46 protein-coding genes (2 of these 46 running past the window's edge) are annotated in these 57,671 nt (G+C 48.9%); 19 read left to right on the forward strand and 27 right to left on the reverse strand.

Going from position 1 to position 57,671, the window contains the following annotated elements:
- On the reverse strand, positions 1 to 2,675 hold the 5' end (the start) of the coding sequence (locus LEUMU_RS28180; RefSeq protein WP_022953296.1) for a S8 family serine peptidase. It extends 2,863 nt beyond the left edge of the window; the window shows 2,675 of its 5,538 coding nt (coding positions 1–2,675); it begins with the start codon at positions 2,673 to 2,675; the stop codon falls past the left edge of the window.
- Between the two features lie 320 nt (positions 2,676 to 2,995).
- Positions 2,996 to 3,883, reverse strand: coding sequence for a DNA ligase (locus LEUMU_RS0115960; protein ID WP_022953297.1), 888 nt, complete (start codon positions 3,881 to 3,883; stop codon positions 2,996 to 2,998).
- A 67-nt stretch (positions 3,884 to 3,950) separates the two neighbouring features.
- Here LEUMU_RS0115960 and LEUMU_RS0115965 point away from each other — a divergent pair, with 67 nt between their 5' ends.
- Together LEUMU_RS0115965 and LEUMU_RS26440 are read left to right on the forward strand one after the other, a co-directional pair.
- Positions 3,951 to 5,300, forward strand: a complete 1,350-nt coding sequence (locus LEUMU_RS0115965) for an MFS transporter (RefSeq protein WP_022953298.1) — start codon at positions 3,951 to 3,953, stop codon at positions 5,298 to 5,300.
- A 98-nt stretch (positions 5,301 to 5,398) separates the two neighbouring features.
- Positions 5,399 to 6,172, forward strand: coding sequence for a M15 family metallopeptidase (locus tag LEUMU_RS26440; protein ID WP_022953299.1), 774 nt, complete (start codon positions 5,399 to 5,401; stop codon positions 6,170 to 6,172).
- A gap of 174 nt (positions 6,173 to 6,346) precedes the next feature.
- On the opposite strand, the gene LEUMU_RS0115975 is transcribed toward LEUMU_RS26440, so the two are convergent.
- The 5 genes from LEUMU_RS0115975 to LEUMU_RS28980 all read right to left on the reverse strand — a co-directional run bounded on the left by LEUMU_RS0115975 (position 6,347) and on the right by LEUMU_RS28980 (position 10,283).
- Positions 6,347 to 6,748 carry a hypothetical protein gene (locus LEUMU_RS0115975; protein WP_157474366.1) on the reverse strand — a complete coding sequence of 134 codons (402 nt, stop codon included), beginning with the start codon at positions 6,746 to 6,748 and terminating at the stop codon, positions 6,347 to 6,349.
- A gap of 125 nt (positions 6,749 to 6,873) precedes the next feature.
- Positions 6,874 to 7,290 carry a hypothetical protein gene (locus LEUMU_RS0115980; protein ID WP_022953301.1) on the reverse strand — a complete coding sequence of 139 codons (417 nt, stop codon included), beginning with the start codon at positions 7,288 to 7,290 and terminating at the stop codon, positions 6,874 to 6,876.
- Positions 7,290 to 8,495: a HAMP domain-containing protein gene (locus LEUMU_RS0115985; protein WP_022953302.1), complete on the reverse strand. Its 1,206-nt coding sequence runs from the start codon at positions 8,493 to 8,495 to the stop codon at positions 7,290 to 7,292. Before LEUMU_RS0115985 ends, LEUMU_RS0115980 begins: the two co-directional genes overlap by 1 nt.
- 15 nt (positions 8,496 to 8,510) lie before the next feature.
- A complete protein-coding gene (locus LEUMU_RS0115990) occupies positions 8,511 to 9,152 on the reverse strand; it encodes a DUF8082 domain-containing protein (RefSeq protein WP_022953303.1) in 642 nt (213 codons plus the stop codon).
- Between the two features lie 24 nt (positions 9,153 to 9,176).
- The gene (locus LEUMU_RS28980; protein ID WP_022953304.1) at positions 9,177 to 10,283 is read right to left on the reverse strand and encodes a GTP-binding protein; all 1,107 of its coding nucleotides are present in this window, start codon (positions 10,281 to 10,283) and stop codon (positions 9,177 to 9,179) included.
- Positions 10,284 to 10,613: 330 nt separating this feature from the next.
- On the opposite strand from LEUMU_RS28980, the gene LEUMU_RS0116000 reads away from it, so the two are divergent.
- A complete protein-coding gene (locus tag LEUMU_RS0116000) occupies positions 10,614 to 11,051 on the forward strand; it encodes a hypothetical protein (protein WP_022953305.1) in 438 nt (145 codons plus the stop codon).
- On the opposite strand, the gene LEUMU_RS0116005 is transcribed toward LEUMU_RS0116000, so the two are convergent.
- Positions 11,048 to 13,465: a GcvT family protein gene (locus tag LEUMU_RS0116005; protein ID WP_022953306.1), complete on the reverse strand. Its 2,418-nt coding sequence runs from the start codon at positions 13,463 to 13,465 to the stop codon at positions 11,048 to 11,050. The genes LEUMU_RS0116000 and LEUMU_RS0116005 overlap by 4 nt on opposite strands.
- A gap of 23 nt (positions 13,466 to 13,488) precedes the next feature.
- The gene (locus LEUMU_RS0116010; RefSeq protein ID WP_022953307.1) at positions 13,489 to 15,045 is read right to left on the reverse strand and encodes a trimethylamine methyltransferase family protein; all 1,557 of its coding nucleotides are present in this window, start codon (positions 15,043 to 15,045) and stop codon (positions 13,489 to 13,491) included.
- Positions 15,046 to 15,155: 110 nt separating this feature from the next.
- Between LEUMU_RS0116010 and LEUMU_RS0116015 the strand changes: the two genes are divergently transcribed.
- From LEUMU_RS0116015 to LEUMU_RS0116055, 9 genes are all read left to right on the forward strand, one after another.
- A complete protein-coding gene (locus tag LEUMU_RS0116015; RefSeq protein ID WP_022953308.1) occupies positions 15,156 to 15,746 on the forward strand; it encodes a helix-turn-helix domain-containing protein in 591 nt (196 codons plus the stop codon).
- Between the two features lie 143 nt (positions 15,747 to 15,889).
- Entirely contained in the window at positions 15,890 to 17,155 is a 1,266-nt protein-coding gene (locus tag LEUMU_RS0116020; RefSeq protein WP_022953309.1) for a sarcosine oxidase subunit beta family protein, read from the forward strand.
- Between the two features lie 10 nt (positions 17,156 to 17,165).
- Positions 17,166 to 17,450 carry a sarcosine oxidase subunit delta gene (locus LEUMU_RS0116025; RefSeq protein ID WP_022953310.1) on the forward strand — a complete coding sequence of 95 codons (285 nt, stop codon included), beginning with the start codon at positions 17,166 to 17,168 and terminating at the stop codon, positions 17,448 to 17,450.
- The gene (locus tag LEUMU_RS0116030) at positions 17,447 to 20,455 is read left to right on the forward strand and encodes a sarcosine oxidase subunit alpha family protein (RefSeq protein WP_022953311.1); all 3,009 of its coding nucleotides are present in this window, start codon (positions 17,447 to 17,449) and stop codon (positions 20,453 to 20,455) included. Before LEUMU_RS0116025 ends, LEUMU_RS0116030 begins: the two co-directional genes overlap by 4 nt.
- Complete coding sequence (locus LEUMU_RS0116035) at positions 20,448 to 21,008, forward strand: sarcosine oxidase subunit gamma (RefSeq protein ID WP_022953312.1); 561 nt, start codon at positions 20,448 to 20,450, stop codon at positions 21,006 to 21,008. The genes LEUMU_RS0116030 and LEUMU_RS0116035 overlap by 8 nt, the downstream gene beginning before the upstream one ends.
- A gap of 177 nt (positions 21,009 to 21,185) precedes the next feature.
- Positions 21,186 to 23,015 (forward strand): ATP-dependent nuclease, encoded by a 1,830-nt coding sequence (locus LEUMU_RS0116040; protein ID WP_022953313.1) that lies wholly within the window; start codon positions 21,186 to 21,188, stop codon positions 23,013 to 23,015.
- Positions 23,016 to 23,093: 78 nt separating this feature from the next.
- Complete coding sequence (gene mpaA, locus LEUMU_RS0116045; protein ID WP_022953314.1) at positions 23,094 to 23,792, forward strand: murein tripeptide amidase MpaA; 699 nt, start codon at positions 23,094 to 23,096, stop codon at positions 23,790 to 23,792.
- Between the two features lie 339 nt (positions 23,793 to 24,131).
- Positions 24,132 to 28,268, forward strand: a complete 4,137-nt coding sequence (locus tag LEUMU_RS0116050; protein ID WP_022953315.1) for a PASTA domain-containing protein — start codon at positions 24,132 to 24,134, stop codon at positions 28,266 to 28,268.
- Entirely contained in the window at positions 28,265 to 28,735 is a 471-nt protein-coding gene (locus LEUMU_RS0116055; protein ID WP_022953316.1) for a hypothetical protein, read from the forward strand. The genes LEUMU_RS0116050 and LEUMU_RS0116055 overlap by 4 nt, the downstream gene beginning before the upstream one ends.
- 58 nt (positions 28,736 to 28,793) lie before the next feature.
- Here LEUMU_RS0116055 and LEUMU_RS26450 read toward each other — a convergent pair whose 3' ends face one another.
- From LEUMU_RS26450 to LEUMU_RS26455, 3 genes are all read right to left on the reverse strand, one after another.
- Positions 28,794 to 29,207 carry a YgjP-like metallopeptidase domain-containing protein gene (locus LEUMU_RS26450; protein ID WP_245570704.1) on the reverse strand — a complete coding sequence of 138 codons (414 nt, stop codon included), beginning with the start codon at positions 29,205 to 29,207 and terminating at the stop codon, positions 28,794 to 28,796.
- 99 nt (positions 29,208 to 29,306) lie between these two features.
- Positions 29,307 to 30,200: an NAD(P)-dependent oxidoreductase gene (locus LEUMU_RS0116065; RefSeq protein ID WP_281169929.1), complete on the reverse strand. Its 894-nt coding sequence runs from the start codon at positions 30,198 to 30,200 to the stop codon at positions 29,307 to 29,309.
- Positions 30,201 to 30,379: 179 nt separating this feature from the next.
- Positions 30,380 to 31,333 carry an ArsR/SmtB family transcription factor gene (locus LEUMU_RS26455; RefSeq protein WP_022953318.1) on the reverse strand — a complete coding sequence of 318 codons (954 nt, stop codon included), beginning with the start codon at positions 31,331 to 31,333 and terminating at the stop codon, positions 30,380 to 30,382.
- A 108-nt stretch (positions 31,334 to 31,441) separates the two neighbouring features.
- Between LEUMU_RS26455 and metH the strand changes: the two genes are divergently transcribed.
- Entirely contained in the window at positions 31,442 to 35,134 is a 3,693-nt protein-coding gene (gene metH, locus LEUMU_RS0116075) for a methionine synthase (protein WP_022953319.1), read from the forward strand.
- Here the strand turns inward: metH and LEUMU_RS28185 are convergent.
- Positions 35,106 to 36,320, reverse strand: coding sequence for an SUMF1/EgtB/PvdO family nonheme iron enzyme (locus LEUMU_RS28185; RefSeq protein WP_022953320.1), 1,215 nt, complete (start codon positions 36,318 to 36,320; stop codon positions 35,106 to 35,108). The genes metH and LEUMU_RS28185 overlap by 29 nt on opposite strands.
- A gap of 219 nt (positions 36,321 to 36,539) precedes the next feature.
- Here LEUMU_RS28185 and LEUMU_RS0116085 point away from each other — a divergent pair, with 219 nt between their 5' ends.
- From LEUMU_RS0116085 to LEUMU_RS0116100, 4 genes are all read left to right on the forward strand, one after another.
- Positions 36,540 to 36,791: a type II toxin-antitoxin system Phd/YefM family antitoxin gene (locus LEUMU_RS0116085; protein WP_022953321.1), complete on the forward strand. Its 252-nt coding sequence runs from the start codon at positions 36,540 to 36,542 to the stop codon at positions 36,789 to 36,791.
- A 365-nt stretch (positions 36,792 to 37,156) separates the two neighbouring features.
- A complete protein-coding gene (locus LEUMU_RS0116090; protein WP_022953322.1) occupies positions 37,157 to 38,131 on the forward strand; it encodes a sialic acid TRAP transporter substrate-binding protein SiaP in 975 nt (324 codons plus the stop codon).
- A 19-nt stretch (positions 38,132 to 38,150) separates the two neighbouring features.
- Complete coding sequence (locus tag LEUMU_RS26465) at positions 38,151 to 38,702, forward strand: TRAP transporter small permease (protein ID WP_022953323.1); 552 nt, start codon at positions 38,151 to 38,153, stop codon at positions 38,700 to 38,702.
- 9 nt (positions 38,703 to 38,711) lie between these two features.
- Positions 38,712 to 39,989 (forward strand): TRAP transporter large permease, encoded by a 1,278-nt coding sequence (locus LEUMU_RS0116100; protein ID WP_022953324.1) that lies wholly within the window; start codon positions 38,712 to 38,714, stop codon positions 39,987 to 39,989.
- A gap of 163 nt (positions 39,990 to 40,152) precedes the next feature.
- Here LEUMU_RS0116100 and LEUMU_RS0116110 read toward each other — a convergent pair whose 3' ends face one another.
- Together LEUMU_RS0116110 and LEUMU_RS0116115 are read right to left on the reverse strand one after the other, a co-directional pair.
- Positions 40,153 to 41,190, reverse strand: a complete 1,038-nt coding sequence (locus LEUMU_RS0116110; protein ID WP_022953326.1) for a PDDEXK nuclease domain-containing protein — start codon at positions 41,188 to 41,190, stop codon at positions 40,153 to 40,155.
- A complete protein-coding gene (locus LEUMU_RS0116115) occupies positions 41,187 to 42,545 on the reverse strand; it encodes a Fic family protein (protein ID WP_022953327.1) in 1,359 nt (452 codons plus the stop codon). Before LEUMU_RS0116115 ends, LEUMU_RS0116110 begins: the two co-directional genes overlap by 4 nt.
- 67 nt (positions 42,546 to 42,612) lie before the next feature.
- Between LEUMU_RS0116115 and LEUMU_RS26470 the strand changes: the two genes are divergently transcribed.
- Positions 42,613 to 43,401 (forward strand): aspartate/glutamate racemase family protein, encoded by a 789-nt coding sequence (locus LEUMU_RS26470; protein ID WP_157474368.1) that lies wholly within the window; start codon positions 42,613 to 42,615, stop codon positions 43,399 to 43,401.
- A gap of 161 nt (positions 43,402 to 43,562) precedes the next feature.
- Here LEUMU_RS26470 and LEUMU_RS28190 read toward each other — a convergent pair whose 3' ends face one another.
- The 6 genes from LEUMU_RS28190 to LEUMU_RS0116150 form a co-directional block, all read right to left on the reverse strand.
- Positions 43,563 to 48,095, reverse strand: a complete 4,533-nt coding sequence (locus tag LEUMU_RS28190; protein ID WP_022953329.1) for an Ig-like domain-containing protein — start codon at positions 48,093 to 48,095, stop codon at positions 43,563 to 43,565.
- Between the two features lie 196 nt (positions 48,096 to 48,291).
- Complete coding sequence (locus LEUMU_RS0116130; protein ID WP_022953330.1) at positions 48,292 to 48,690, reverse strand: RidA family protein; 399 nt, start codon at positions 48,688 to 48,690, stop codon at positions 48,292 to 48,294.
- 90 nt (positions 48,691 to 48,780) lie between these two features.
- Positions 48,781 to 49,671: an RluA family pseudouridine synthase gene (locus LEUMU_RS0116135; RefSeq protein WP_022953331.1), complete on the reverse strand. Its 891-nt coding sequence runs from the start codon at positions 49,669 to 49,671 to the stop codon at positions 48,781 to 48,783.
- 3 nt (positions 49,672 to 49,674) lie between these two features.
- Complete coding sequence (gene xdhB / locus LEUMU_RS0116140; RefSeq protein WP_022953332.1) at positions 49,675 to 51,975, reverse strand: xanthine dehydrogenase molybdopterin binding subunit; 2,301 nt, start codon at positions 51,973 to 51,975, stop codon at positions 49,675 to 49,677.
- Entirely contained in the window at positions 51,972 to 53,531 is a 1,560-nt protein-coding gene (xdhA, locus tag LEUMU_RS0116145; RefSeq protein WP_022953333.1) for a xanthine dehydrogenase small subunit, read from the reverse strand. The genes xdhB and xdhA overlap by 4 nt, the downstream gene beginning before the upstream one ends.
- A 54-nt stretch (positions 53,532 to 53,585) precedes the next feature.
- A complete protein-coding gene (locus tag LEUMU_RS0116150) occupies positions 53,586 to 54,458 on the reverse strand; it encodes a helix-turn-helix domain-containing protein (RefSeq protein ID WP_022953334.1) in 873 nt (290 codons plus the stop codon).
- A 134-nt stretch (positions 54,459 to 54,592) separates the two neighbouring features.
- Between LEUMU_RS0116150 and LEUMU_RS0116155 the strand changes: the two genes are divergently transcribed.
- Positions 54,593 to 54,802 (forward strand): DUF2061 domain-containing protein, encoded by a 210-nt coding sequence (locus tag LEUMU_RS0116155; protein WP_022953335.1) that lies wholly within the window; start codon positions 54,593 to 54,595, stop codon positions 54,800 to 54,802.
- 18 nt (positions 54,803 to 54,820) lie between these two features.
- Here the strand turns inward: LEUMU_RS0116155 and LEUMU_RS0116160 are convergent, their stop codons facing one another.
- From LEUMU_RS0116160 to LEUMU_RS0116185, 6 genes are all read right to left on the reverse strand, one after another.
- Entirely contained in the window at positions 54,821 to 55,291 is a 471-nt protein-coding gene (locus LEUMU_RS0116160) for a GAF domain-containing protein (protein WP_022953336.1), read from the reverse strand.
- Positions 55,292 to 55,373: 82 nt separating this feature from the next.
- Positions 55,374 to 55,913 carry a manganese efflux pump MntP gene (locus LEUMU_RS0116165; protein WP_022953337.1) on the reverse strand — a complete coding sequence of 180 codons (540 nt, stop codon included), beginning with the start codon at positions 55,911 to 55,913 and terminating at the stop codon, positions 55,374 to 55,376.
- A 54-nt stretch (positions 55,914 to 55,967) separates the two neighbouring features.
- Complete coding sequence (locus LEUMU_RS0116170) at positions 55,968 to 56,846, reverse strand: Dyp-type peroxidase (protein WP_022953338.1); 879 nt, start codon at positions 56,844 to 56,846, stop codon at positions 55,968 to 55,970.
- Positions 56,847 to 56,928: 82 nt separating this feature from the next.
- A complete protein-coding gene (locus LEUMU_RS0116175; protein ID WP_022953339.1) occupies positions 56,929 to 57,252 on the reverse strand; it encodes a type II toxin-antitoxin system RelE/ParE family toxin in 324 nt (107 codons plus the stop codon).
- Positions 57,249 to 57,527 carry a type II toxin-antitoxin system Phd/YefM family antitoxin gene (locus tag LEUMU_RS0116180; protein ID WP_022953340.1) on the reverse strand — a complete coding sequence of 93 codons (279 nt, stop codon included), beginning with the start codon at positions 57,525 to 57,527 and terminating at the stop codon, positions 57,249 to 57,251. Before LEUMU_RS0116180 ends, LEUMU_RS0116175 begins: the two co-directional genes overlap by 4 nt.
- Positions 57,528 to 57,575: 48 nt before the next feature.
- A protein-coding gene (locus tag LEUMU_RS0116185) for a TIR domain-containing protein (protein WP_022953341.1) crosses the window boundary here: on the reverse strand, positions 57,576 to 57,671 show its 3' end. It continues 4,287 nt past the right edge of the window; 96 of the gene's 4,383 nt are visible here — the last part of the coding sequence; its start codon lies beyond the right edge, outside the window; it ends in the stop codon at positions 57,576 to 57,578.

The following is a 57,671-nucleotide window of genomic DNA, read 5'->3' on the forward strand; positions in this document are numbered from 1 at the left end:
CCATAACCAACATTGCTTCCTGAAAATAGATTCGTTGAGCCCGATTGGCAGTCGAATGAATAATGTGTATAGGGATAGGTTAAGTTTCGAAATATAGAATTACTTACAGTGGAGTATATCACAGTAGTGCTACCAGTTGGTGGGTTTACACGTACTGGGTAAATGTGGGTTGAATCTGCATTTTGGCGCTTCCATACCCCCGCCTCAGAGTTTTGAGTAAACAGAGAGTGATCTATCTTGTGCGCCCCTCCTGCGCTAGGGTAATCAAGCCAAGGGTTAGTATCATATAAGTAGGGATTTACAACGTGGGTATATTGGAAAGTTATGTTGTTGTCAGCGCGTGATAAAATAGTAACAGGCCAACTATCAAATAGCTTGCTAGGATAAACTTCAATAGGTTGCTCTTGCGTACCATTGAACAATAGCTCTCCTTTAACTAATATGTAAGGTAATCTACCGCCTTCATAGTCATGAGGTTCTGTGCTGTAGAATTGAATTTTTGCACCAGCCTCTACAGTAACTCTAGAACCTTCATCTACCAGAATAGGAGCATCCGCAATCCATAAGTTATCATTTGTGATAACAAAACCATCCGTCAATACAGTAGGTAATGATCGTCCTCGTTGAACAATTAAGGAATCATATTGACTGTAAGCATAAATACTTGAATCGGTATTATCCAATCCATTGGTCGACTGCAAAGTAAACTTCAGAGATACGACATGATTATTTGGGGCATCTGCACTAATCAATATTTCAATAGGATCATCAATGCTACTAACCTTAAGGTCGGCTGATCGATTTACACCATTGTCTGTACTTGCATAAGCACCCAATGTTCCAAAGCTGGAAGTTCCATCTACAAATGTTACATAAGGATCAACAACACCGTTAGTGCTCTCTGCTGTCACCGTAAGTACTAAATTACTTGCCGAGCCTTTGTAATTTCGCACTTTCACTGCAAGTTGAACAGTTTCTCCAGCATCAGCTAAGAAATCACCATCATTGCTAGCAGCTATATCACTAGAATCCAGTAGCTCAAAGTTTACTAGGCGTGGCTTAGGTTCTGGAAAAGTGGTTAACGAACCTAAGGCATTTAGTGAGCTATTTGCTGTAAGTTGGCCCGCAACAAAACGAGAACGATAAGTTCCTCTATCCGGAAACTTAGTTCTAATCAATGCAGCAACACCGGAAGCAATAGGTGCAGACATAGACGTTCCATCCCAAGCGGCAAAGTTTCCTCCAGGCACCGTACTTAAGATATCAGCGCCCGGTGCTGTCAACTCATACTCTACTTCGTTTAATGGATTGCAATCGAAGTTTGACCAATCAGTAAGTTTCCCTGCCGAGTCTGATGCCTGAACTCCCACTACATAAGGATATGACGCAGGATAAAAAGCAATTGGTTTTGGTAAGCAAGGTGCCTCATTTGGCACCCCATCGTTTCCAGCACTCGCAACCAATACCGAAGTGGTGAAAGCGGCTGCTAATGCATCCTCTTCCAATGGTGACTGACCAGCCCCACCAAACGACATATTGATAACATCAGCGCCATTCATTGCTGCATAGATGATTGCTTCAGCCACATCAACAGAGCTTAGGCTACCGGTTGATTGCCCCGCTTTCAGAGTCATTATCTGCACGTTAGGTGCAACGCCAACAACACCTTGCCCCGTATTTTTTGCTCCGACAAGCCCAGCAACATGTGTTCCATGACCGTGGTTATCTTCTACTAAACCATCAGCAGGGCTAGGTAAAAAGTTTGCACCATGAATATCATCAATGATGCCATTACCGTCATCATCAATTCCATTGCCCGCTATTTCATTCGTATTTACCCAATGCGCATCAATTAAATCAGGGTGATCAACATTGATTCCCGTATCAATAACGGCCACAACCACCGAATGGCTACCACCCGCTTCAACACCAATTGATTCCAAGTGTTGCCACGCAGCTTGAGTATTGATCGCAGCATGGTGCCACTGAGATCGTTCACCAGCCACAATATTTACAGGCGATGAGATGACATCTAGCTTACGAATGTAATTAGGGTGGACTGAGGCGACTTCACTGTTATTCACAAGTGTTACCGCGGATGTGTTTAAGCTAGTACCCGCTTTAAGCGTGATATTAACCCATTTAGCCAGCTCAGTATTACTGCCTGTTGAGCCGGAAAATACGGGTTCAACAGACTCGACCCCATCAATAGCTAAAAGACTCTCAATGGTATCATTAGTACCTAACTTGGCTATTAAGACACTGTCTTCATATTTACATTTCGCATAGCTACATGTTTCGTCAAAACTAATTCGCTTTAGATTTTCTTGTTTATCAAGGTAGTCGGGAATAGACGTAAATGCTGGCGTATCTTTATCGGCGACAACCACCGCATTCTTTACGTCAAACGTATCATGCTGAGAGGTTTTCTCTGTGATAGCTGACTCATTAGAAGCCACGGAGGTGACAAGTGTCGCTGCAGCTTCTGGAGGCGCAACTGCGCCAGCCATGACTACATCAGGTTGATTAGCCTCGACTAGTTCCGCTTTTTGACTTTGAGTTTCACTCTCTGACACAACAGGTGCACTGCTATCTCCGGAAAACCAAAATGACGCACCCGCTAGTGTCAACACACACACCGAGCAAGCCGCTATTATTTTTGCCTTTGGATTCATAGTTATAATCTCTTATTTCGTTCTATACCCAAACCCCAGCCTCCCCACATGAACGGCCTGATATCAATGACTTTGGTGGACAGTAGTTTGAATACTTTAAGTCAAAAAATAGATGGATTTGTCGCCTTGAGATACCCTTGAATACATCTATGTAATTAGATTTGCGTATTTAGGTCTTATTCTATACTGCAGACAGAATGCCAGCTTCAACCTAACATATCAATGGTTTTAAGCCATTATGATTTATAAGAAATTCATGAGAATAATTCGCGCTACCAGTCCTTTACTAGAGACACGTTAGTTAAAGACGGGCTTAAAACTCAGTTCCGTAACCGCAAAAAACTCGCAAACTTTGGCTTACCACGCTTGGTTTTGCCAAAGTACTTATAAGTAATCAACGCACCAATCGGAGGCGGATTACGACGCTCTGCATCACGAAATCCACTCCCCACCCGAAACTGCGTCCCATCCGGCATTTCCACTAACAACGACCCCATCATTCCATGATATTTTCCCTTACCCGGAATATAACTAACCACGCGCGCCTCCGCATCGTCATGACGCTTCACTTTCAATAATTCATCACTACGGCCCATACGATAATCCGCCAGCTCATGATGCAGCATTAACCCTTCAGCACCCGCTTTCACGACCACCTCTAATTGCGCCATTAAATCATCATGCGAGGCTATTCGGTATTGCGGTACCAGCGCCAAATAATCACTATCCACCGACGCAACCTGCGTTCGCAAACTAGCCAGTCGCTTAGAAAAACTCCCCGGCGCATCCGGCAGCTCAAACACCATATACCTCACTTGCTGCCACTCGCTATCGATCGGTTGATCTTTACTCACCGCGCTAATCAGCTGCTCGAAGGTATTGCGACCAATCCATAGTTCACCATCCAGTGCTTGCTTTGGAAATCCTTCAGTAAACCAATCCGGCGCATGAAACACATTGCCTTGACGGGAGATAAACTGCTCGCCATTCCAATAGGCCCGCACGCCATCGTACTTTTCACTAGCCCAATATTGGCTAAGATCGGTTTGCTTGGCATACACTTTCGCCAACAGTAAATCCGGCTCCGGCAGCTCGCCAGCCTGTAGTGCAAAGGGCGTTGCCAGCAAACTGATGGCCAACGTGATCGATAAATTCGTGTAAGTAATATTCATCGTAGCATTATCTAAAGTCGCGTATAAACTCAGCATGAATCACACCATAGCTATAGCAAACGCCATCGTTTATGCTAGCTATTAACCATCACGAGACCATCTCATGAATCGCACAACACCACAGCAAGTTCCTCGCAAAGGCATCTGGAGCTGGATGCTATTTGACTGGGCATCGCAGCCGTTTCACACCTTAATTCTCACCTTTGTATTTGCACCCTATTTCACCAGCCAAGTAGCTAGCAGCGATGTGGTTGGCCAAACCTATTGGGGCTATGCCGTTGGAATTGCCGGTTTAATTATTGCGCTGTTATCGCCCGTACTCGGCGCACTTGCCGATGCTACTGGCCCGCGTAAACCTTGGATTTTTGGTTTCTCGTTGCTCGGGGTATTAGGCTCGTTGGGCTTGTGGTGGATACTGCCCAATGCCAGCGACAGTATGTTAATTTGGGGATTAGTCGCCTTTGGTATTGCCTTAATTGGCTTTGAGTTTGCCGCCGTTTTTAATAATGCCATGATGCCCGATTTAGTGCCTCGTGAAGAGTTGGGAAAACTCTCCGGCAGCAGCTGGGCACTGGGTTATGTTGGCGGGCTGTTCTGCTTAGTCCTCATACTGGGCTTTATGGTAGCCGACCCTGAAAGTGGCAAAACCCTGCTAGGTGGCTCGCCCCTGTTCGGACTTGATCCCGCAACTCATGAAGGCGACCGCGCGAGTGGCCCACTCACTGCAATCTGGCTTGCACTGTTTATCATCCCATTATTTCTATTTACCCCCGATCAGCCTAAGCGCGCACAAGCACTAGGTGCGGTAAAGCGCAGTCTGGAATCACTCTGGTCAACCATTCGCAATCTGCCTAAAAACCAAAGCCTGCTGAACTTTCTAATGTCCAGCATGCTATACCGTGATGCCTTAAATGGCTTGTATGCCTTTGGTGGAATTTACGCGGCGGGCGTGTTGCAGTGGTCGATTGTGCAGATTGGTATCTTCGGTATTTTAGCCAATGTGACTGGCGCAATTGGTGCCTGGATTGGTGGCCGTATGGATGCGCGATTCGGGCCAAAGCCGGTCGTGCGTGCTTGTATTTTACTACTGATACTAGCCAGTGTGTTGGTGGTTAGCACCGACCCTGAGCACGTTTTGTGGATCGCATTGCCCAGTGGCTCTAACCTTCCAGACCTCTTGTTTTATGCTTGTGGCGCACTGATTGGTGCAGCTGGTGGTGCATTGCAAGCCGCGTCCCGCACGTTAATGGTTGACCAAGCTGAGCCAGAAAAAATGACCGAAGCCTTTGGTTTGTATGCACTCTCTGGCCGCGCAACCAGCTTTATCGCACCGATTGCAATTGCCGCCACCACGACCTTATTTGCCAGCCAACGCATTGGCGTGACGCCAGTAATTGTGCTGTTTATTATTTCACTCGTACTGCTGCCTAAGGTTCGCTCACGTATCGGCTAAGCCTTTTAATGACGAGAGCCATTCGCCAGTGCCGTTGAACTTTTGCGGCGCTCAGGCTCTCAAAGCGTACAAACTTCAATCAATCGAATATTAAAAATATGATGACCAACTACCTAATACCAAAAACACTCTCCGCCCTTTTGATGGTCGGATTACTGGGCGCTCAAACGGCACAGGCCGATGCACACATGCATACTGACCCCACTATTTCTACTGGCTTTTTAATGGGCCAGTTTGATCCGGCGAAGCGTGATGACTTCTCTAAAATCAGCACCCGCTATGCCTCGCGCAGTGGCATGTATATGCAAAATATGGCTTATGACGCGTTTAAAGCCATGCATCGTGATGCTGAGTTGGCGGGTGTAAAGCTGGTCATCAAGTCCGCCGCCCGCAACTTTTACCAGCAAAAAGCCATCTGGGAAGGCAAGTGGGATGGCAAACGTAGCGTCGGTGGTATCCGCAATATTCAGAAGACAATTAAAGACCCTGTGCTGCGCGCCCGTAAGATTCTGGAATACAGCTCCATGCCCGGCAGCTCGCGCCACCACTGGGGAACGGACATCGATTTAAACTCATTCAACAATAGCTACTTTGCTTCCGGAACCGGTAAGCGTGTGTATGACTGGCTGGTTCAGAATGCACCACGCTATGGCTTTTGCCAACCCTACACTGCCAAAAGTGAGCTGCGCCCAACCGGTTATAATGAGGAAAAATGGCATTGGTCATTCCGACCTTTATCGCAGCAATACACAGCACAATCCCGACTGCGGGTTTATGACGCAATGTTTAGTGGATTCCGTGGTTCAGAAACCGCGCAAGGCATTGGTATTGTAGAGAACTACGTGCTGGGAATTAATCCGGTTTGTAACTGAGTATTTGATGCGAGCGGTCGCTACAGTGGCAGCCGTTTAAATGGCAAAAACTAAATTGAGCACAGAGATTAGGCTTGGCTAAAAGGTCCAAGTGAGATCAATCAGCGGCTCAAAATAAGAGGCCGGCATTAGTTAATAATGCTGGCCTTTTTTCATATCAGAAGATTATATTATTTAGGTAGAAAGCCCATCGCTGGTACATACGCCATTATTTAGCGGCAACTCCAGTGCAGTTGTATTACTGTGAATCCTCACGCCCTTTAACCATTCCGGAGCGGTGATTTGGACTTTAACGGAGATCGGACTAATCACCGTCAGCGCAATACCTGTAGGTCGCGTGGCCGTAAAGTCGAGATCTAAAATACCATCTTCCGGAGGCACTTCATAAGTCCGAGCAACCAGATCCGGAGCGCTCCAGCCACTGGTACTCGCTTCACCTTTTGCCGTTAGCTGCAAGCGCATCGGATGTACCTTTAACACTTCCAAACAAGCCTGACGCCCTGCATAAATTGTATCCGCCGCCGCATTGGCCGACATCGCCATTAATCCCGCCAGTAATATAAATTTTAGTCTCATCGGTGATCCCTCAAATTAATTAAACGCATTCTTAACATCTTATATTTTGATTGTTATTGATCGAAAGGTTCAATGCTAAGTCACGTGACTCACTATTTCACAGGCCTGCCCATTTAGACAGGGCATTAATTCATTTTGGCGACCTGCGCTGCTACGGCACGTTGGATATCCAAACGAACCGCTTCTTCAATTTCCAAATCACTGCGGGCCAGCGTATCGGTAGCTAATAGATTATTAGAGGTGACATCCACTACGCGAGAGCTTGATTGAATCGGTAATTTAGTAAGCGACTTACCTGCACTTGACTGCTGCAGTGACTCTTTTTTAGTACTACTTGTTGGTGACTCAACCTCTCGCTGAGCCTTCTGATTATTGGCTTGCGACTTCGCACTTGTTGATGGCGCAGTTTTTTGAGGATTCAACTTAGCCTGCTTTGCCTCTTTCGCTTTAGCCCGAGGGCCTGCCACTTTGATTTCATAAAAGGAAACCCCGGCCACCAGCCACATAAACAGAATGCAAAAGATGATCAAAATACTCTTCATTAGCTGCCCTTCCTTGAGCGTTTCATTAAGATATTCATTGATTTTCGTAGCAGCTCAATGGCTTGCGATAGCTCGCCAATCTCATTACCCGCGTTGCTGTGAATAGGCGTTTCCACATCACCCTTGGTGAGTTTCTCAACTTGCGCGGTTAGCGAGACCAGAGGCTTTGATAAGGAGTCTGCCAGCGTTTTAGCCAGCCATAAGCTCAGCATTAAACTCAGTAGCACAATGCCCAAAAACACCAATAAATACTGATCAATTGGTTTTGAAATTAGTGCCTTAGGGGCCAAGGTAATCAAGTAGCCTAACTCCGGGCGTCCTTTTCCCAGCGTTAGTTTGCGTGATAGCACCACCGAATCCTTGGTTTCCAACTGCACCAAGGTTCCGCTCATTTTAAGCGTGGCTAAGCCCAATGATTCATCGTTAAATGCATTGTGCTCCGTGTTTAGATCACGAGTACTACCCCAACGCAAAGCCGGATCAGGGTGGGAATAGTAATAGCCTTGCGGATCGGTCAATAAACTCTGCCAACCCGCTTGGGTGGATTGCGTAAGTTGATCAATTAATTGCTGCGCATCAAGGTTCAGCACCAACACGCCTTGAGTACTGCCAGCCGTATTTTTTACTACGGTGGCATAGCGAATCGTCGGTTGATGCGGCTTCAGAATACCGGTCTCGTTGCGACGCAATTCCATCGGTGAGATATACACCTGCCCCCGCTGCAAACTAATCGTATTACTAAAGTAGTTGCGCGCTCTAAGGTTAAGCACAGCGGCTTTCTTACCAGTAGGTTTCGAGGCTTCACTGTTTGAGACATCACTTTGCCGATCAATAGCCACCAGCACATCGCCTTTGCGATCCAAAAACCGCACGGCAGAGTACAAGGTATGTTGCTGCGTGAATTGCTGCAAGGAGTTACGCAAATTCGTCAGCAGCAGTTGATTGCGGCGCGTATCACCCGTTTTGGATGCCAGATACAACTGCATGGCACTGGCATCACTCAAATAGAGTAAATCCTGCTCCACCCCACTGAGCTGATATTCAAGCGCTTGCTGCAATTGCTCCAATCGGTTGCTTTGCTGGCTGAGCGCGGTTTCGCGTAACGTCTGCGAGCTACTGTAATAACTGTAGCCACCAATCAATAACACGGGCAGTAAGCTGACGACCATCATGGTCAGCATCAGCGTATTGCGGATTTTCTTCATAGTGCACGTAATCCTTTACATGGCTGGTAACGGGACTCCAGCAGCCTCTGCAGCAAATTGCTGCCTATCTTGATCTGACTCCAGTGCTTCTTGAATAATTGTAATCAGGAATGTCAGGTTTTCAGGGGTTTGACGGTAAGTCTTGGTCCATTGCTCAACCGCATCGTCAACCACCACGCTAGCCGCAGGGCCGGATATATTCATTAATATTTTGGTATAGGCGTCAAAGACAGGCTGCAGCTCTGCGTCAATCGATACCGGCGCATCATGCTCTGGTATGGTTCGGGCCGCTCTTAACTCCAAAAGCCGTTCTGCTTCCAGCGCTTCATCCTGTTGGCGCAAGCTCTCAGAGGCTGATTTCAAGCCCATATTGATCAAAGGAAAGTTAATCTTTTTCTCAGTCAGTAATACCGCGACATAATGGCCATGCAAGTGAAAGGCTGCCAGATAACCGCTGTCAATTGAGCAGTAAATTTCATTATGCGTTTTTTTAACCGCCTCTAAGGCATTAAAAATCTGCCGAAACAAAATCCCAGTCGCATCCATTGCCGCCTGCTGTGAAGGCTCAAAGGTGGTCGCTTGCAACTCATTCTGGTGATATAGACTGACATGCCGAACCCCATTTAATGCGCTAATGGCTTCAATGATTGATTGCATCTTAGTTCACGCCCTTTGGCAGCTTTACAACCATTGCAGCATATCCTCAACTTGTTGACTTAGCGTCTGCACCGAGAGCGAGCGCTCCGAACACACGCCTAATGAACGCTCTGCTTCGACAAATACAGTGAGGTTATCGTCCTCAGGACCGCGCAGCATAATTCGGTGAATAGGGCCTAGCTCAGCGGTTTCTATTAGCGCTGGCGTGAGACCGGAGAGGTAGGCAGCGAATTCATTTAATGATTCATCATCCACCGTGGAATCCAGCAGCTCGCCCATGTGATCACTAATGGTGATGCCCGTAATGCCCGGCATGCCATTGATGGCGGCCATGGCTTTTTGGTTTAGCTGGAAATTTGTTTGTACCGGACGAGTAGCAACCGGCTCAGAAGGCGCTGGAGCATCTACGGCATCTACGGCATCTACGGCATCTACGGCATCTACGGCATCTACGGCATCTACGGCATCTACGGCATCTACGGCATCTACGGCATCTACGGCATCTACGGCATCTACGGCATCTACGATTTTAATGGTATCTGGGGAATCGGCAGTGGCAACAGTCTCTTCAGCATTGATATCCAAAACCTTCTGCACCAACTGCATCACATCTTGCTTTTTGCGAGGATCAATATTAATGATCTCAGCCTTCAGGCCCAGCTGCTCCATCCAATCTTCATACACTTCCGGCAGCAATGGCTCACGAATATCAAGGCGAGTCACCCCGATAATCAAGCGCCCCGATTTCGCAATAAAATCAGCAAACTGCTCAGAGAAAAACTTCAGATCACGAAACGGATAATTACGATTATTATCCAGCAGAATAATTAAACCATCAGCCCCTTCTGACAGAATCTCCCACATAAAATCAAAACGTTCTTGCCCCGGTGTGCCATAGACATGAATCACGTCATCCGCCACTCGCAAAGTCCCATAGTCCATCGCCACGGTGGTGGTTGATTTACGAGCCAGCGTAATCGCGTCGGAGACAGGCGCATCCGTTTGCACGGCATTATTATCCGTCAATGAATTGATGGCTGTTGTTTTTCCCGAACCCACGGGTCCGGTAATAATGAGCTTATACTGCAAGGGGCGACATTCCTTTTCAAACCAACCATTGCTTCCGTTCATCGGTGTTGTGTACCATGAACAGTATGACCTGCGCGCCATAAACACTAATGAAGCAACCCGACACGACAGTCACTAAATGGCAGCAGGGTCGTCATCCAACCATTATTTCAGGGGTAATGATAATGGCTAATGCGAACAAACTGAGCAATTCCCATCATTGGGTAAACCTCAGATTTCTTTCAGTTTAATCGCTTATGCGCAACTCGGCAACCACCGCAGAATTGAACCTTTGAACGCGTTTTGCTGACCAAGCATCAGTAAGCAATTTGACTAAGTGTAGACCCTTGGCTTATTAACTGAATAATAAAATTTACACACAAGGAAACAAACATGCGTTATTTATGGATAGCTCTTTTAGCGTCACTTTTATCCGCTTGTAATTATGATTTCGTGCCAACTCCGGTACCCGAAGAAATCAGTGAAGTGACTTATCAAGTTAGTAATGGCTCAGGCAGCAAAGAGTGGACAATCAAAAATAACGATTTGTCCGTTAAACTCGTCAACAAGGCAGCTAATGGTGCAACCCTTTCTAGCCAGACGACTAAAACAGTCCCAAATAGCTATAACTGGCTGGTCACTGGATTGGAAAATGCTAATTTTACCAAAGTAACTTCTACTGCTGAGCAAGGTCGCCCATCAGGTGCAGAAACATTAACTGTTGTGACTCAAGCTGAAACCTACACGTATACGCAAAACACACAAACAAAATTCCCACCAGGCTTTGATAAAGTCGTGATGGGAATTCCAGTCGTATTCAAAGCAAACTAAGCACGCATCCGCTCGGATAAGGGATCAAATAGCGGCTGGGTAATCACCTTTGCCGGCCGCTTTTCCCCAAGAATTTCAATCTCTACTGCAGCCCCTTCTACAATCAATTCCGGCGGTAAAAAGCCTATCGCGACGGATTGCTTTGCCCAATGCGCATAGCCTCCTGATGTCACAAAGCCGACAATTTTTCCATCTTTCCAGATTGGCTCATCGGCATTCACATCCGTATCTTCAACCTCCACCACAAAGGTCGCCAAGCAGCGCGAAGCACCCTGCTCCCGATCCGCTAGTGCAGCTGCCTTACCAATAAAATCGGCAGCTTTGTCATAGCGCACAAAGCGATCCAGTCCCGTTTCCAGCGGCGTATAATCCGGACTGTATTCACGAAGCCATGAGCCAAAGCCTTTTTCTAACCGTAAACTCATCATCGCGCGCATTCCAAACGGGCGCATTCCAAAGGCTTCACCGGCTTGGCGTAACGTGTGGTACAAGCTCACGGCCTGCGTGCTATTTACATACACCTCATACCCTAAATCACCGGTGTAACTGACTCGTTGCACAATCGCATCGCACAAGCCAACCTCACCCTGCCGCACACTTAAAAATGGGAATGCCGCCGTTGATAAATCAAGATTAGTCACTTGGGATAAGACCTCGCGAGCTCTAGGCCCCGCAATCTGCAAACCAATGCGCGAATCGGAGATGTTGCGAATGCTTACGCCAGATTCCGGCAAGTGCTGCTCAAACCAACGCTGATGGTAGATTTGCGCGCCATACGATGAAGTCAGTTGATAATGATTGTCCGCCAAGCGCGAGATCGTAAAATCACCAATAATTCGGCCTTTCGGACTTAGCATCGGCGCCAGAGTCAAACGACCCACGGCTGGAATGCGACCTGCCATGATGTAATCCAACCACTGCGTCGCACCCTCGCCAGTGACTTCAAACTTACCGAAGTTATGAATCTCATTCAGGCCAACCGCTTCACGCACCGCTCGACACTCTTCGCCCACTGCCTCAAAGGCATTTGAGCGATTAAAGCTGGGCGTTTCAAAGCGTGGCTCACCGGCTTTGGCAAAGTAGTTCACATGCTCCATACCAAAGCCTTGCCCAAATACTGCACCCTGCGCTTTCCAGATTTCATAGAGTGATGTGGTATGCAGTGGTCGACCAGCCGGAAGCTCTTCATTGGGGTAAGAAACTGAGAAGCGTTTCTGATAATTTTCGATGACTTTATTGCGGGTATAAGCGCGGGTACTGAAATTCCCAAAGCGCGCCACATCCATTGCAAACACATCCCGCGACGGTTCGCCCTCAACCATCCACTCAGCCAAGGTTAGCCCAACGCCACCGCCTTGACTAAAGCCAGCCATCACCGCACAGGCTGACCAGAAGTTTTTCAAACCCGGTACTGGACCAACTAAGGGATTACCATCCGGCGCAAAGGTAAACGGACCATTGATAATGGTTTTTAAACCCGCCTCAGCCAGCACGGGATAACGATCATAAGCAATGGCCAGCGAGTCACCAATACGATCCAGATTGTTCTCTAATAGCTCATGCCCAAAGCCCCAAGAAGTTTTACCCGTGGCCCATGGCGTGCAGTTTTGCTCGTAAAAGCCGATCACCAACCCGCGACCTTCTTGTCTTAAATAACTCTCGCCAGCCGGGTCCATCACATGCGGCAATTCACAGTCATGGTTATACACCTCGGGAATGTCATCGGTGACCAGATACTGATGCTCCATCGGGTGCAGCGGCAGCTCAATGCCCACCATATGCCCGACTTCACGCGCCCATAAGCCAGCGGCATTCACCACATGCTCAGCAATGATCGTGCCTTTTTCAGTGACCACATCCCAGCCATCATCACTACGCGGATTTAGCGCCTGAACATGAGTATGCAAATAGATTTCTGCGCCCTGAATTTTGGCGGCATTAGCATAGGCATGGGTGGTGCCATAGGGATCAAGGTGGCCATCTAAAGGATCATACAAAGCACCGATCACGCCTTTGGTATTAGTGATTGGCGAGATTTTACGAATCTCATCCGGCCCGACAATCGAGGTATTCAAGCCCATATACTGATGCTTGGCATGTTCCGCCTTCAGGTAATCCATGCGCTCTTTGGTGGTTGCCAACGTCAGGCCGCCGACATGATGCAAGCCACACGATTGGCCCGATACTTTCTCCAACTCTTTATAGAGCTCAATGGTATAGCCTTGCAGGGCCGACATATTGGTGTCGCCATTTAATGTGTGAAAGCCGCCGGCTGCATGCCAAGTCGAGCCCGATGTCAGTTCGGAACGCTCAATCAGCACCACATCTTTCCAACCCAGTTTAGTCAGATGGTATAACACGCTAGCGCCTACCACGCCGCCACCAATCACCGCTACCTGTACATGTGATTTCACACTGTTTCTCCGTTGGTTATTCCTTAAAAATCGGTAGCCACGCCACCTTCTGCTTTGCGCCGTGTAACGAACGCTTCCAGCTCTTCATCAATCGCAGGATCAAGCGCCGGCGGCTGGTACTCATTGAGAATGCGTTTATATAAGGTGTTGGCATGCTGCACGGTCGAGGGTGCACCGGCTTCCGCCCAGCTTTCAAAGTTGCGCCAGTCAGAAACCAGTGGTGAATAAAAGGCATCTTTGTAGCGCGACATCGTATGCTCTGTTCCGAAGAAATGACCGCCCGGCCCCACATCTTTCACGGCATCCAGCGCCAGTGAAGCTTCGGTAATTTCTACCCCTTCCAGACATACCGCCATCATTTGCAGCAAGTCGACATCCATCACCAGTTTTTCAAATGAGGCGCTCAAGCCTCCTTCTAACCAACCGGCACCATGCATTAAAAAGTTACAGCCGCCACTCATCGCACCCCATAGCGCCATGGTGGATTCATAACCGGCTTGTGCATCAACTGAGTTCGCGGCATTCACATTGGATGAGCGAAATGGAATGCCATAGCGACGTGCCAACTGCCCGCTGATCTGAGCGGCGCGCAAATACTCCGGCGTACCAAAGGCTGGCGCACCGGATTTCATATCGACATTAGAGGTGAAGCCACCATACACCGCTGGCGAACCTGCACGCACAATTTGGGTAAACGCAATACCAGCGAGTGCTTCAGCATTTTGCTGCGCCAGTGCACCGGCAATTGTCACCGGCGCCATCGCGCCCGCCAAGGTAAATGGCGTCAGCACAACCGCCTGATTCATCGCCGACATTTCAATAATGCCTTGCAGCATCGGGTCGTCTAAACGCAGCGGAGAGCTACTGTTAATTACCGTAAATAAACTGGTTTCCTGCAAGAGTTGTTCTTGGCTAATGCCCCGACCGATGCGGGCAATTTCCAGCGCATCCAAATTACGCTGCTGACCAAGGGAGTAAGCATGAAAGGGTTTATCGGTCAGCCTTACGCAATCAGCCAGACAATCTAAATGGCGCACTGAGGCGTGAATATCCACCGGTTCAACCGGATAGCCTGAGGTGAAATGAATGATATTGAAACTTTGGATTAGCTTGAGAAAGTCGCGATAATCTTGCTGATTACCGGCCCGCCTGCCACCGTCTAAGCTATTAGTATTGGGTGCGCTGGCGACACTGCCAAAATTGATATAAGGCCCGCCAATTTGAATCGAGTGAGCAGGGTTGCGGGCGTGCAACGTAAACTCAGTAGGTACCGTGGCGATTTTTTCCATAATCAAGCCACGATCGAAATACATTCGCGTGCCATCATCACCGAGCTTGGCACCGGCTTCCACCATTAAGCGACGCGCTTCTTCATTCAGCACATCGATACCCACCTCTTCCAAAATACGCATCGAGGTATCGTGAATCATATCCAGCTGCTCAGCGGTGGCGACTTCGGTAAACCCGTCCAAGTGCTTTAGCTGTTTCCACGGTAGTTGCTGGAATGCCGCTGGCTCTGAAGTGGCATTACCTTTAGCGCGCCGTCCTCGACGGGATGCTCTGACAGGGGCCTCGCTCATACATGATTCTCCAGTTCTGTAAATTACCGACAGCGCCGTAGGGATACGTGACGTTATCATTCGGGTGAAGTACAATATATCGAATTTAATCCTTTATACTGGATTTGTAAATGCAGAATAATCACAAACCGCTACAACATCTTGGTGGGATCGTCAGAGCTAATCGCAAAGAAAAAAATCTGACTCTGGAAAAGCTGGCATTACTGTGTGGCATCTCGAAAAGCATGCTCTCACAAATTGAGCGCGGTACGGTTAGCCCAACGTTCACCGTGGTCTGGAATCTAACACAGGCACTGGGAATTGATCTCAGCATGCTCGGCGAGTCGGCTACCACCGATAACATTATCCGACATACACCCGCGTATTCCACACCCGTAAAAGGCAGCGCCGACGACCTATGCACCCTTAGAATGCTTAACCCTTTACGTACGGTACTGCCCATCGAGTGGTATGAACTGATCGCCGAAGTCGGTGGTATTCTAAACTCCGAAGCACATGCCAACGGGACCTACGAACACCTCTCTTGCCTCTCTGGCACGTTACAAGTGAAAGCGGGCAGTTTAACGGCGACTGCCTATGCTGGCGATACGCTACGCTACCGCGCCGATCAACCGCATAGTATTCACAATATTGGCGATGAACCTGCGACCGGTCTCTTAGTCGTTGCACTGCCCGCGCAATACAACACAAAGCCAATTTAGAGCGTTCCGTTATATTATAATTTGTTCGATATATCGAAAGCGTTTGATTTTCTAATTTGAAGCCTGCTAAGGTTTTGGCATTGCTGACCGGAGTCCGACTCTGATAAGCCCACCGGCAAACCGTCGTACTAGCAGGAAATGATATGACTCGCTATTCCGCTTGGAGCGTTTTTAAAAACGGCCTCACCGGCCAAAAGGGTTGGACCCGTGCCTGGCGCGACCCCGAACCGAAAGCCGCTTACGATATTGTGATTATTGGCGGCGGCTTGCATGGCTTGGCCACCGCGTATTATCTGGCTAAAAACCACGGGCTTAAAAATATCGCCGTGGTTGAAAAAGGCTGGATTGGTGGCGGTAATGCAGGACGCAACACCACCATCGTACGCTCCAATTACATGCTCCCCGGTAATCGACAATTCTACGAGCACTCGCTCAAGCTCTGGGAAAACCTAAGCCATGAGCTGAACTACAACGTCATGTTTAGCCAACGCTCTCATATCACTTTGCTACACAGCCCTTCGGCCAGAGATGCCGCCGCACGACGATACAACACCATACGCCTAACGGGCTCGGATGGCGAGCTATGGGATTTGCCCACACTCAAAGAAGAAGTCCCTCACCTTAATTATGACAGTGCGCGCTTCCCGATTATTGGCGCGGCGGTGCAAAAGCGAGCTGGCACAGCCAGACACGATGCCGTAGCTTGGGGCTATGCCCGTGCTGCTGATGCCTTAGGTGTCGATATTATTCAAAACTGCGAAGTCACCGGCATCACTCGCGATAATGGCAAAGTCACCAGTATTCAAACGGCTCGCGGTGATATTAAAACCGGTAAATTAGGTTTAGCCGTAGCAGGAAATACTTCCCGCCTCTGGCAAATGGCGGGACAAGGCAATCTGCCCATCGAATCCCATTTGCTGCAAGCCTTTGTATCGGAGCCGTTAAAACCATTACTCGATCAGGTGGTGGTGTTTGGGGTTGGTGGCGCACACTTTTATATCTCTCAATCGGATAAAGGTGGCATGGTGTTTGGTGCGGATTTAGATTGGTATAAATCGTATTCGCAACGCGGCAACTTACCCGCCGTGCAAGATGTGTGTGAAGCGGCAACCTCAATCATGCCCTGCTTGGGGCGCGTTCGATTACTGCGCCACTGGGCCGGAGTAATGGATATGTCGATGGATGGCTCCGCGTTTATTTGCAAAACCGACATTAGCAATATGTATCTGAATGCGGGATGGAATTACGGCGGCTTTAAATCCAGCCCCGCTTCCGGTTGGTACTTTGCCGATTTGATTGCTAATGATCGCCCCGATCCGGTGATTGCCAACTTTGACCTGAAGCGTTTTGCGCGTGGGTATAACATTGATGAACGCGGCGCGGGGCCAGACCCCAAGCTTCACGGATAAGGGAACGACTATGATACGAATTAATTGTCCTTTCTGTGGCGAGCGCGACCACAGCGAATTTACCTACGGCAGCGATGCGTCGATTCAATACCCTGCACTCGATGCACCGATTGAGGAATGGCACGATGCAGTCTTTATGCGTGAAAACATTCGCGGTGTACAAGCGGAAACCTGGCATCATGTGAATGGCTGCCGCATGTGGCTGATCATCGAGCGAGATACCATGACGCACGAAATCCACTCAATCCGCCCTGCGCATGCTGGCATGGCTGCTGCATTGGAGGCTTCCAAATGAGTGCCAAACGATTAGCCCATGGCGGACGTATTGATCGCAATAAACCGATAATGTTTAGCTGGGATGGCAAAGCGTTTATCGGCTATGAAGGCGATACATTGGCCTCGGCACTATTAGCTAACAAGCAATACGTACTGGGCCGTAGTTTTAAGTACCACCGACCCCGCGGCATTATGTCGGCAGGGGTTGAAGAGTCCGGTGCGATTATTACCATTGGCGCGGATAATCGCCGTGACCCCAATGTCAAAGCAACCCAACAAGTATTACAAGCAGGCCTGATCGCCAGCGGCCAAAACGCATGGCCCACTGTGCGTAATGATCTGAATGCCATCAATGGCTTATTCGGGCGATTTTTCTCAGCGGGGTTTTACTATAAAACCTTTATGGGCTTGCCGCCATTTGAATGGGGTAAAGGCACTGGCTTATGGATGAAGTACGAGAAAATTATCCGCAAAGCCGCCGGCATGGGAACGGCCTCACGCGAGCCTGATCCTGATAAATATGACCATGCGCATGGCTTTTGCGATGTGTTGGTAGTGGGCTCCGGCCCTGCGGGATTAGCTGCGGCATTAGAGGCTGCGCAAGCGGGTTTGGATGTGTTGCTGGTTGAGCAAGATAGTGAGTTGGGTGGTGATTTATTAAACCGTGCGGATGAGGAGTTCGAAGCGCATTTGCAAAGCCAATTGGCTGCGCTGAAAGACGCAGGCGTTCGAATGATGCCCCGCACGACCGCATTTGGTTTATATGACTATGGCACAGCGGGTTTGCTGGAAAATGTCACCGGTCATCTGACGCATCCTGAAACCCATCAACCACGCCAGCGATTTTGGACCGTGCGCGCTAAGCAAACGATTCTCGCAACAGGCGCAATGGAGCGGCATTTAGCCTTTGGCAATAACGACAAACCGGGGATCATGACGGCGAATGCGGGTCGGGTTTATCTGAACCGGTATGGTGTGCTGCCGGGTGAGAATATTATTGTCTCGACGAATAATGATTCGGCTTATGGGGTTGCGGCCGAGCTGGCTGAGGCCGGTGCGAAAGTGACGTTATTGGATGCGCGGGATAGCGTTTCTGAATCGCTAAAAGCGTCGGTTAAACATGAGCGCATTGATCTGCGATTTAATACTGTGCCATTACGCGCTCGTGGTGGTCGCCGGATTAATAAACTGGAAATTGCTGAGGCAGCTAACTCAAAGAGCGACAAACTAGAATGGAAGGCCGCAGGCAGTATTGATTGTGATTTACTGCTGGTATCTGCCGGTTGGTCGCCAGTGGTGAACTTGATTTCACATCGCAGTGTGCGGCCATTTTGGAATGCAGAGAATGCTTGCTTTATTGCGCCAGAAATTAAAGAGCCTATTTATATGGCTGGTGCAGCAGCAGGTGTTTGGCACACTGAGGCTTGTGAGCAGTCAGGACAGTTTGCGGCGGCTAAGGCGATTGCTGGTTTGGCAGGTACAAAAACAGCCCCAACTAATTCACCAGAAATCGGCGGCTGGGAAACCCCAATCCTGCCTTTATATGAAATTACAGTCCCCGACAAAAAGTACAAATGCTTCGTCGACCCACAACACGATGTCACCACCGACGACATCCGCCTGGCCCATCAGGAAGGCTTTGTTTCTGTTGAACACCTAAAGCGCTACACCACTTTAGGTATGGCAACCGATGGCGGGAAAATGGGTAATATCATCGGCTTGGCGCTAATGGCTGAAGCCTTAGGAAAAGAGATCCCACAAGTCGGCACCACTACATTCCGTCCACCTTACACGCCGGTTTCCATAGGTGCTTTACGTGGCCGCAATGTCGATCATCATTTCCGTCCTTTGCGCCGCACAGCCATGCACGAATGGAACTTAGCTCATGGCGCAACCATGACCGATGCCGGACTCTGGCAGCGCCCGTGGTATTTTGCACGCGAAGGTGAAACCATTACCGAAGCGTATATTCGCGAAGCCACCACCGTGCGCAAAACGGTTGGCCTGTGCGATGTGACTTCACTCGGTAAAATAGCCATTCAGGGGCCAGACGCCACGGAATTTTTAAATCGCGTTTACAGCAACCCCTTCGCCAAGCTGCCAATTGGCAAAGCACGTTACGGCATTATGCTGCGCGATGATGGCATCGTGATGGATGATGGCACCACCTGGCGCTTATCTGAAACCGACTACTTCATGACCACCACTACGGCACAAGCGGGCAAAGTCATGGTATTTTTGGAAGAGCTATTGCAAACCCGCTGGCAGGATTTGAAAGTGCATGTCACCTCAGTGTCTGAGCAATGGGCGGGCTGCGCAATTGCCGGACCAAAATCCCGCGATGTATTGAACGCTTGCGTGGAAGATCCATCACTCATCACCAATGAAGCATTGCCATTTATGGGCGTGCTAAATACCACGTTGAAAGGCGGCATTCCTTGCCGCATTGCACGCATTAGTTTCTCCGGTGAACGTGCCTTTGAAGCTTATGTACCTTCCGACTATGCCTCTGCCATGATGGATTTGTTGTGGCCAGCTGCCGAGTCTCTGGATGGTTGCTTGTATGGCTTGGAAGCGCTGGGCGCATTGCGAATTGAAAAAGGCCATGTCACCGGTGCCGAGCTGGATGGCCGTGTAACCATTGATGATGCAGGCTTAGGCAAAATGGCATCACCAACTAAGTCATTTATCGGCAGTAGCTTACGCCAGCGCCCCGACCTAATTCACGAAGGTCGAGAGCAACTCGTGGGCATCTTCCCAAAAGATCGCAGCAAAACCTTTAATGCCGGTGCGATTTTGTGTGACGAAACCGAAGCTTCCGGACATGGCAAAGGCCGTATTACCGCCGTCACCCACTCCCCTGCACTCGGCCACTGGATTGGCCTTGGCTTTATCGAGGGCGGCCATGAGGCATGGGCTGGCAAAACAGTAATCGCCGCCGACCCCGTGCGCGATGGCAATATCGAAGTCGAAATCGTCTCACCCCATATGTATGACCCAAGCGGAGAAAGAATGCATGGCTAATCGAGAGTCCGCATTGGCGGCGCATTATCAAGCCGGTCACTTTGGCGCAAATCATACCGGCGTAACCTTAAGTGAGATAAGCAATTTACAGCTTAAACAGATCGCGGCATGGCCAGATACTTTGATGGCTGTTGGTGCAAAAGCGGCGGAAATCGCAGGCTGTGATGCAGCGCCTAAGCCTGGCAAAAGTGCCGTGGGTAGTAAAGCGAGTTTATTGCGAATTGAGCCGTTGAAGTGGTTGCTGTTAGGTGATGCTGAACTGCCCGAGTTAAGCGCGGAGGAAGGTGCAGTACTGGACTTATCCCACTCACGAACCTGTGTTCGAATTGAGGGAGAATACGCGGCAGAGCTATTAAATCGTCATTTGCCGCTGGATTTACGAGAGGCTTCGTTTACAGATGAGAGCGTAGCCTCTACGGCATTTCATCATGTTGGCGTGACATTGCTTCGTCGTGATGGCGGCTATGAATTATTTGTGCCACGAGGGTTTGCGGTCTCGCTTTGGGAGTTGCTGGTGGAGAGTGCGGAGCAGTTTGGGGTTGAGATTGTGTAGCCAACACACTTAACTCTCTCAAAATACCGAAAACTCGCACCACCGGTATTTTATATTTTTTAAACACTTTACTGGAATAAGTTGATAAGCTCCAGACTCACAGCTGAAAAAACAAGCTACCTGTCAGGTATCTTAACAGGCTAATTCGTAAGGTTAGTAAGCAAGGAGAGTAAGGGCTTGATCATTAAGTACATTGAAATAACTAACTATCGGGGGATAAAAGAAAAGCAACAAATCCCCCTAAACAACTACACCTCAGTTGTGGGCCAGAATGATGCGGGAAAGTCTATAGTGCTGAGTGCAATAGCCACATTCTTAGACCCTAAGAATCACCCTATTTCTTCAACTGACTTCAATGATCCCGGCAAACAAATAGAGATTTCCTGTCAATTCTCATCGGATGATCTACGCAGTCTTCTTGAGTCGAAAGTTAAATCAAAAGTCAAAAAAACTGATGGTTTAGACTGCTTCCTAAATGACCTTCTGATCAACGAAAGCTTAACTATAAAAAAAATAGTTTCAGCCCCCAAGAATGATACTTTGGTAAAAAAAAGCTTTGAGCTAGAACAAATTCTCATGAGTGATTTTGAGCCTGAAGACTTCCGTTTTCTTTACGGAAAAACAGATGAACAATTGCGTGAAATACTCGAGCGCTACAATATTGAGATTCCAGTGCAAGGCAAAGGTCGAAACTCAAAGGTCGAAAAAATACAGCACATTATAGAATACTGCGTAGCTCAGAGCTTTGGCAGAACTAATAACTATATTGATGACGCATATAAAGTTACCTCCTTGCTTCCAGAGGTTGAGTTATTTAAGGCTGACTATGGCCTAGAAGCAGATACAAGATTTAAGTCCACCTCAGTAAGTGAGGTACAGGATTACTTAGATAGAGAGAGCACTGATAATCACAAGCTTGCTCTGGTCGAGAAAGAAATTGCTGCAGAAATGCAAAAAGAAGCGGACTCAGTTAAGGGCTATATGACTGAATATGTATCAGGCCTCAAAGGTGTGGAAATAAAGCCCGTATTTTCTTGGAAAGATGCCATTAAAAGCGTCGATGTATCATTTCAACTTGAGGGAGACCACAAGCCGATACCGATGAGTCATAAAGGAGCAGGCTATCGGCGCCTATTCATGGTGGCTAGATTTCGATACTTAGCTGAGAAAAATAAAGGGCTAAGAGTCATTTATCTGATTGAAGAGCCAGAGACTTTTCTCCATCCCTCTGCTCAAAAGGATCTGCTGAGTGCCTTTTTAGAACTTTCTGATGAAAACCAAGTAATTATAGCTACACATAGCCCAGTATTTGTAGGTGCTACGAGTATAGAATCGGTAATCTTATGCAAGAAGACAAATGGGTCTTCATATGAGAACCACTCTCTGCGAGGAGCGCAAAGCTTCATGGATAGCATCGTTGATGAATTAGGAATAAAGCCATCATACAACTTGAGAGACAAACACGAAAAAATTGTATTCGTAGAAAGCCATAACGATGCCCGATTTTATGACCTGATTTCTAAAGAGCTGATTGGGAGCTCACTACTTGGAGTAGATCATGTTCTTGTATTGCCGTTTGGGGGAGGTGAAGACATAGACAGCTTCTTAAATATAGATTATTTTGATGGCTCTGGCAGAGAGCTTTACTTAATTATTGATAGCGACAAGCATCAAGGAAAGTTAGAAAAGCAATCAGTAAGAGCTTCCAGTTTTAGAGATAATAAACAAAAAGGCAGATCTTACATCCTCCATAAAAGTTGTCTGGAAAACTATTACCACCCACGAGCTTTTGAGCGGATGTATAGCCTTGAAGTCGGTAGTTTTCCAGACATTGAACCGAACACCAATATGAAAAAACTCATTAAAGAATACAAAGATGGCTACAACCCAAGGCCCAACTTTAAGGAGAAAAACAACTTTGATGTTTTTGGAGAAATGACAAAAGCGGAGTGGCAGTCGGTAATTGAGACTGAATTATTAGAGTTTTTGAGAGAGATTGTTACTTAATGACCTGATCAAATTAAGCGTAAGCCAAGCCTGAGAGTGTTTAGATAGTACCCAGTAATCAAATACTGGGGTAACACAATGAGAGCACATCAACACCGAGGCCATATTCACCACTCTGCAACCACTTACGGAAAATCCGTACAAGGTGCAGCTTTGGAAGTTTACTTGCCGAGCAAGCAAGCCGAGCTACTAATCTTCGCTGGTATTCATGGCGAAGAGCCGGAAACCACGGTGTTGTTATCCAAAGCATTGCGTTGTTTAGATGTGCCTTTAACTCACTGCGCAGTAGTGCTTGCGGCGAATCCAGATGGCTTGGTTCGCGGCACTCGCGCTAATGCTAATGGCGTGGATTTAAACCGCAACTTCCCCGCTCAAAACTGGCAAGAGGCTGATGTTTGCCATCGCTGGGAGCATGGTCGCCCGCAGGAAGTTGCACTCTCTTCGGGTAGCCATGCTGCTTCTGAGCCGGAGACTCAAGCACTGATTAAGCTGATCACTGACTTACAGCCCAATCACATTATTTCTATGCATGGGCCGTTGGGCTGTATTGATGATCCACTGGCGTCACCGCTTGGGCAATGGATGGCGCAGCAAACTGACTTACCCTTGGTACCTGATGTTGGTGATCCTACGCCGGGTTCGTTTGGCTCTTGGTGTGCAGATGGGGATTTGCCGGTGATTACTTATGAGTTACCGGCAGAGTCGATCTGGTCAATGCAGGCGAAGCATTTGGGTGTGTTGAATGCCTTGTTACTGGGGAAATACTCCTTAAATTAAATTGAAGAACTAGCCATACCTTAGCCCCTCAGCTGGACTTAAATACCTAGCCACACCTTGCCCAACTCTAAGCTTGATACCCTCTCCTCAAAAATCATATCAAGCTCAATTGGGCGAGAAGCAAATACCGAAAATCGCCAAAAAAATACCCCTCATCTGTCCTCCGCACGAAATAACAAAATATAAGCCATATAATAAAGACAACAAGTCTAAATTTTCCTACACTTAGAATCGAACGCTATTGATTCACCACGCTTTTGATAAAAATAGTACACGACAAACGCGTGCAAGCCACTTATCTACCACCGAAAAAACGTTATAAAACAGAGGAGAGAACCGATGAAATCTGTCAATGGGTGGAGTTTGAACCGCCCGCTATTACTGATAACGCTAGTCACTGCGCTATTGAGCCCCCCGCTCTACGCAGAGTCTCCCAAAAACCTAAATATCGACATTAGTACGCCCGCCAGCCTAGCCGCCGGTGAATCCGGAGTTGTACAACTCACCCTAACGCCGCATACCGGCGCTGATTATTTAACAATCGACGTGAGCTCATCCGGAGCCTTGCAGGCCTCACTAAACCAGCAACTAGACAGCGACAGCACATTAACAATTGAACTGCCCGTTAGCGCTAATAACGTAGCCGATGAAGGCGAGATCACCATTAGTGTCACCGCATTTTCAGATAGCGGCCTTGAGCTATTTAAGCGCATGACAAAGCTCTATGGCGTTGAGGAAAATGACGTTGTTTACCTAAACGCATCCAGCCCTTTATATGCCAAAATTGCAGCTAGAGATGCCTCTGGCTTACAGCGTAAAAGTGATGAAGTCTCATCCTTATTCCGCGCCACAACGGTTGAAACGAATGCCCCAATGCCTGCTGCGAAACGCCGCGCCAGTGAAGTCTTAGTCGACCAGGCCTTTCCAATTCCAGCCCAAAAAGCGCTGACCAAGCCAGTCACCATGACGGTTAATGGTACGGTGCTGTGGACCGATAGCGCCGGTAATACTCACCCGCTACCCGGTGCAAAAGTCGAAATTTATGATGACGACATACTAGGGGACGACCTCCTACAAACCACTACCACAAATGCCAGCGGCATGTACTCGGTGGTTGTCGATCATGATGATGTGGTCGAAGGGCCGGACGTTTATGTCAAAGTACTGGCCAGCTCAAGCGTTGCGGATGTCAAACCCGATACCGCGTCCGGCAGCACCTACTTTATGCAGTCAACCGTGCATGAGGACCAAGCCGATGGCAGTACTTTAGTCGTCAACCTCACGGCGGATAACAGCAGCATCGGTGGCCAAGCATTTAGTGTGCATCACGCCTTAGTCGCTGGTGGCGCGTATATTTCATTACTTAACGGCTCAGCGCCCGCCAAGCTAACCACCCGCTTCCCAACCACTGAATCGACGTCATTATTCAATGGCTCCGAGCTGCATATTCTGCAACTCGATCGCTGGGATTGGGATGTGACCTTGCATGAGTACGGCCATTACGTTATGGATGCCTACAACTTTGAGGATAATCCAGGTGGCCCTCACAGCAGCAGTGCCAATCTCTCAACCAGCCGTGGCAGTAAAGATGTCGGCGTGCGTTTAGCATGGGGCGAAGGCTGGCCTACGTTCTTCGCGGTATCGGGATTACACCAGATGGGCTTTGCCTCGCTAGGCATTCCCAATGTCGGCGATATGCAATATCAGGATACTGAAGACACCACCATTACCAACCACCTTGAGAATGATATTGGCGTCGGTGAAGACAACGAACTGTCCGTCATGACCACGCTATGGGATTTGGTAGATGCTGCTGCTGATGGCGAAGAAATCGCCATGTCACCCCGATCATTATTCCAGTCGATTAAAAACTCCGGTGCGACCAAAATTGGTGATGTGTGGGATGCCTTGGTTGCCGGTAAAGCGAATGAAGAAAAAGCCAGCCATGGTAAGTTATTCGGACTACACAAGATCGCTCCTGAGCAACTGACACCATCTGATCGCTCAACACTGGATACCACAACCAACTTCACTTGGAACAAAAATGGCGCCGGTGCAGGCAACCCACTAAACGACAATCATGTGCGCTTTTTTGCCAGCAACTTTACAACAGAAACACATGATGCATCACTGGGTAATGTCGCGACTTACACGCCATCTGCTGCCGATGTTGATGCGGCATTAAGTGAAGGCTCGCTAGTGCGTTGGGTAGTCACTGCAAAAAGCACGACCGCTCCTGCAACACCGAGTGCATCCACTGAATACTGGAGTGATGTGCGCATCCTTAATGGTGCGTCAGTGGTATTCGTGATCGACGATACCGGCTCCATGTCTGAAGAAATTAGTGGTGTGAGTCAGGCTTTGGCTAACTACATCACAGCTTTAGAAGGCTCTCTAGGTGAAGGCGAAGAAGCACCAACCATTCACCTGCTTACCTTTAAAGACAATGTCACCCACCGCCTCACCACCAATGACTTAAGTGCCATGCGTGATGCGGTTAATGGACTCAGTGCCTCTGGCGGTGGCGATTGCCCTGAGTACAGTGCTCACGGCTTGCTGGCGGCTAGTAAACTCGTTCGTGCTGGCGGTACTATTCTGGTGGCGACCGATGCATCTGCTCAGCCGGGTGTTGATATGGCGGGCGTTATTTCTGACCTGCGTAGCCGTGGCGTTACAGTGAACACCATTCTTTCCGGTGATTGCTCCAGCGAAACCTTCAAGCCTAGCTTGCTTGCAGATGCTCAGGGTAAACCCGGCTTTGATGAGGAAGGCGATGAAATCGGTGGCTCAATCGAAGTTCCGGGCACGGCTGATGGCGTCGATATTGTTGGCGACAGCATTGAGACTGCCAGCGAAATTAATACCGGTGCCATCTTAATCGGTACGATCGAAACCAGCGAAGACAAGGACTTCTTTAAAGCCGCACTAGAGGCCGGTAACACTTACACCCTCGCACTCAGCCAAATGAATGCCAGCAAATACACCACGCTTAGATTGCTGGACGATGAAGGTATCGAGCAAGATATGAAGCTTAGCGGCTACGCCTCTTCGACACTCACTGCCTACAATGAAACCATTGAAACGGCTAGCTTCACACCAGAGGCCGATGGCACGTATTATCTGGAGCTAAGCTCTAGCTATGAAGATGCTAACTATCGGGTGGTTATCTCAGGCGATGCCTTTAGCGCGTTAACAGCAAGCTCTGTTCAGCTGTTCTCCGTGATCTCGGCTGAAACCGGTGGTACTTTCGCGAAGATCGATGAAGTAAACAGTGGTGATGACAGTGAGTACGTCAATACCATCTTCAATATCCTACGCTCAACCACTGAGCCAGCGGTTATTACTTCCAGCATCCGTAAGCTTCCTCGCGGTGCACGTGCAACGGTCTTCTTTACTGGCCTGAACACCAACTGGGGTTCAGCCACTGAGGTTAGCTTTAGTCTGGCTGACGGTAGCGATATCAGCGGCGTTACCATCTCTGATATTCAAATCCTGTCACCAACCTCTCTATCCTTTGTGGTGGATGTTGCAGAGACTGCCGATCTGGTCACCCTCAACCTAATCGCCAAAACGGCGCTGGGTAGTGGTGTAGAGATTGCGGAAGGCAAAGGCATTATCACCATTGAAACGGCAACCACTGCCGCGAGTGTTCTCAGCCTGACACCGACTCGCCTGATTCAAGGCACCACCGCTACGCTGACCATTCAGGGAATCAATACTACATTCACTGATGATATGGCTGTGGAGCTTGGCACCGGTGTAACGGTTGACTCGGTTACTCGTGTTAGCGATACCGAAGCCACGATTGAGGTAACGGTTGCAGCCGGTGCGCCAATCGGTTTCAGAACGCTCACCGCAGGCAGTATGACGCTAGACGATGCGCTATTGATTGGTTCAGAAAGCTCAATTTCGGTGATTAGCGAGATTTCACCGAAAAATCTGCAGCAATCCCAAACCACTTCGGTAACCGTGTCTGGTACTAATACTCACTTTGAAACGGGTGTGACGACTGCCTCATTTGGTGATAACGTGACGGTTAATAGCGTGACGGTAAACTCACCGACTGAAGCGATTGTGAATGTGACAGTTGATGCCGATGCGGCGATTGGCTTCCGTAATATCACACTATCCACAGATGGTGAGTCTGCAACCTTACTGAACGGTTTGTACATCGACAAACAAGTGCTGCTTATGGTGCCTGATGTGGTTGGCAAAACCAAAGATGAGGCCATTGCTGCAATTGAAGCGGCCGGATTAGTTGTCGGTAGTATCAAGGAAGAGCACAGCAAAACGGTCGCTTCTGGTGATGTCATGAGCCAGACTCCAACGGCAGATAGCCCAGTCAACGCCGGTAGCTTGATCGACCTGATCATATCCAAAGGCAAAAGTGGCGGTGGCTCGATGAGCCCTTGGTTGCTGATGTTATTGGGTGGTGTTGGCTTTATCGCAGCAGCGCGTAAACGGAGAACGAAGTGAAGCGTGTTATTTACCTAAGCTGCTTTTTGGGGGCCTGCAATATGCCGGCCTCCGATAGCAACGCCTTAACGCCTGATAGTGCTCGTTATGACTATCAGATCGTTGGTGGAAAACAGGGAGCCTTGGTGGAGCAGTTACAAATTGACTGCACTGCCAAGCAGGCTATTCTCAGCCGCGAAACGCAGGAGAAGGCCTCGGTCTATCGCCATGTAGCAGCGGTTAGTGCTGAGCAATGCGCAACTCTGGCTAGCTTGGCCACGCCCTTATGTATGGAAGCTGACAAGCAACAAAGCGATGTGTTTGATGCAGCCGGTTATACGCTGACTTGTAGTAGCGGCGATCTACCAGCAGTCAGTTTTAACTGGCAAGGTACGCTAAGGGCTGCGCCTGACGGTTTAAGGCCTTGGCATGATTACACGCGAAGCTTGATTACCTCAGCTTTTCCGGGTGTGAACACCTACCCCTAAGGCTGATTAAAACACGGCAAGAAGCCATTCCGGGGCGAGCAATCTCCCCGGAATTTTTTTAATACAAATCCCCAAACTGATCCTGACAGGTCAAAAACAAGCGCACATCAAATTCCAGCTGGTGATAATCCGGTTCCATATAATTACACAACTTATAGAATGCCTTGTTGTGATCCTTTTCCTTTAAATGCGCTAATTCGTGCACGCAGATCATCCTCAGAAAAGGTAATGGCGCACGCTTAAACACCGAGCCAATTCGGATTTCATTCTTCGACTTTAGCTTGCCGCCCTGCACTCGCGAGATTTGCGTATGCAAGCCAAGCGCCTGATTAATCACCTGAATCTTGTCATCGTAAACCACTTTACTCAGCGCCGATGACTGCTTGAGGTAGCTGCTTTTCAAATCCAGCACATAATCGTACAGCGCTTTATTAGAGCCAAACTCATGCGCCGTCGGATAACGCTTTAGCAAGACCTCCCCCAAGCGCTGCTAATCAATCAAGCGTTGCACTTGCTGCAGCACGTTCGGGGGATAGCCTTTCAGATAGTAATTCAGATCTGCCATTGGGAATTATGCTTTGCGCGGTAAGCGCGTGACCAAGCTAGAGGTATCAAAACGATTACCACCATTGGCTTGCACTTCAGCGTAGAAGGTATCGACCAACTCAGCGACTGGCAGCTCAGAACCATTACGCTGCGCTTCTTCAAAACACAAGCTCAGGTCTTTACGCATCCAATCCACAGCAAAACCATAGTCAAATTTGCCATCAATCATGGTCTCATGACGGTTATCCATCTGCCAGGATTGTGCCGCACCTTTGCCGATCACATCAAAGACCTGCTTAGCATCTAAACCTGCATTTTCAGCAAATGCGACACCTTCAGATAGTGCCTGCACTAAACCAGCGATACAAATCTGATTCACCATTTTGGTTAACTGGCCGGCACCGGCATCACCCATTAACTGAGCTGACTTAGCAAAGCAATCAATCAATGGTTTAACGCGATCAAATGTGGCCTGCTCGCCGCCGCACATTACAGTGAGGACGCCATTTTCAGCACCGAGCTGGCCACCAGAAACCGGGCCATCAATAAAGCCAAAGCCTAACTCACTGGCTTTGGCCGCTAACTCACGAGCGACATTAGCGGAGGCAGTGGTGTGATCGACAAAGATTGCACCGGCTGCCATGGTTTGAAAAGCACCCACTTCGCCGGTGGTGACACTACGCAAATCATCGTCGTTACCCACGCAGGAGAATACGAAGTCAGCGCCTTTTGCAGCAGCCGCTGGAGTGGTTTCAAAGCGTCCACCGTGCTCGGCAACCCAAGCTTCGGCTTTGCTGGTGGTGCGATTGTAAACACACACTGAGTGTCCGGCAGCGGCCAGGTGCCCGGCCATTGGATAACCCATTACTCCTAAGCCGATAAAAGCGACATTAAATTTGCTCATGCGTGTTCCCCTCACGTGTGGATAATTGGTTGAATAAATTGAGTCGGGCTATTGTGCCTTAGCTGGCGGGCAGGCGCCAATAAATTGGCAATAGAGTATCAATGGCTCGATGAATTTGTATCGGTCGATATGTACAGCTTACTGATGGTAGTTCGCCCAACAGGCTGCTGAGCTTTTTACTTACTGCTGGACTTTCATTCCATGTAATTGAGCGGCACCGCACTAGCCGACCAAATCTTCACCGTCAACGGGTCGCCCACAAACTGCTGCGGCACGGCCGGAATCAAACCCGCCGAGGTAAAATACCTTCGAATTTCCTCATCCGTAAAGCCAAGCCTGCGGTGCTGATATTCCTTACGCATATACTCTTCAGTGTGCGCCGCAAAATCCACCACAAACAAACGCCCGGTCGGCATTAATACCCGCGCCGCTTCACGAATCGCTTCGGCGGGGTCATCACTAAAATGCAGCACCAGATTCATTGTGATCAAATCAAAACTCTGATCATCCATCGGCAGCTGATACATATCACCCTTGCGCACCTGCAAATGCGACAAACCCGCTTGCTTAAGATTAGTCCGCGCCACCGCCAACATGCCGCTGGTAAAGTCGATGCCAATACCTCGCTGCGTACGGTCGGCTAATAGCTCCAGAGTCCGTCCTGTTCCGGTACCGATATCCAGTAGGTCACTGACCTTGTTTTCACCAACAGCCGCTCTGAGTGCGGCTTCGATTTCTTCTTGCGCGACATGGAATTGGCGCACCTCTTCCCAGTGTCCGGCGATCTTGTCGAAGTAGGCTTGAGCTTCCAACGCGCGGGCATCGGTGACTTGTTTAAGGCGCGACAAATCCCGACTGAGGACCGCATCATCCTCATGCAGCAAGGCGACCAAAGCCTGTGCTAATGGCGCAACCGAGGCGCGATCGGACAACCGATAAAATACCTGCGCACCTTCCGGAAAACGCTCCAATAAACCAGCTTCCACCATCAGCTTTAAATGGCGTGAGACACGCGGCTGGCTTTGTCCGAGGATCTTCGTCAGCTCCGTTACGCTCAGCTCACTTCGGGCGCACAGGGCCAATAAGCGCAAACGGGTATGTTCGCCTGCTGCGCGCAATGCGGCTAACAAAGTATCAAGATTTTGCATTCACTCATCCAGTCATATAAAGATATGTTTATATTTGCATATCAGGTGTGATATTGTTCTGCGCTACTCTACCACACACGTTCACCCGAAATACCATAGGATTTAACCATGTCAGCCAACTCGCAAGCCTTTGAAGACGCTCTGAAAAAACGCATCTTAATTCTCGATGGCGCAATGGGCACCATGATCCAGCGGCACGAGCTGGAAGAAGCTGACTATCGGGGTGAACGGTTTGCCGACTGGCCAAGCGACCTGCGTGGTAACAATGATCTGTTGAGCCTGACTCAGCCAGACCTGATTAAAGGCATCCATACCGAGTACTTAGAAGCTGGTGCGGACATTATCGAAACCAATACCTTTAACGGCACGCAAATCGCGATGGCGGATTATGGAATGGAATCGCTAGCTGCTGAGATCTGTGAAGAGTCTGCACGCTTAGCTCGTCAGGCCTGTGATGAGATCGAAGCAAAAATTCCGGGACAGCCACGCTACGTTGCCGGTGTTATTGGCCCAACCAATCGTACCGCGAGCTTGTCTCCCGATGTGAACGATCCGGGCTTTCGTAACGTCACTTTTGATGACTTGGTTGAAGCCTACTCTGAAGCCTGCGAAGCACTGATTCGTGGTGGTTCTGATCTGATTCTGATCGAAACTATTTTTGACTGCCTGAATGCCAAAGCAGCTATTTTTGCGGTTGAGCAAGTGTTTGAAGACCAAGGTTTCCGCCTGCCGATTATGATCTCCGGTACCATTACCGATGCCTCAGGTCGTACCCTATCCGGTCAAACCACGGAAGCGTTCTGGAACTCCATGTGCCATGCCAAGCCAGTGTCTATCGGCTTGAACTGTGCGCTGGGTGCTAAAGAATTGCGTCAGTACGTGGAAGAGCTATCCCGCGTTGCAGACACCCATGTGTCTGCTCATCCGAACGCGGGTCTGCCAAACGCATTTGGTGGTTATGACGAGACGCCAGAAGACATGGCGGCGCACGTTCAGGAATGGGCGCAAAGTGGCTTCTTAAATATTATCGGTGGCTGCTGTGGTACCAGCCCTGCGCACATTAAAGCGATGCGCGAAGCGGTTGATGGCTTGCCGCCTCGTGAGATTCCGGAAATTCCGGTGGCGTGTCGTTTATCTGGGCTTGAGCCACTGACGATTACGGCTGACTCACTGTTCTTAAATGTGGGCGAGCGCACAAACGTGACTGGTTCGGCTGTATTTAAGCGCATGATCGTTGAAGAAGATTATGATGCTGCCTTGACCGTGGCTTTGCAGCAAGTTGAAAACGGCGCGCAAATCATCGACATCAATATGGATGAAGGTCTGCTGGACTCGAAGAAAGTCATGCAGCGCTTCCTAAACCTGATTGCCGCTGAGCCAGATATTTCACGCGTACCGGTGATGATCGACTCCTCAAAATGGGAAGTGATCGAAGCGGGTTTGAAATGCGTGCAAGGCAAGTGTGTGGTCAACTCGATCAGCATGAAAGAAGGTGTTGAGCAATTCATCCAACACGCTAAATTGTGCATGCGCTACGGTGCGGCCGTGGTGGTCATGGCATTTGATGAAGAAGGCCAAGCCGACACCATTGATCGCAAAGTAGAAATCTGCACACGCGCCTACAACATTCTGGTGAATGAAGTTGGCTTCCCACCGCAAGACATTATCTTCGACCCGAATATCTTCGCGATTGCGACGGGTATGGAAGAGCACAATAACTACGGCATCGACTTTATCGAAGCCACGCGCCAGATCAAGCAAACCCTGCCACATGCAATGGTGTCGGGCGGTTTGTCGAATGTCTCGTTCTCATTCCGTGGTAATAATCCGGTGCGTGAAGCCATTCATGCGGTGTTCCTGTATCACGCGATTCAGGCTGGTATGGACATGGGTATCGTAAATGCCGGACAGCTAGCCATTTACGAAGATATCCCGGAAGAGCTGCGCGATGCAGTAGAAGATGTGGTGCTAAACCGCAAGCCGGAAGCCACTGAGAACCTGCTGGAGATCGCTGAGAAATACCGTGGCGATGGCTCCAAAGCGGAGAAGCAAGACGAAGAATGGCGCAAGCTGCCCGTAAATAAGCGCCTTGAATATGCGCTGGTTAAAGGAATTACCGAATTCATTACAGCGGATACTGCCGAGGCGCTGGAAGCCGTTGGCCGCCCGCTTGAGCTAATCGAAGGCCCGCTAATGGCCGGTATGAACGTGGTCGGTGATTTGTTTGGTGCCGGTAAAATGTTCCTGCCACAAGTGGTGAAATCAGCCCGTGTAATGAAGCAAGCCGTTGCCTACCTTGAGCCATTTATGGACGCTGAAAAAGAAGGCGTCGATAAGAGTAATGGCCGCGTGATCATGGCAACCGCTAAAGGTGACGTGCATGATATCGGTAAGAATATCGTCGGCGTGGTACTGCAATGTAACGGTTACGAAGTCATCGACTTAGGCGTTATGTGTAAGGCTGAAACCATTTTTGCGGCGGCCCGTGAACATAAAGCTGACGTGATCGGTATCTCCGGTTTGATCACACCATCGCTGGAAGAAATGTCGCACGTCGCTAAAGAAATGGCACGTCAGGGCTTTGATATTCCATTGCTAATTGGTGGCGCAACAACCTCCAAAATGCACACGGCGGTGAAAATTGCGCCGCACTACAAGCAACCGGTTGTGTATGTACCGGATGCGTCGCGCTGTGTGGGTGTGGTGAATAAGCTGTTGAGTGAGACGCTGCGCGAGCCGTACCTTGCCGAGCTGGAAACCGAATACGATCAGTACCGCGAGCGCTTTAATGCCAAGATGAAAAAGCAGGACTTCCTGCGTTTGGAAATTGCGCGTTCTAATAAATTAGCTACCGACTGGGCGCATTATGATGCGACTAAGCCAGCGGTTGAAGGCGTGCAGGTCATTGAGAAAATGGACTTGCGGGTACTGGCCGAGCTAATCGACTGGACGCCATTCTTCCACACCTGGCAGCTGCGCAAGAAGTACCCACAGATTCTGGAAGATCCTGAGTTGGGTGAAGAAGCGACTAAGCTATTTGCCGACGCTAAGCTGATGCTCGAACGCTTTATCAAAGATGACACGGTTCAGGCGCATGCGGTATTTGGTATTTTCCCTGCCAATACCGTGAATGATGACGACATCGAGATTTACACCGATGAGGCCCGGTCTGAAGTGTTTGATACGGTGATTGGCTTACGCCAGCAGACGGTACATCCGACGGATCGCCCTAACCTGTCGCTGTCTGACTTTATTGCACCTAAAGAAAGTGGTGTGCAGGATTATATTGGAGCCTTTGCCGTAACGGCGGGTATCGGTTTGGATAAGCTGGTTGCTGAGTATGACGCGGATCAGGATGACTACCACAGCATTATGGCCAAAGCGATTGCCGATCGCTTGGCTGAAGCATTTGCCGAGTATTTGCACCGCGAAGTGCGTACCAAGCATTGGGGTTATATGGCCGATGAAAACTTGTCGCAAGAGGCGTTGATTAAAGAGCAGTATCAAGGAATTCGCCCTGCGCCGGGTTATCCCGCGAACCCTGACCATACCCAGAAAGATACGATTTGGGATCTGTTGAAGCCTGAGGAAAATGCGGGGATTTCAATGACAGAGAGCTGGGCGATGTTGCCTGCGGCTTCTGTTAGTGGATGGTATTTCTCGCATCCTGAGTCGCAGTATTTTGGTGTAGCGAAGATTGATCAGGAGCAGATTGCTGATTATGCCAAGCGTAAGGGCGTGACTGTGGAGAAGGCGGAGAGCTTGTTGGCGCCTAATTTGGGGTATGTGCCAAGCACTTAACTTTCCACCGAAATCCTAAAACCGATACCATCATCACAGCTGCCCCAGATCCATTATTGCGGGCAGCTGATCTAATCCCCCTGGAGTCGTAATACCACGAGCCTCCACGAAAAACATATCCGTCGCCCTGCCTTACCTCTGGATCTACCGCTGCTTTTCTCCCAAGCCTCTCCAACCAAGCATCCTGACACCACTCTGATACATTCCCATGCATTTCATATAAACCCCATGAATTAGCTGGAAGAGACTTAACAGGTAATGGTTTTACCCGAAATACTCCCTCCCCCTGCGAATCATCCATATAGTTGACTTGATTTGGTGTGACCTGCTGGCCAAATGAAAAAGGGCTTGTTGTTCCAGCACGACATGCATATTCCCATTGAGCTTCCGTAGGCAATCGAGCTCTCAGCCTCTTAAACTGAAAATTAAGCGTATTAATAAACTCTTGAGTCTCATTCCAACCCACCTTGTATACAGGAAGGTTTTTATCTCCAGTAAAGCAAGCTGGTAGAGAACCTGTCACCGCTTCCCACAACTCTTGTGTAACAGCACTTTCTCCCAACCAAAAACCCTGAGTCAAGGTCACCAGATGCTGATCTTCATCACTAAAACGCCCAACCTCTGAATCTGGAGACCCCATCAGAAAAGCACCTGCTTCAATATAGCGAAAACGTTGCTTTATATGTTGGATTTGGATGTCGGCATATTTGCCGAATTGGTCTTCTCCCGATTTGGATGCCCATTTAGGACTAGTTGAGAAAGTATCGGATGGAGGCTTAACCGCTTTCAAGACAGGGTTTATATCTAGCTTGGAAAATATAGCATCAAAAAGCTGCTCCCAATTCACTTGAATAGAAAAATCTAACACCTGCAAATGCCTGATCCACAAAGGCATTCTCACATGTTCAGCAATAACCGGAATAATCGGTAAGCCAATTTCTCTGGCCATGCTGATTTCGTTGTATACCCAGTCAGAGGTGCGGATTTTTTCTGAGATAACCAGCACCACTAAATCGCTGGTTTCTAGCTCAAATTCCAGCTTGGTATCCCATCGGTCCCCAGGCTTTAAGCCAATTACATCAAGGAATACCTCAAAGCCAGCGGCCTGAAGTTGCTGCTGGGCTTCTGTTGCGAGGCTTTGACCATGGCTTTCGTCACGACCGTAACTGATGAATATTTTGGGCATAGGTGAGTAATTTTAGACAAGTGGGGGAATAATACGACAATTCACTCCATGCAGGAACATTCATGATACGGGTCGTAAGCATCAGCACAACTTTATTAGAAAATTTGCTCCCGAATACTTTGTAGCAAGATAATTGTACACCTGAAAATCCGAGCATAGATCTCTTAACCTTTCCGCAATAAACTGGTCATATGACCAGTTAGATAAAGGAGAGAAAATATGCACACATGGCCAGTACAAGACGCCAAAGCCCGCTTTATTGAGTTGCTTGATGCCTGCATTGCTGAAGGGCCTCAGATGGTTTCACGCCGAGGCACAGAAACAGCAGTATTAGTGTCTCTAATCGAATGGAAGCGCCTGCAAAGTGCAGCAAGACCTTCATTAAAAGCCTTACTACTTAGCGATGAAACCCGCACAGAGGAACTTCCCTTGCCTGCGCGAGGCCAAGCACGTCGCCGTAACAATCGGTGAAATTCAGGCAGACATTGAAATGACTCGCGCTCTCCTTGCGCTAATTCCATAGCATTTTACAACTCTTGTAATCTACCGTAGACTGACATACCAGCTATACAAACTGATATGTTTATATAAGCCAAGTCCCAAACTAGAATGTCTAACTCGTCTAACGAGGTGGGCCAATTTGATGTGCAACAGACTAAACGCAGCATCAACAAACGTGCCCATTTTAGTAAAACCAGCCATTCAAAATTAAGATTTGCTTATTGGAAAATAGCTTGTATAGTATTTAACGTCGACGCTATGTGGCTGAAGTATTTGAATAAATAGCAATCGACCGATTAAAAACTGTTTTTATTATGCTTTCTTGGAGGAAGATCATGCTAAAGAAGATTATCACGTCAGTGGCGGTTGCTGCCTGCGTCGGAGTTTTATCAACGACAAGTGCCATTGCGGCAGAAACACTGAAATGGGCGCACGTCTATGAGACGGGTTCCAACTATCACACCGCTGCACTGTGGGCTGCTGAAGAAGTTAAAAAGCGCACCGATGGCCGCGTAGAAATCAAAGTATTCCCCGCTTCCTCGCTTGGAAAAGAAGTTGAGATTAATGAAGGTTTAGGCATCGGCTCCGTCGATATTATCTACACCGGCCCTAACTTTGCTGAACGTTATTATGGCCCGATTGCCATCTCTGATTACCCATTTATCATGCGTGATTATGATCACTGGAAGAAGTATCGCGACAGTGAATTATTCGCAGAGCTTTCAGAAGGCTACAAGGATGCAACCGGTCATACCGTGTCAACACTGGGCTACTATGGCCAACGCCATGTCACGTCAAACAAACCAATCTTAAAGCCAGAAGATATGAAAGGCTTGAAGATTCGCGTACCGAACTCGCCACTGATGTTGATGTTCCCTCGCGCGGTCGATGCGAACCCAACGCCAATGGCATTCTCTGAAGTATATCTGGCGCTCCAGCAAGGCGTGGTGGATGCACAGGAAAACCCACTGCCAACCATTAAGTTCAAGAAATTCTACGAAGTACAATCCAATATCAACCTGACTGGCCACATCCTCAACTCTTTGTTGACGATTGTTTCAGACTCGGCCGTTGATCGCGTGGGTGATGACTTTGATACGCTCAATACCGTGCTTAAAGAATCTGCCGCGAAATACTCAGATGAGATTTACACCTCTGAGCAAGACTTGGTTGCGTGGTTCCGCGAGCAAGGCACCAAGGTCAATGAAGTGGATAAAAAGCCATTCAAAGATGCCGTTACTCCGATGCTAACTGCAGACGGTGTCCCTTACACATTGGATCATTTCAATCGTTTGGGTGCTATCGAGTAACAGGCTTAGGGATGCTTAGATGATGTCTTCAAAAGACAGCCTAGCGGGCGATGCGCACGATGCATCGCCCGTCATAGACTTTAAATGGGTCGATCTACCGGGCCTTCTCGCTCTCTGGCTACTCGCCGTCATTGTATTTACTCAATTTTTTACCCGCTACGTACTCAATGACAGCTTGGCCTGGACCGAAGAAATTGCCCGCTATATCTTAATTTTAGTTGCCTTTTTAGGCGCCGTTTCAGTGAGTCGCAAAGGAACTCACATCTTCTTAGAATTTTTCTACCGTTATTTATCACCCGCTGCAGGTCGCTATCTCTCCATGTTGATGGATGTGATCAGCACCGCGTTCTATGGCTACCTAACCATTATGGCCGTCCAGCTCGCCTTGAAAACCAGAACCAAAATGGCCTCTGTCGAAATCCCAAAAAGCTTGTTGTATTGGTGTGTCGCTGTCGGTTTGGCTGCGATGACGATTTACTCCGTGGTTTGGTTGGTTCGTAAATATCGCCAAACACCCGAAGAGCTCATCAAAGAGCTTGAACAACGCGCCCTTTCTGAAGCCATGGAGTAGGTAGAAACGATGTCAATTTTATACTTATTTCTGATTTTATTGGTGCTGCTGATCGCCGGTGCGCCCGTTGCAGTCGCGTTGGGTGTGGCTTCCTTAGTATTCATCTTGTTCGATGGCATGCCGAGCCTGGTCGTGCTGCATAATATGGTGGCGGGAATTAACTCATTCCCGCTCATTGCCGTGCCATTTTTTATTATGGCCGGTCACTTGATGAATACCTCAGGCATCACCACCAAGATCTTCGCCTTTGCCCGTGCGGCAGTAGGATGGATGTATGGCGGCCTTGGGCATGTGAATGTGGGCGCGAGTGTGATTTTTGCGGGGATGTCCGGAGCCGCAGTGGCGGATGCTGGCGGCCTTGGCAATATTGAAATTCATGCCATGAAAGATGCAGGCTACGACACTGATTTTTCAGTAGGAATTACCGCCGCCTCTTCTACCATTGGCCCTATTATTCCACCCTCACTGCCACTGGTTGTGTACGGTGTGATTGCCGATACCTCTATCGGTCAGCTGTTTGCGGCAGGCTTGATTCCGGGCTTGCTAATGGCAATGTCGTTGATGGTTATGGTCGCAGTGTATTCTCGCATCCGTAAATATCCACGTGACGACCGCTTCAGCATGAGCATCTTTATCAGCTCGTTCGGTCATGCCATTTTGCCATTAATGACACCGATTATTATTGTCGGCGGTATTTTGACCGGGTTATTTACACCCACCGAAGCGGCTATTGCAGCGGTTGCCTACTCGCTATTTTTGGGCTTGTTTGTTTACCGCACCTTGAGCTGGAAGCAGATCTTAAAAGTGTCGCAAGATACGGTTGAGACCACGGCTTCAATCATGATGATTGTCGCGGCTTCATCCATTTTCGCATGGATTTTAACTGCCAATCAGGTGGCTCAGGCATTTGCTACCGAGCTACTGAGTTTCACTCAGGATAAGACCGCGATTCTGCTGATTATTATGCTCATCGTGTTAGTGGTCGGCTGCTTTATGGAAACCATTGCAGCGATTACGATTTTAACGCCTGTGTTACTGCCGGTCGCCATGCAGTTTGGTATTGACCCCGTGCACTTCGGCATTATCCTGATTCTGAATCTAATGATTGGCTTGCTTACACCGCCGGTTGGGATGGTGCTTTATGTGCTCTCTAAGGTGTCGGGGGTGCCATTTGAGCGTTGTGTGGTGGCGACGGCTCCGTTTCTGGTGCCGCTGATTATTGTGTTGGTGTTACTGACGTTTATACCGGCGCTGTCGATGTGGTTGCCGACGCTGATTTACCGTTAGATAGGTGCTGGGTTGAGGCTGGTTTTGCTGGCCTCAATCTGGGCATGAATATATCGACGGTGAATTCCATAATATGCCTCATCCATAATGGTGTTCTTAATCTTAGCAGGCATACTACACATACTTAGAAATACAACTATCTCGATATCTCATAGGAACCACGTTACTCATCATCAAGATCCCGAGCCAACTCCGCCTCAATCCGCTCGATACTCGGTAACTTACTCTCAAAGTCCACTGGCAAAGCCTGCGCTAGCTGATACTCTGCCACACCGATCGGCTTGCTATTGTCCCGCAGCGCATATTCTGCAATCACTTTATTCCGACTTTTGCACAGCAATAAACCAATCGTTGGCCCATCCTCATCGGTTTTAATTTGTGAATCTACTGCCGAAAGGTAAAAGCTTAACTGTCCTGTATGCTCTGGTTTAAAATCACCTGCCTTAAGCTCAACAACCAAATAGCAACGAAGTTTAAGGTGGTAAAACAAGAGATCGAGATAAAAATCCTGCTCGCCCACTTCGAGGTGAACCTGCCTCCCTACAAATGCAAAACCAGCCCCAAGCTCCAGCAAAAACTGACTAATATGTTGTGTTAGTGCTTGCTCAATATCACGCTCTTTGGCTTTTTCACCAATGGATAGGAAGTCAAAAATATATGGGTCTTTTAAAGCCTCTTGAGCTAATTCAGACTGTGGCGTAGCTAGTGTATTTTCAAAGTTGGTAATCGCATTACCTTTTCTTTCCAGTAGCTGGCTTTCAATTTGGTGAATGAGTACATTGCGTGACCAGCCATTTTGCTGACACAGTAAGGCATAGCTTAGTCGCTTTTCTTTATCTTTCAGCTTCCCAAGTAATACAATATTATGCCCCCAAGGAATTTGTCCAACAGCCTGTTGGACAATTGCATCTGACTCAAAGTTAGGCCAGTTTTCTGCAAATGAGCGCATGTAAAGCAAGTTACTTCGGGAGAATCCTTTCAACTCTGGAAACGCCTTCCTCAAGTCAGCAGCTAACTGCTCAATGACTTTGCTACCCCAACCGAGCTGCTGTTGTCGCTTAAGAATGTCGTGACCAACTTGCCAATACAACTTAAGCAGCTCTTGATTCACAGCTAAGGCCGCACGCTGCTGAGCATGCTGAATCTGTGTTTTTAATGCCGTCAAAAAATGCTGATAATCACCTGACTGTAAATCACTCATAGCGTTCTCCTAGATTTTGTCTTCCACTGCTCAAACTCAGAAGGTCGAAGCCCATAGCGAGCCAACACACCCTCATGCAATCGTCTCAACTCTTCAATAATCAACGCTTCAACGCTAACTCGATCAGCTTCATTTACCTTCTCAATCACTGCCTTTTTTATCAGCTCTAATGGATCACTTTCAGGCTGAGTCACCACCCGATTAATCGTTTCCTTAATTACAGTTCGATAGCTCAGCCGCAGCGGATCAGGCTCAGTTAAATCCTGCTTTATCGCTAGATATTCCTGAGTCGAGCGTTCGTAAGCCCAAACAAACAGATCACGCAACAGCTCAATCCGTCCCAATTCATACACACCCAGAATCGCACGGCTGTAAGCCTGCTCCGGCACATCCAGAAACGTAAGTGGATAAAGGTTTGCCCGTATCAACGGCAAGTTAGCAGCAATGCGCGAGGTGCGTTTATTGATATCAGCGAATGGTTGCAAATAAGGTATATGCACCATGACGAAAAACGATTGCTCAAAGGGATCGTTAATCTGCGATGCTTTATCCAACAGTAGCATCAGCGCATCTTCAATTTGTGCAGGCACGGATAAAGGTCGAAACACACTTTTTCCAATCTCAACTATATGCTGTCGCAGCCTGCCCTCATCCGATGGATTAGGCAGTAAGTTTTCAGCGAGCAAGCTGTGCAGATTCAATAGTGTGTAACGATTGAACCCGACCTCAGCCACATTCTCAACTAGTAACTCAATGGCTGCTTTGTGGTTAAGAATCATCTGAGTCTCGATCGCAGCTTTGCCGGTTGCAGCATGGCCATGTTCGATTAGTTCACGAGTGTCTAGGCGCGTGTACGTATTTCCTTCTAGATTACTCGACGCCCACGATAGGTCAATCAACAAACGATTCAGAATGGCCCGACCATACGTACCAATGGGTAGCTTGGTTTGCTGGGTATCTCCCATTTTATACAGCTGTCGTCGTAGGGGCTCGGAGAGATAATAGGTTTTATTGGGCTGATAGTCTTCCAGGAAACTAATGTCATAGCCGACTGGCTTTCGAGCTTCCAGCGGCTGATCGATATAGCTCAGAATATCGCGACTGTCAGCAGAGAGCGGGATGTAGCTTGGGTATTGATCAACGGCCTGAAGCGATGGCTGATCGATTGGAACTGCACGATAAACTCGGGAGCGGCCACCTCCCTCGACAATAATTTTATTATCTTCAAGTAACTGGCTCAGCCAACGCTGTGCTGTTCTTCGAGTAAGGTCAGGATGAGTTTCCAGCAATTCAGTAATAGAAATGTTGCCGCTAGCTTGCTCTATACTATGAAGTAATTCGTTGACGGTTGGCATGATATGGCACAATTAAATTCTTTAGTGACACTATTATGGCGCGATTAGAGATAATGTGTCACCAAAGATGGCACAGTTAAATGAGTCGCGACACTTTAATACCCGAATCGCACTCCCAACAATATCACCCAAAGGAACCACCGTGCCCAACCAACACACCACCCCATTCCTAGGCATCCTAATGCTAGACACCGCCTTCCCCCGAATCTTAGGCGATGCTGGCAATCCAGACAGCTACGACCTCCCCGCCCGCACCCGAGTCATCAAAAACGCCGGCAGCCTAAACATCGTCAAAAACGGCCGCCCTGATGAAGCACTAGTCCAGCAATTCTGCCAAGCTGCCCAAGAGCTAGAAACCGAAGGCGCAATCGCCCTAGTCTCAACCTGCGGCTTTCTAATCTCAGTTCAAAACGACATCGCACGGTCGGTTTCTATCCCAGTCACCCTCTCCTCATTATCGCTCTACCCACTACTCTCGAACATGTTCGGCAAGCGTCCAATCGGCATTATGACGGCGTCACAAAGCAGCTTAGGCGATCAGGTGTTAAAAGCCGCAGGAATTGCCGCAGAGGATGTACGAATCATTGGATTTGAAGATGTGCCAGCATTTGCCGATGCCATTCTGCGCGCTAAGGCAGAGCAACTAACTACGCTAGATGCACAAGCCATAGAGCAGGCTGCGATTGCTAAAGCGAAAACACTGATCAAAGCAACGCCAGAGATCAAAGCCATCTTGCTTGAATGTGGCAACCTGCCGCCTTATGCCAATGCCATTCACCAAGCAACTGGCTTACCGGTATTTTCCATTTTGGATGCCGCAAGACTCATGTGTTTAGCTAGCCGACACACTCGATAATCCCCTTAAGCACCATCAGGTTTCACTTCTTTCAAGCAATAAAAACGCCCTGCTAGATTTGCTAATTTCAACAAAACTGACAAGGCGTATTATTCGGCGCATTAGCACCAAACGATCAATGCACAAGTAGCGCTAAGCTACCCACTCTCAACCATCACAAACTACATGCGGTAACTAAAGTAGCCATCCGCACTACTGGTCGCATTATTCGGGAAGTAGTCAAAGCCTTCCGCAGCATAGCTACCAGTAAACGCCGCATTGATGGTGCGGAACATCACACGGAAAACGCTAGGGTCGCCGATACTGCTACGCGCAAAGCTGATTTCAGCATTACTACCCGAAACGCCTCGGCTGGTTCCGCCAACATACTCCCAGCTCCAACTGCTGCCATCACCGATATAACGCTGTAAGTTTGCGCCTTCCAGCACATACTCAGCCCCCATACCCGGTCCGGCACTAAAGCCTGTCGCAGGGTTATTATCGGTATCGATAAATACCTGCCATGGCCACCAGTTGGCGGTATTAATCGCGCCATCGTTTTTATAAGCGAGGTAGATAGTGTTGCTATCGTGCGCCATCCAGGTTTCCATCCAATCGGCTTGTGCACCAGCGACCGAGATATCATCGCCATCACGGCCAAATGACGTCACCGAGCTCCAATCACTCAGGTTGCCATCTAAACTCAATGCACCAAATGGCACAGGGTTTGAAATGGCACCACCGAAGCGGTAGTTCAGGCGACCTGCGCCAAGGTTTGGATAAGTATCATCATCCGAGCCATCATAGTTGCCCGTGAAAATACCATTTCTGGCTTTCACCAGCGCATATAGCTCGACAGGGTTTCCGATTGCTGAGCGCGGCATACTAAACTCGGCAAAGTCGCCATTCACTGCATTGCTAGTGCCGTTCACATACTGCCATGCCCAGTTCGAACCAGTTCCCGTATATTGGTAGATCGCAGAGCCTTGCAACATGTATTCAGCGCCCACATCGTTACCCGCCTGAAAGCCACTGCTGCCATTCAGATCAGTATCGAGGAACACCTGCCACGGCCACCATGTTCCGGTATTGATCGGGCCATCGTTGCGATACGCGAGATAGAAGTTCGCGGCATCATGTGCCATCCAAGTTTGCTGAATATCCGCTTCAGCATTGGCCGTCGTAATATCATTCGCTTCGATGCCAAATGATTGCAAGGACGCCCAATCACTCGCATTGCCATCAATGCTTAAGGTACTCGCATTAGTGACTGGCTCGATAATGATTGGAGAAACGGGGTTTGCCCCCAAGTTATAAGTGAAGTAACCGTTATCCGCGTTCGGGTAGTTGTCCACCACATAAGAGCCGGTAAAGGTCGTGTTGTCAGCCCGGAATAAAGCACGAACCGACTCTGGATTACCCAGCGCACTGCGCAAAATACCTGCTTCTGCATATTCACCTTGTGCAACGGATTCTAGTCCACCAGCAACCGCTGCCCATGACCAATCTGAACCACTTCCGGTGTAACGGTACAAACTCCAACCATTAAACAAGTAGTCAGCACCCAGCGCGCCATTAATGGCAAAGCCGCTGTTCGCACTGCTATCGGTATCCAGGTAAATACCCCATGCCCACCAGGAAGCTAGGTTAATTGCGCCTTCATTGCGGTATGCAAGATACAGCTTCTGATCATCGTGCGCCATCCAGCCTTCTAACCAATCAGCTTGTGCGTTGGCCGCCGTCACATCATTGCCATCCGTGCCCAGCGAGGTCACTGCGCTCCAGTCACTCAAGCTACCATCAATAGCGATACTGCCATTACTCACTGGATAGCTCACCGCACCCGTCGGGTTGGGCGTAACCGGCGTATCATCCACGGCTGGAATCACTTCAAACGTCAGCTGATCGCTCCAGCTCTGCACATTCCCTGTCGCGCGCTCAGCCCGAATTCGGAAGCTCATCTGCTTGGATGAGGAAACATAAGCGGCAATATTGTCACTAATGGTAATAGCGACCGGATAGTTATTTTCATTACCCACAGTCGCCGTATCAAACAACTCCCAAGCTGCATTTTGATAGTTATACAGGTAGGCTTGCTGGCTCACATTCTGCAAAGAATATTGACCGACATGCAGCACTTTAAGCGCCGCAATCTCACTTAAGTCTTCGCTGATGGTTGTCGTCACATTCCAATCAATCACCTTCTTGCCACCAGAGCTTACTGAGTTGATGTCATAGGTCTCGCCATCAATTGCACCCAGCAAACTAAGCTCAGTACCATCTTCAGTTCCCACGCTCAGGTTTACACTAGCGGGGGCATAAATGCTTGGCGCTGCGGCGACTAAAATAGAGATCTCACCGGTATCTTCACCTCCGGCTCCATCGCTTAAGATGTAGCGCAGAGTATCCGTTCCGGTAAATCCAGCCGGTGGCGTGTAGCGGTAACTACCACCACCCAAATCACTCACGGTACCTACACTGCCTGTGCTGCCATATACATAATTAATCGCAATGCTATTGCCATCCAAGTCGCCATCATTAGCCAGCAACTGGTTTTGGGTAAAGGTCAGCGGCGCATCAACATCGGTGCGGAAGCTATCATCACCAGCCGCAGGCACGTGATTGGTTGAGGCATTTTGCGCGCCATTAAATGACACTAAGACCAGCGCATATTGCGTTAATGGAATATTAAAGCTGACTTGGCTACCGGACTGCGTAAAGGCTACATTGCTGCGGCTTGGCGTTGTGTTATCCGGATTGCTTAGGCTAATGGTATTAACCTGCTCACCATTTGGCACGGTGTAAGTCACTGAAATATTGGTTGGGGTAACCGAGAAATTGCCATCTACACCAATGAAGTTAGTGAACTGCAAAACCGCTTGCTGATTAAGCTGCGAGGTTTCTACATAAACGCGATCATCCGCATTGGTCGTCACATTCACCGAAGTGTTTGCGCGCACTGTTGAGGCCAGTGTATTACGTGCAGCCGTTGTACCTGATGTTAAATACTGCTTACCCAAACGGTCAGCAAAGTAATAGGTTTTACCTGAGCCATAGTTCTGCACTTTTTGGCTTGGCAGCGTGTCGCCTAAGTTAAAGCCCAGCAGATCGGCCAGCGCATAATTGCTGCGTGCAATACCATACTGATTCATACCGGTTGGATTCGGGCCGGTAACAATGAGCTTCCCGCCCTGCTGCACATAAGTGCGCAGTCGAGCCGCTTCGGTATCGGAGATAGCTTCCACATTCGGCAGGAATACGGTTTGATATTGACTCAATTCAGCCTGACTTGGCACCACTAAAATATTGAACGGAATGTGCTCATTCACCAGTACTTTTAGTACGCCGCGATGCTCTGCGAGGTAGTTACGCTGATACACACTGTCAATCGCATCCGACGCCCACCATAGGTCATCACCACCATCGTCTGTGGTCGCAAACATGCCTAAGCCTTGAAACTGATCCACATAATCGCGACTTGGCGATGAGAAGAAAATACCGGTCTTCGCGGTCGAGTCGGCTTCAAACAAATACGGCGCGTTAAACTTGCTCCAGTTAAACATACGGCTACGAAAGGCATCGCCAACTGTGGTCGCCATTTCAGGCACTTGCAGTTCATAAGGGTTATTACCGGCAATCATGGCCTGTGCCATCACCTGCTGTGCGTCATCCGCTTGCTTACCGTAAGTGAACGTCCAGGATGGTTTGTCACCCGTTGAGCCACGCGCATATTTCAGTGCGGAGATAAACGAAATCCAATCATCTGTTTGTGCATTTCGCATGCCGACATTGTTACTCATGGTATCAACTTCGTACACCTGAGTCAGTCCCTCTATATCCTTGAGAAAGCTGGCATCCAAGCCGTAAATTGTGCCGCCGTTGTAGTCTGTCGGCAGCGTTTCAGCAATGATTGTAAATTCAGAATTGACGCTACGCGCTTCGCTGGTCATATCGGTTAAGAAACGGGCCAGCTCTTCATGACGCCAGTGAATCCAACGCTTCCAAGCCGCGTCATTCCAGTCTTCAGCAGTCGGGGCTGAGTAGCCGGTATCTGATTCGAAACGAGCAACCGCCTCCGGATTCATCCCGCTCCATTTGGTGCCGCCAAAGTCCGCATAAATGGGCACATCCGCCCAAATGCCATCAATGCCCGTAGCGACTATTTTCTTAATGCGATCGAAAAAGTAATTACGGTAGCCCGTTGAGCTAGGCGACATCCATGCGCTTTCTGCATTGGCTTCAACCCAGAACACTTGCCCGCCACCACCATAAAACACATTGGTTTGGCCATCTAATCCGACCTGCACCCAATCCGGATGATCTTTAGCCATGGTGTTAGGAATATTCTTACCATTTAGGGTAATCACTTCCAGCGCCGGAATATACCAAACCACCCGCAAACCACGCTTATGAGCGGCATCGGCAAACTGGCGCATCAACGCTAATTCCAGCTCAAACTGCGCATCACTTTGGTAATTAGACAGATCAGAATCCGCTTCAACCACGGTTACATGCTGGGAGACCAGCGTATCCAACATGGTGTCAATTTCTGCTGCACTCATGCCAACGGCAATGGCTGCACCCCCGATTTTTGCAGTCTTCGCCCAGTTATCAAAGGCGGTCGGTTGTGCCGCGTAGGCAGTCGCGCCTAGCAGTAAAAGCAGTGACAATGCACACTGCCCCAAGCGACGTAAAGCGGGATTCCGAGTCTTCATCCGTAAATAGCTCCAACAATTATTTTTTGGCAATAAGCCTGATTTAAGTAGGTATCAGGTCTTATAGAAGTAATTGGAGCAAAAGGAGATGGGGGCGTGCACTAGCGGTTTAGCGGGAATGATAAACGGGAAACCGTTACCCATCAGCCATGACTGGAATGAGTAACGGGTTTTGTATCTATTTTATGCAGTACGCTTAGTAAGAATACGTGGTTTCAGTAACCCGAGCGGTGATTTCAATTTCAATCTTCATCGCATCATCCAGCAGGCCGGCAATGATCACGGTCGCCGCAGGTTTTGCAGTGCCTAAGTACTTACTAAATACCGGCCAGCAAGGTTCGAAGTCTGTTTTTTCAGGCAGAATATAATGAACGCGAACGGCCTGATCGAGGCTAGTGCCCGCTTCGGCTAAGGCTTTTGCGATATTCTGAAAGCATTGGTCAGCCTGCTCAACCACATCATCCGAAATCGACATGTTGTCGTAGTTGTAGCCTGTGGTGCCTGAAACAAATACATACTCACCATCGACAACAGCGCGTGAATAGCCAATTTTTGCTTCAAACTCAGAGCCACTAGAAATCAGTTTACGGTCCATAATATTCCCTAAAATACTGCTAATTAAGAAGATTCTTTCGCCTGTCACTTTGCATCAGGCTGGCGAATGCGTCAAGCGGCGTTTAAATGGTCAAACAACATGCTCAAACTCACGCAACTCCCCCGTCACCGGACACGTAAAACGCAATAAAGCCGCCTGCAATTGCAAATCCCGCTCACTGCGGCCACTGCCATATTGCCGATCACCCACTACTGGATAACCATTACCCGATAAATGCTTACGGATCTGATGCTTGCGACCTGTTTCGATATGCACATCCAGCAAGGTTTCATTCGCTGTCGCATCATAATCAAGTATCCGCACATGGCTGCAAGCCGCCTTACCATCCACTTCATCGCGAATAGTTTTTACCGACTCGCCTGTCACTAAAGCCTGAGCAAAATCGCCCTCAACCAATACCTGATAATGCTTTTCAATGGAGCGCTCTTCAAACATTTTTGAGAAGGCCGCAGCGACCTGCTTTTTATGCGCCAGAATAATCAAACCATTGGCTGGCCGGTCGAGCCGATGCACAATAAACGCAGGGCGCTCAGGTGTTAAATGCTGCTCCGCCCACCGGTAAATCGTGCAATGGTCACCCCATTTCGAGCCTTGCGATAACATGCCGGAAGGCTTCAGCCAAATGCTGTAATCCCCGGCATCATGCACTAACGTCGCCGATGGCGGCTCAGCACTCAGTACGGCCTCATCATAATACACATGCAGCACTTCACCCGCTTTCAGCGGCTTTTTAGCCCGCCGTAAGCGCTGAATAAATAGCTTGGCACCATGCGTACTTTGCTCTAACCAAACACAGCCTTTTTGCATCGCCGTTTTGAGCTTTTGCTTAGAAATGCCTGTGGCTTCAGCCAAGCAATCAACCGCCGTCTGCCCATCATTCACCACGGGAATATGTTGCTCAACTTGAGAGCCATTCACTTCTGAAGCTGATTGCTCAACCCCAGTGTTAATTTCAGACATCAATCAACCCTTCGCCAGCGTAACAGCACGTAAAATGGCTTCCGGCGTTGCAGGCGCATCCAGCTCAATGGCCACCTTATCTGCCGCCACACTCGCCACCGCATCGCGAATCGCAAAGTAAGCCGACATACCCAATAACAATGGCGGCTCACCCACTGCTTTCGAGCGTCGAATCGTGTCTTCAACATTATGATTGGCATACAGGTGTACATTAAACACCGGCGGATAATCATTCACAGCCGGGATTTTATACGTCGATGGCGCATGGGTGGTGAGCTTGCCAGCGGCATTCCAACACAGCTCTTCGCTGGTCAGCCAGCCCACGCCTTGGATATAGCCACCTTCAATCTGCCCGACATCCAGCGCCGGATTAATCGAGTTACCCACATCGTGCAAAATATCCGCTCGCAGCAATTTCATTTCACCGCTTAAGGTATCAATCACCACCTCGGAAACTGCCGCGCCATAAGCGAAATAGAAGAACGGACTACCGGTGAGCGTTTCCGCATCCCAATGAATTTTTGGGGTGGCATAGAAGCCATCAGACCACAGCTGAACCCGCGCCTGATAAGCATCATTCACCACTTCGGCAAAACTGTATTGCACTTCGCCGACAGTGACTTGCCCATCGGTAAAATAGATCTGGCCTTCCAGCACATGATCACGCAGCGCTAAAAAGGTCATCAATCGCTCGCGGATTTGACGGGCCGCATCTTCAGCCGCTTTACCGTTTAAGTCGCTACCACTGGAGGCGGCTGTTGCCGAGGTATTGGCGACTTTGCTGGTATTGGTGGCGGTGCTGCGAACATGCTCAATGCCAATCCCCAGTTCATCGGCAACGACGCGCTCAATTTTACTGTGCAGGCCCTGGCCCATTTCAGTACCACCATGATTTACCAGCACCGAGCCATCGGTATACACATGCACCAAGGCTCCGGCCTGATTAAAGTGCGGCACATTAAAGGAGATACCGAACTTCACTGGGGTCGCCGCCAAGCCACGTTTCAGAATGGGGCTGCTTTGATTAAAGGCTTCAATCTCAGCGCGCCGGGCAGTGTAATCAGAGGATTCCAGCAGATCCTGATACACCTCGGCCATCACATTATCGACAATGGTTTGGCCATAAGGCGTGATATTGCGGTCGGTTTTTCCATAGAAATTGCGCAAGCGAATGACGGCAGGGTCTTCACCAAGATGACGCGCCACCTGCTCAATGGCATGCTCAATCGCAATCGCACCCTGCGGCCCACCAAAACCACGAAATGCAGTATTCGACTGGGTATTAGTACGCGCGCAAAAAGCCATTAACTCGGAATGGTCGAGATAGTAAGCATTGTCGGCATGCGTAATGGCACGCGCGGCAACCGGCCCACTTAAGTCAGCAGAGAAACCCGACTGTTGCGTCATATCCAGCTTATACGCCAGAATCTTGCCGTTATTATCAAAGCCGATTTCATAGCTGTAACTAAAGCCATGTCGCTTGCCGGTAATCAGCATGTCATCATCGCGATCGAGTCGCAGCTTGACAGGGCGCTGCAGTTTGCTGGCCGCTAACGAAGCCACACAGGCAAACAATGCCGACTGCGACTCCTTACCACCAAAACCACCACCCATGCGGCGAATTTCCACCGTCACTTGGTTGGATGGTAACTGTAAAGCATGTGCCACCAAATGCTGCATTTCAGTCGGGTGCTGCGTGGAACAATGCAAGAAAATCCCGCGATCTTCGGTTGGGATTGCGTAACTAATCTGGCCTTCTAAATAGAAGTGATCTTGCCCACCCACCGCAAACTGACCTTGCAAACGCTGTGGCGCTTTAGCCAAGGCTTTTTTCGCATCGCCACGTGCTAAGCGCATGTCGGGCAATATTTTAGAATCTGCTTTACGCGCCTCGTGAATATCTAATATTGCTGGTAAATCTTCGTATTCGATGACCGCTTTGCGAGTGGCTTTACGGGCTAAATCGACGGTATCGGCTACGACTACAAAGATTGGCTGACCAACAAAGTGCACTTCACCATCGGCTAAAATCGGATCATCCTTAATAATCGGGCCACATAAGTTTGACCCCGGAATATCGCTGGCTTGATACACGCCCTGCACACCCGGAAAGGCGATGACCGCACTTAAATCCACACTAAGCAGTCGAGCATGCGCACGTTCACTTAAGCCCAAAGCCGCATGCAAAGTACCGGCTAACTCAGGAAGGTCATCCACATAACTGGCTTCGCCCGCCGCCTGCATCGCTGCCGACTCATGAGGCCTGGAAATCCCTGCTGCTTCTACAATCAGTAAATCACTCATGATGCAAAACCCTCCGCAAATTCAAACACATTCAGCGAGCTGGCAGCCACTGGTGCATCACTACGCGTTTCCAAAAAGAAGCGATACAACAAGTTTTCAGCCCCTTGCAGGCGATAATCTGAAGTGGCCCGCATATCGCTTAGTGGCTTGAAGTCCAACCTTAGAGCCTGCATCGCACGGCGCACGGTGGTCTCATCCCAATCCTGATTGAGTAGTGCCAACTCAGTCCGCGCTGCCCGTTTAGGCGTTGCCGCCATGCCGCCGTAAGCAATGCGAATACCCTGTACTTTGCCCTCATCCAGCACCACCGAAAACGCCGCACACACTGCAGAGATATCCTGATCAAAACGCTTGGATAATTTATACGAACGGGTCAGCTGGCCAGCTGCTGGTTTTGGAATATGAATGTGACTAACAAACTCGCCTTCCGCCATATCCTTCTTTTGATAATCCAGATAGAAATCCTGCAAATCAATCTCGCGAGAGGCTGCACCTTTACGTAACGTGATGCGCGTACCCAGCGTGATTAATACCGGCATTGAGTCACCGATGGGCGAGCCATTGGCGATATTACCGCCAAGCGTTCCGGCATTGCGCACTTGTACCGAGCTAAAGCGTCGCCACAGTTCACCCAGTTCAGGGTAGGCAGTATTCATGCGTGCAAAGGCATCGCTTAAGCTCACGCCTGCGCCAATAGTAAGCGCCTGATCGGTTTCGGTCATGGTTTTCAGCTCCGGCACATTGCCGAGATAAATCACGGTATCTAGCAAGCGGTGCTGCTTGGTTACCCATAAACCCACATCGGTACCACCGGCTAATAAGGTAGCCTGCGGATGCGCCAAACGCTGCGCTGCTAACTCATCGATTGAAGCCGGTGCGATATAAGTTTGTAACTGACCCGTCACTGGCGACTGACTTTCCAGCGTTAATGATTCATTCGCCGTAATACTTTGCAGTTGCTCAATTAACGCCTGCTCTTGCTGGCTAATCACATCGCCAATCCCCGGTAGCGTAAACCATTCCTGCTCAGTGCGCTCTGCACCCATTTGGTACATTGTGTGGGCGGCTCGAACAATTGGTTTGTAGCCAGTACAGCGACATAGATTACCACTTAGGTGATCATGAATTTGCTGCTTGCTAGGCTGCGTCTCACCTTTGTATAAGGCGAATAACGACATCACAAAACCCGGCGTACAAAAGCCACATTGCGAGCCATGCTCATCAACCATCGCCTGTTGCGCGGGATGTAAAGCACCACTGGCAGCGGCTTTCTTCAAGGACTCAACCGTAAACAAGGCCTTGCCATGTAAGGTCGGCAAAAACTGGATGCAGGCATTCACCGCACGTAAGCGCACGCGGCCCTCATGCAGCTCGCCAAGCACCACGGTACACGCGCCGCAATCGCCTTCCGCGCAGCCTTCTTTGGTGCCGGTACGATGCAGTTGCTCGCGCAAATAGGTTAATACGGTTTGAGTGGCTGACACAGCCGATAGCTGCCGAACCTGACCATCAAGTATAAATTTTAAACTTGTCTGACCCGAACTGGACTGACTCATAATATCTCCGGCGCTGAATTTATAGAGCTAACATAGAACAGATTGTGATAAGTGTCACCCGTCAACGAGGCAAAATTCGCCCCAAGCGTGTTTTGCCATTTCGGCAATAGCCCCTGACACGCTGCGCGCATCAATATCGGCTTCACGCACTAAATGATCAAAATGCTGGGTTAAAGCCTGAATTTGCCGCGTTTCCCGAAACACAAGGTAGTAGCGACCGATATACACCACCGCTAAAAAATGCCCGAATACCGTAATCGGTGAAGAGTACACTTTTTTGTTATCGCATAAATACACGCGTAATGACGGGTATAAATCCCGACAAGCGCGCACTAAATGCTGAATTTGCTCCTGACGCGCCTCCAGCGATAAGCCATCCCAATACCCCTCGCCATGAATCAGCGATTTGATCATGTGGGTCGAGATGCAAATCTCATAATCGGAGCCTGGCGCATGCAGCCATTGCAGGGTTTCATGCATGGCGCTGCTGGCTTGCTCCGGGGTCTTATCCAAAAACTGTGCGTATTCAAAACTTAGCACGGCTTCGGTTTTTAAGATATCCGGAAACGTCGCTGGCACATGGCGGATTTTGTAACCTGCCGCTTCACGGTGCCAAGCCAGAATCTGATTATCCGACGGAGTGCGCACCGCATCGGTAATTTCACAGGCGGTCGATAGCAAGCCGGCACTGGTCTCGCTGCGCTCACTTAAGCCTAACAGCCAATCGGTACTGACCTGTAGCGAGGAGGCACATTCCGCAGCCAAATGCGCATTGGGTAAACGTACATCCTCTTTATTCAGTAGCTGCGCGATGGTCGAGCGATCGACCTGACATTGCCGCGCTAACTCGCTGCGACTCATGCCAACGGCTTGCATGCGTGACAATAAACGTTCCCGAAACAAACTGGCGCGCTCTTCTTTTCTCATAAACTGGTGATAAAAATCTACAAAGTTTTATCTTATCACCATTCGGGAATTTTGTTGCCAATGTTCAGAATTACCGTGATCAATCGGCTTTGCTATGCTTCACCCATCGCAAACACACATTGAATAGGTAACCCATGGAAACGACACTAAGAACCGTTATCAAAGCAGTCAGCTGGCAAGTATTAGGTATCGCCGTAATGTCGGCAATCGCATATCTGCACACTGGCTCAATCAGCACCGCGCTATCAATGGCAGGCACCACCTCAGCGCTGGGCTTTGTGAGCTATTTTATTCATGAAAAACTGTGGCAGCGCGTTAATTGGGGCAAGATGGCTAGCTCGTGATTAACTCGCCACAAGCAATTACAGCAGCTCGACGAGTTGCTCCAGATACAGCTGATCGGTTTCGTCAAACGTATTTAGCTCATCGCTATCAATATCTAAAATACCGATCACTTCGCCGTCTTTAAATAGCGGCACCACAATCTCGGAGCGACTCGCTGAACTGCACGCGATGTGACCGGGGAATGCATCCACATCCGGCACGATCACCGTTTTAGCTTGCTCCCATGACGTGCCACATACGCCCTTTCCTTTACGAATACGGGTGCAGGCAATGGGCCCCTGAAATGGCCCCAGCACTAACTCATCCTGCTTGACCAGATAGAAGCCAACCCATAAAAAATCCATCCCGTATTTCAGCACCGCCGCCACATTGGCCAGATTGGCAATTTGGTCCGGCTCGCCACTCACCAGCGATTTGATTTGTGGAAGCAAGGACTGATAGATCTCGTGCTTGTCGGTCGACTCAATTAGCGTTAATTCTTCTGCCATGATTTTCTCATTTATCTATATGTTCAAGTTACGCTCAAGCACGACACTAGCGCCTAATAATAGCGGGCAATGATTTAGCCCATCAGGCTAGCAATACTTTCAGACCCATTAGGATTAGCACAATACCGCCAAATAGCTCAGCTTTACTCTCAAGCCAGGTGCCGCTTTTATTGCCGACCAATACGCCAATCCAGCTAAACACAAAAGTGGTGACGCCGATAATCGTGCAGGCAACAAAGGGGTTTACGTCTAAGATCGTCAGCGTAAATCCGGCGGCCATGGCATCAATACTGGTCGCAATGGCCAACATCAGCATCACCCGATGCGTGATAATGGCGATATCTTCTTCGATCCCTTCGGAAAACGACTCATAGATCATTTTACCGCCGATCAGTAATAGCAAGATAAAGGCAATCCACGGTGCATAAGACTCCACCCAGCCTAAAACGCCCTTACCACCCAAATAGCCAATCATCGGCATTAAAGCCTGAAACAGACCAAAATAAATGCCTGACATCAAAGCCAGCGAATTGACTTCTTTTTTGTGCTTAGAGCCAAGGCCAATGGACACCGCAAACGCGTCCATGCTCAACGCCACGGCGAGAATAAATACTTCAATCACTTATAAAACCCTGCTAGCGATCGTGTGTAAAAACCAAAGTCTGGTCCAGGTAAACTAGTCTAAAGCGGCTAAATTCAGCTTGCCATCTTGTACTGGCGGGCACCAAAAATAACAACCAGTGACTGGGCGCGTAAAGCTAAACAGCGCATCTACAATGCCATCTTCGGCACCAACCATGCGGTTTAGAACGGCTTCAAATGCATCGAAGTTTTTGCCAAAAGCTACGAACATCAACCCTTCTTCGATCTCATTTGACCAAGGCATCGAGCGACGCAACATAAAGGCTTCTGGTTCGAAGTGTTCTTGCTCAGCGCGTTTTACGTGAGCCGACTCTGGGGCATCATCCAGCTCTTCGTTTTCGACACGGCTGCGGCCAAAGGTGTGATCTTGTTGCTGCGGAGTCATCGCTTCGAAATCATCAAGATTATGCACCCACTCCTGAACGGCAACGTAACTGGAGCCGTTTAATGCGGGGTTATCCGAGCTGCAAATGGCCGCATCCAGCGCCTCATCATCTTCCGGATTTTCGGTGCCATCTTCATAGCCCGTTAAGTCGCGTGACATGCTGTCGTAGCGGAAGGATTCCTTGATGTGGTCGAGCTCGAATGACTCTTTGAGTAGTGAGCGGGTCGCGCGGGCTTTATGCAGAATCTCACCATGATCATCACCGCGAATCCAACACATCAGCGCGAATGGAGTGGCTGGTGTTTCGATACCCACGCCATCGAACTCCGGCATTCTGTGCATATTGTCGATCTTAGCACCAAGACAGGTAATCAGCGCGTGCCCCAAACCCACCACGATATCATTTTCCACTGCCATATCGGACAGTGCTTGCAGAGCGGCTTTAGGATTCGCGCCTGCTTTTAAACGAAAAAATTGGTAACGGGCTAACGCCGGAACGCCGTCAATAATACCTGGTTGATAGTTCATAAAGCTCACTCGTTTTTTGGTTAGTGCCGAGTTTCTAATATGCGAGGGAAATAGTCCAGAGACATGACATGCTTATCTGGGCTTACATCCGTCCAATGCGGTCAAGCAGCACAACATCTAAGTCTCGCCTGGAGTCAAAGACGCCAACAATATGCACCTCACCATGAAGCTGTCTATACACGATACGCCAGGGCGCTTCGATCAACTCGCGATAGTGTGATATTCCCGTGATTTGCAACTCAGGAACCAACCTCCCTCGCAGTGGAAATTCCGACAACGCCATTGCTCTACTTTCGATGCGATCCAGCACTTCAATAGCTGCATCAGCATTATCCTGAAAGATGTATTCAACAATTTCTTGAAGGTCTTGCTCAGCAGTTGAGGTCCAACGAATCTCTCGATTCATTCTTTGCCTGCTCGTGCTTTTAAAGAAGCACGAAGCTCACTGAACACCTGCTTTTGTGGTTTTGTTCGGTTGTTTTGGATATCCGCTTCGCCCTGTACTAGCAGCTTTAACATCAAGAATGCTTGTCTTTGCTTTTGGTAGCTATCGTAATCTTGCACGACGGCGCTCGCTGAACCATTCTGTGTCAGGATTAAATTTTCTCCGGCACGCGTACTTTCTAACAACCGACTAGCTGAAGCTTTGAATTCAGTTAGGCTAATAATTTGTTCGCTCATAATACTTAATTCGGTTCTAATTCGGTATTTTAGAATATCATATTCAGCTTACTGCGAAAGGGCCTCTAGCAAGATTATTAGCTCCGCAGCCATGTCGTATCGTAAATATTCGTCCTCTACTAATACCAAATCCCGTTCACCCTT

Source organism: Leucothrix mucor DSM 2157, assembly GCF_000419525.1.
Taxonomy (GTDB): Bacteria; Pseudomonadota; Gammaproteobacteria; order Thiotrichales; family Thiotrichaceae; genus Leucothrix; species Leucothrix mucor.

What these genes read in the sequence shown, in the direction of transcription:
- LEUMU_RS0115960 (WP_022953297.1), bottom strand. Translation starts at nt 3,883, where the DNA reads ATGCTGAGTTTATACGCGACTTTAGATAATGCTACGATGAATATTACT.
- LEUMU_RS0115965 (WP_022953298.1), top strand. Translation starts at nt 3,951, where the DNA reads ATGAATCGCACAACACCACAGCAAGTTCCTCGCAAAGGCATCTGGAGC.
- LEUMU_RS26440 (WP_022953299.1), top strand. Translation starts at nt 5,399, where the DNA reads ATGATGACCAACTACCTAATACCAAAAACACTCTCCGCCCTTTTGATG.
- LEUMU_RS0115975 (WP_157474366.1), bottom strand. Translation starts at nt 6,748, where the DNA reads ATGAGACTAAAATTTATATTACTGGCGGGATTAATGGCGATGTCGGCC.
- LEUMU_RS0115980 (WP_022953301.1), bottom strand. Translation starts at nt 7,290, where the DNA reads ATGAAGAGTATTTTGATCATCTTTTGCATTCTGTTTATGTGGCTGGTG.
- LEUMU_RS0115985 (WP_022953302.1), bottom strand. Translation starts at nt 8,495, where the DNA reads ATGAAGAAAATCCGCAATACGCTGATGCTGACCATGATGGTCGTCAGC.
- LEUMU_RS0115990 (WP_022953303.1), bottom strand. Translation starts at nt 9,152, where the DNA reads ATGCAATCAATCATTGAAGCCATTAGCGCATTAAATGGGGTTCGGCAT.
- LEUMU_RS28980 (WP_022953304.1), bottom strand. Translation starts at nt 10,283, where the DNA reads ATGAACGGAAGCAATGGTTGGTTTGAAAAGGAATGTCGCCCCTTGCAG.
- LEUMU_RS0116000 (WP_022953305.1), top strand. Translation starts at nt 10,614, where the DNA reads ATGCGTTATTTATGGATAGCTCTTTTAGCGTCACTTTTATCCGCTTGT.
- LEUMU_RS0116010 (WP_022953307.1), bottom strand. Translation starts at nt 15,045, where the DNA reads ATGAGCGAGGCCCCTGTCAGAGCATCCCGTCGAGGACGGCGCGCTAAA.
- LEUMU_RS0116015 (WP_022953308.1), top strand. Translation starts at nt 15,156, where the DNA reads ATGCAGAATAATCACAAACCGCTACAACATCTTGGTGGGATCGTCAGA.
- LEUMU_RS0116020 (WP_022953309.1), top strand. Translation starts at nt 15,890, where the DNA reads ATGACTCGCTATTCCGCTTGGAGCGTTTTTAAAAACGGCCTCACCGGC.
- LEUMU_RS0116025 (WP_022953310.1), top strand. Translation starts at nt 17,166, where the DNA reads ATGATACGAATTAATTGTCCTTTCTGTGGCGAGCGCGACCACAGCGAA.
- LEUMU_RS0116030 (WP_022953311.1), top strand. Translation starts at nt 17,447, where the DNA reads ATGAGTGCCAAACGATTAGCCCATGGCGGACGTATTGATCGCAATAAA.
- LEUMU_RS0116035 (WP_022953312.1), top strand. Translation starts at nt 20,448, where the DNA reads ATGGCTAATCGAGAGTCCGCATTGGCGGCGCATTATCAAGCCGGTCAC.
- mpaA (WP_022953314.1), top strand. Translation starts at nt 23,094, where the DNA reads ATGAGAGCACATCAACACCGAGGCCATATTCACCACTCTGCAACCACT.
- LEUMU_RS0116050 (WP_022953315.1), top strand. Translation starts at nt 24,132, where the DNA reads ATGAAATCTGTCAATGGGTGGAGTTTGAACCGCCCGCTATTACTGATA.
- LEUMU_RS26455 (WP_022953318.1), bottom strand. Translation starts at nt 31,333, where the DNA reads ATGCAAAATCTTGATACTTTGTTAGCCGCATTGCGCGCAGCAGGCGAA.
- metH (WP_022953319.1), top strand. Translation starts at nt 31,442, where the DNA reads ATGTCAGCCAACTCGCAAGCCTTTGAAGACGCTCTGAAAAAACGCATC.
- LEUMU_RS28185 (WP_022953320.1), bottom strand. Translation starts at nt 36,320, where the DNA reads ATGCCCAAAATATTCATCAGTTACGGTCGTGACGAAAGCCATGGTCAA.
- LEUMU_RS0116085 (WP_022953321.1), top strand. Translation starts at nt 36,540, where the DNA reads ATGCACACATGGCCAGTACAAGACGCCAAAGCCCGCTTTATTGAGTTG.
- LEUMU_RS0116090 (WP_022953322.1), top strand. Translation starts at nt 37,157, where the DNA reads ATGCTAAAGAAGATTATCACGTCAGTGGCGGTTGCTGCCTGCGTCGGA.
- LEUMU_RS26465 (WP_022953323.1), top strand. Translation starts at nt 38,151, where the DNA reads ATGATGTCTTCAAAAGACAGCCTAGCGGGCGATGCGCACGATGCATCG.
- LEUMU_RS0116100 (WP_022953324.1), top strand. Translation starts at nt 38,712, where the DNA reads ATGTCAATTTTATACTTATTTCTGATTTTATTGGTGCTGCTGATCGCC.
- LEUMU_RS0116110 (WP_022953326.1), bottom strand. Translation starts at nt 41,190, where the DNA reads ATGAGTGATTTACAGTCAGGTGATTATCAGCATTTTTTGACGGCATTA.
- LEUMU_RS0116115 (WP_022953327.1), bottom strand. Translation starts at nt 42,545, where the DNA reads ATGCCAACCGTCAACGAATTACTTCATAGTATAGAGCAAGCTAGCGGC.
- LEUMU_RS26470 (WP_157474368.1), top strand. Translation starts at nt 42,613, where the DNA reads ATGGCACAGTTAAATGAGTCGCGACACTTTAATACCCGAATCGCACTC.
- LEUMU_RS28190 (WP_022953329.1), bottom strand. Translation starts at nt 48,095, where the DNA reads ATGAAGACTCGGAATCCCGCTTTACGTCGCTTGGGGCAGTGTGCATTG.
- LEUMU_RS0116130 (WP_022953330.1), bottom strand. Translation starts at nt 48,690, where the DNA reads ATGGACCGTAAACTGATTTCTAGTGGCTCTGAGTTTGAAGCAAAAATT.
- LEUMU_RS0116135 (WP_022953331.1), bottom strand. Translation starts at nt 49,671, where the DNA reads ATGTCTGAAATTAACACTGGGGTTGAGCAATCAGCTTCAGAAGTGAAT.
- xdhB (WP_022953332.1), bottom strand. Translation starts at nt 51,975, where the DNA reads ATGAGTGATTTACTGATTGTAGAAGCAGCAGGGATTTCCAGGCCTCAT.
- xdhA (WP_022953333.1), bottom strand. Translation starts at nt 53,531, where the DNA reads ATGAGTCAGTCCAGTTCGGGTCAGACAAGTTTAAAATTTATACTTGAT.
- LEUMU_RS0116150 (WP_022953334.1), bottom strand. Translation starts at nt 54,458, where the DNA reads ATGAGAAAAGAAGAGCGCGCCAGTTTGTTTCGGGAACGTTTATTGTCA.
- LEUMU_RS0116155 (WP_022953335.1), top strand. Translation starts at nt 54,593, where the DNA reads ATGGAAACGACACTAAGAACCGTTATCAAAGCAGTCAGCTGGCAAGTA.
- LEUMU_RS0116160 (WP_022953336.1), bottom strand. Translation starts at nt 55,291, where the DNA reads ATGGCAGAAGAATTAACGCTAATTGAGTCGACCGACAAGCACGAGATC.
- LEUMU_RS0116170 (WP_022953338.1), bottom strand. Translation starts at nt 56,846, where the DNA reads ATGAACTATCAACCAGGTATTATTGACGGCGTTCCGGCGTTAGCCCGT.
- LEUMU_RS0116175 (WP_022953339.1), bottom strand. Translation starts at nt 57,252, where the DNA reads ATGAATCGAGAGATTCGTTGGACCTCAACTGCTGAGCAAGACCTTCAA.
- LEUMU_RS0116180 (WP_022953340.1), bottom strand. Translation starts at nt 57,527, where the DNA reads ATGAGCGAACAAATTATTAGCCTAACTGAATTCAAAGCTTCAGCTAGT.